Origin of the sequence: Calothrix anomala FACHB-343, from assembly GCF_014696435.1 — a bacterium.
Taxonomy (GTDB): Bacteria; Cyanobacteriota; Cyanobacteriia; order Cyanobacteriales; family Nostocaceae; genus Aulosira; species Aulosira anomala_A.
Genome location: NZ_JACJQG010000002.1, coordinates 1 through 57671, shown reverse-complemented (window position 1 = coordinate 57671; position 57671 = coordinate 1). Strand labels below are relative to the sequence as shown.

Sequence of the window (57671 nt, the reverse complement as noted above, 5' to 3'; positions counted from 1 at the left end):
ATCCGCGCTAGAGGCTCAGGACAGGCTTCTCCAGCAACGATGACTTGTTTGAGGGTGGGCATTTGCTCTGGGGGCAAAATGGCTAAAGCTGAAGGGGGTAGGGTAATATGAGTAATGTGGTGATGTGCGATCGCCTGTTGCAAATCTAAACCAGGCATTAGTTTTTGGGTAGGTGCTAACACCAGTCGCGCACCAGACACCAAAGCCATAAAGATTTCCGACACGGAAGCATCAAAGCCAAACGCCGCAAACTGAAGAACTCGACTATTATTTTCTACTTTAAATAATTTTTGCTGTGCTAAGGCTAGATTTCCTATACCCTGATGAGTCACTAACACACCCTTAGGTTGACCAGTAGACCCAGAGGTATAAATCACATAAGCTAAGTGATGAGGTTGAACCTCAGATACAGGATTTTCACAACTTTGGGTAGCTATTTCTTCCCAATCACTATCTAAATAAACTACTAAAGCATAGGAAGGGGGTAATTTCTCTTCTAGCGATTCTTGAATCAATAACACAGAAACCGCAGCATCTTCCATGATGTATGCTAAACGTTCTTCTGGATAATTGGGCTCTAGGGGAACATAAGCGCCACCTGCTTTGAGGATAGCTAACAAACCGACAATCATATCAAAAGAACGATTTACACATAATCCCACCAACACCTCTGGAGCTACACCCAGATTTTGTAAATGGTGTGCTAGTTGGTTAGCGCGGTCATTCAATTGCTGGTAAGTAAGTTGTTCTTCACCAAATACTAAAGCTACAGCATTCGGTGTCAACCTAACTTGTTCTTCAAATATTTGATGAATGCAAAGATGTTGGGGATAAGGTGTAGCTGTATCATTCCATTCATTTAAAATTTGTTGTTGTTCTGTTGCTGTTAAAAGAGGTAACAGGTTAATTTTTTCATGAGGATGGGATGCGATCGCCTTTAATAAAACTTGAAAATGTTCTACCATCCTGGCTATAGTAGCAGCATCAAATAAATCTGTACTATATTGCCACACTCCCCTTAACCCTGACTCTGTTTGTGACATTGATAAAGTCAAATCAAACTTAGCCACCTTAGTCTCAGGAAACAAGGGTGTTAAAGTAACATTTGGTAGTTGCAAAGTTGCAGTTGGTGTATTCTGTAGAACAAAACACACTTGAAAAATCGGAGAATGGCTTAATTTACGTTCTGGTTGTAATTCCTCAACAATTTTTTCAAAAGGTACATCTTGATGGGCATAATTCTCTAAAACCCCTTCTTTAATTTGTTCTAAAACTTCTGTAAAAGTTAATTCTTGATCAAATTTCGCACGGACAACTAAAGTATTAACAAAAAAACCAATTAATGATTCTAATTCCGGCTGACTACGATTAGCTACAGGTGTGCCAATCACAATATCTTCTTGACTACTATAACGATATAGCAACGTAGCAAAAGCAGCCAACAAAACCATAAATAAAGTGCAACCATTTTCCTGTGCCAATTTTTTCAGAGCTACACTTAAATCAGTCCCAATTTCAAACCTCTGGTTTTGTCCTTGGAATGTTTGCACAGGTGGACGTGGATAATCTGTAGGTAATTCTAAAACAGGTGGTACACCAGCTAAATAATTCTGCCAATAAATTAATTGTTGATTTAATCGCTCTCCTTGCAGCCATTCCCGTTGCCATTCGCCAAAATCTGCATATTGAATTTCTAACTCTGGTAATGTATGTTCTTGACCTTGAGTCAAAGCTTGATATATGACAGATATCTCTTTAATGACAACACCCACAGACCAAGCATCTGAGATAATATGGTGCATTGTCACCAACAGAAAATACTCTTGAATATCAGTTTGTAAAAGTGTAGCCCTCATTAAAGGAGCTTGGGAAAGATCAAAAGGTGTATTAGCTTCCTTTGCAATCCATTCTTGAACAGTTATTTCTCTTTCAGGCTCAGATAAATTTTGTAAATCAATACAACTTAAATGAAAATTAACCTCTGGATTAATTATCTGTACTCCTTGTCCATCAATGGTTTGAAAACTTGTTCGCAATACCTCATGACGTTGGACAATTTCATTTAAAGCTTGCTCTAAAATATGAATATTCAAATTGCCATTTAAACGAATGGCAGTAAACATATTATAAGTGGCTTTGTTTCCCTCCAGTTGGTTAAGAAACCATAGCCTTTCTTGAGCAAAAGACAAAGGGAAAACAAAAGTTTCTTGTGTATTTAAAAGCAAATTATGATCGGACATGTCTACAAATGCAATTTACTTATTTTTTTAACTTTTGAGTAATTAATCAGCCAGCAAAATAGTTATATTAAATTATGAATAAACTTTAGAAAAAATTATGTCATTATTACATAAAAATTTTTCTAATCTAGAGGCAACAATCATTAAAGGGTCTAAAAAAATATCATTGGTGATATCTTCTTGATTTTGATAGTTTTGATTATGAATATATCGGTTAAGTAAATGTATTTCCGTACAACCAGATATCACAGAACTAACATGATATTTATTAATTAAATATTTCAAGAAAATGATGGCAGAATCAAAACTCTGTTTATTAACCTTCATTTGATATATCATATTGTGGATAGCAATTTGATCTTTGTCGTCAGGAAAAATAATATAATCTTCTGCCATTGGCCATAACTCACTGGTTTGAAATACATTTAATTGACGAGTTCCATTAGTACACAGCAACAAATGAGAACTTTGAGAATGCCAAACTTCCAGCAAACAAACATCAACTAAGGAAATTATTTTATCTTTTAGTTTCTGAGGAAAGTAGGGCAATAAATAATGGGATGTGACACAACAAATAATGATTTTAGACACTTGTAAATCATCTAATTTTTGGGTAGATTCTATTAAATTCAATAACAATAAATCATAATCACCTTTCAACAAAAAACTGGTTCTGTCTGGAATGGTGGGATTAGAATTTAAGATTACTCTTGGTGCATCTTGTTCTTTGTTGCCAAAAACATTGTAATCATAAATTGTTTTGACAAATTCTGCTGATGCTAATGGTCCCATACCTCCCAAGATTCCTAACATATCTTCCCTCCAGTTTTACTAAATTGATTTAAAAGATTCTCAAGAAAATAAGAATCTCTGTTATTGTTTAGAATTGAATATTTACTGTTTTAATTCTTCGGAAACTTCTATTTTCCCAGTATCAAAAACTTTAGCCTGATAACGTTTTCGAGAAACTTTGGTGATTTTAGGAACTACAGATGCAGCATTAGTATCTGACTGGAGTTTTTCAATCAGGGTTGCTAGTTGAGCAGGAGTAGGCATTTCAAACAAAGATTTTAGGGTAATTTTTACTTGAAATTCTTGTTGTAGTCGTGAAATAACTTGAGCAGCTAATAAAGAATGTCCTCCTAATTCAAAGAAATTATCATCAATACCTATTTGATCTAATTTTAGAACTTGAGCTAGAATTTCTACAATTTTAACTTCTATGGGTGTGCGGGGTTTTCTGTGTTCATAAATTGGCTCGATGTTGTGATGGTGTTCGGGTAGTAATTGACGATTTACTTTACCTGTAGCAGTTAAAGGTAAATTATCCAACTGCACAAAAGAGAAAGGAACCATGTATTCTGGCAGTTGCTTTTTGAGGAATTGTCGTAACTCTTTATTTGTTACGGTTTGTCCTGTTTTCAAAACTATATAAGCAACAAGACCATACTCACCAGAATCTATTTGTTTAGCAATTACAACACCTTCGCCAACTGCTGGATGTTGGTTTAAAATGGCTTCAATTTCTCCAGGTTGAACCCGAACTCCCCGGATTTTAATTTGATTATCTAAACGTCCTAAAACTTCAATTGATCCATCAGGACGATAGCGACCATTATCGCCTGTGTAATATACCAAATCTTGGGGATCTTGGCGGAATGGATTGAGGACAAAGGGAGAGAGAGTTGGTTGAATATAACCCAAGGTGCGGAAGGGAGTACGCACGACTATTTCCCCAATTTCACCAATTCCACAAAGTTGGTTTTTAGCGTTTAAAATCAAAATTTGAGTGTCAGGTAAAGGCCAACCTCCAGGCATAACTCCCGCCGGAATTTCTGGGGGTACTGGATAGAAGCATTTCACCATTGTGGTTTCGGTAGCACCGTAAAGATTGACAATATTTCCTGCTTCTGGAAAGGTTTGTCGCCATTGTTGAACTAAAGATTGAGTTAACGGTTCTCCTGATAAGAATACCCAACGTAATGAACTCAATGTTACTTTTTCTGGGATGTTTTGCAACCAAGATTGAGCTATGGCTGGTACGGTGTGAAAAACAGAAATTTGCTCTAGATCTAACCAAGTTAAAATTTGCGGTGAACCGGGGATATAGTCTTGATCTGGTAAGCAAAGGGTTGCACCACTGGTTAAGGGGAGAAAAATATCTCTGAGGATGGCATCAAAGGAAAGTCCAATTAGTTGAGCAATGCGATCGCTCTCTTTAATCTCAAAAGTTTGACGTTGCCAATGAATAAAGTGTGCAATACCTTGATGATTCCCTAATACTCCTTTTGGTGTTCCCGTACTACCAGAGGTGAAAAAGATGTAGGCTGGATCTTTAGCTGCAAGAGTTGGTAAGGCTATATCACTACTAACGGTTTCTCCCACAGTTGCAGCAGTATGAGGGTTAATGGCAATAATCTTTAATTCTTTTTCCACAACTTGAGCAACCTGAGTTGCTTCACCAATGCTAATTAAATAACGCGCTTGGGTTTGCTCTAACATCAGGTTTTGGCGTTGTGGTGGCAGGTTAGAATCAATAATTAACAGCACTCCCCCAGCCAGGAAAATCCCCAATACACCTGCAATTAAACCAAAACTACGTTCTCCCCACAATGCCACTACATCTTTTTGTTTTAACCCCCGACTCATCAAAACTTGGGCTATGTTTTCAGCTGCTGTTGCTAATTCCCCATAAGTCCATTTTTTACCATTTTGACGGATGGCTATTTGTTCAGGACTTTTTTTAGCCCAGTTAATAAATGATGTTGTTACCAGTTCATAGTCTGGTTCTGGCAAAGGTAAAGAGGGATCAGGTATTAAAGCCGCAGTTTGAGGAGATAAGAGGGAATAAGATTGAATTGTCTCATCAGGACGTTCTACCACTTGTGTTAATAAAACCACAAATTGCTCTAATAAAGCTTGCATCCTTTCAGCAGTAAACAAACTTTGACGATAAACTAATTCAATATTTAACCCTTCATCAACTTGGCGAATATAAAACGTGAGCCAGAATTTAGAATAGGGTTCAGGTTGGGGTAAACGTTGAAAAGTTAAATCACCCATGTTTAGAACTGCTTCTGGTGTGTTGACAAAGTTGAACAACACATCAAATAGAGGATGACGATTTAATACCCGTTCTGTCCGTAATTCTTCTACTAACTTTTCAAAGGGAATATCTTGATAAGTATAAGCTCCCAATGTTACTTCCCGGACACGCTTTAATAATTGTCGGAAACTGGGATTTTCTGCCAGATTAGTACGTAGGGGTAAGGTATTAATAAAGAACCCGACTAAATCTTCACTACCTAAATGATTACGTCCGGCTATTGGTGAACCAATAATGATATCTTCCTGTCCTGTATGACGGGACAATAATACATTGAATGCCGCAAACAGGGTCATAAACAAAGTTACCCCTTCTTGGTCACTCAATGCTTTCAAAGCTTGAGTTAGTTTTGGTTCAATTGATATATTCTGTTGCGCGCCTCGAGCATCTTGCTTTGCAGATAAGGGATAATCTAAGGGTAAATTCAAAATTGGTAAATTAAGAGCTAACTGATTTTGCCAGTAATTTAATTGGGTTTGTAATACTTCTCCTGTCAACCATTGACGTTGCCAGATGGTAAAATCTGCATATTGAATACTCAAGTCTGGCAGTGGAGAAGGGCGATTTTGGGCAAAGGCTTGATATAAAGTTGACAACTCTCGCACTACAATACTTACTGACCAACCATCAGAAACAATATGGTGCATTGTGATGAATATCACGTAAGATTGAGGGTGAAGCTGTAACAGGGTAGCCCGCATTAAGGGAGGTTGGGACAAATCAAAGGGGGTTTTTGCTTCCTCAATAATGTGTTTTTGTACAATGATTTCTTGTTCTGAGCTAAGTAAATTCTGTAAGTCAATTGTTTGTAAGCTCAGTGTAGCGTCTGGGAAAATCACTTGTACTGCTTTACCATCTTCTGACTTAAAGCCAGTTCTTAGCACTTCATGGCGTTTGACAATTTCCCCTAGTGCTTGTTCTAAGGCTGAAATATTCAGATTACCTTGTAGACGAACTGCGGCAGGCATATTATAGGTAGCATTTGCCCCTTCTAATTGTTCAATAAACCACAGTCGCTCTTGTGACCAACTTAAAGGTAATTCTGTGTCTGAAGTACGGGGTACAGCTGCGATCGCAGGGGCAGTTTTGACTATACCCTGTTGCATTTGCTGATGAATAATTAAGTCAATTCCCGCAACGGTAGGCGATGTAAACAAACTAACTAAAGGCAGGTCAATTTGGAAGGTTTCCCGTAGTCGAGAGATGACCTGAGTAGCTAAGAGGGAATGACCGCCTAATTCAAAGAAGTTATTGTTAATACCTACTGATTCTAACCGCAAAACAGTGGCAAAGATATCTGCGATCGCCTGTTCTGTGGGTGTGCGAGGAGCAATAAAATCTGCCTCTTGACTGAAATCTTCTTCTGGCAGGGGCAACGCTCGACTATCTATTTTACCATTTGCTGTTAAGGGAATATTCTCTAACCCGATCAAACTACTCGGTATCATGTAATCAGGTAGTTTCGCTTGTAAAAACTGACGTAATTCTTGGGAGGAAACACTAACACCCTCTGTTTTTACCGCCACCCAATAAGCTACTAAACGTTTTTCTCCTGTTTGTTCTTGTTCCCATGCCAAAACTACAGCTTGTTGCACACCTGGATGCTGATTTAACACAGATTCTACTTCACCTAATTCCAGGCGATAACCCCGTATTTTTACTTGATTGTCAATTCTGCCCAGGAACTCAATATTACCATCTGGGAGATAGCGGGCTAAATCTCCAGTTTTATAGAGACGCGCACCTGGTTCATTGCTAAAAGGATTGGAAATAAATTTCTCGGTTGTTAATTCTGGTCGATTTAGGTATCCTTGCGCTACACTTGCACCCCCAATATAAAGTTCTCCGGGAACTCCAACGGGGGCGGGTTGCTGATACTGATCCAAAATGTAAACGCAGACATGAGGCAGGGGACGGCCTAAAGGAACAGTAGCAGATGATTTTGGCGAATGCCTATCGTCTACCAGGAAAGTTAAAACCCCTACTGTCGTTTCACTCGGCCCATAGTGATTAAAAATCCGACATTGCGGCGCTAAATTTTGAATTTTCCCCACCAACTCCCAAGTCAGGGTATCTCCTCCTAAAACTAGGGTGTGTCGGGGTAATACTTGTGATGATTTTTCACCTTCTAACAAAGCGTTGAGGTGAGCAGGTACAATCTTCAAACAATCAATTTGATGTTGGCTAAAGTATGTAGCTAAGGCTTGAGGGTCAGTCGCCGTTTCCTGAGTAATGATATGTAATGTTCCACCTGTACACAATGTGGGGAAAATGGCGGTATAACCCAAATCCGCAGCAAAAGTGGATACTGTCGCAAAACTCATACCAGACTGCAAACCTAGACGCTGAGTAATGCTGGTAGTATAAGCACTTAGATGACGATGTTTAATGGCTACTCCCTTGGGCTGACCTGTAGAACCAGAGGTAAAGATAATATAGGCTAGGTCATCGGGTGTTACCTGGGGAAAATTAGGGTCGAGAATTTCTGGTGATTGATTTTGTGGGTTATCATTCCCTTGTTTGTCCAAAAATACCACCGGACAACAAAGGGAAGTGGGTAAATTTGATTTGTAGGATGTTTGAGTTAACAGTGCAGTTGGTTGAATATCCTCTAGCAGTAGCGCTAAACGCTGGGGAGGTGTGTTAGCAGCATCCAGGGGAATATAAACTCCTCCTGCTTTCCAGATTCCCAATATAGCAATTAAACTTTCAAGCGATCGCTCAATGTAAAGAACTATGCGGCCACCTGATGGAATATTTAAGTTACGTAAATGGTTAGCAAGTTGATTTGCTCTTGTGTTTAACTCCTGGTATGTCAACTGCTGATTTGCAAATACCACTGCTAAAGCATCAGGATTTTGACTAACCTGCTTTGAAAAGCGTTGATAAACACATTCTGTTTCTAAAGGTGCTGAGGAATATTGTGTTAACTCAGCATTCCAGTCCATTAATAATTGCTGACGCTCTGACTGGGTTAATAATGGTAAAGTGGCAATCTCTTGATTTGGCTGGGTAATGATTTCCTCTAACAAAGTTTGGAAATGACCTAACCAACGCTCAATGGTAGCATCATTAAACAAATCTGTATTATATTTTGCCTCCAAAATTAGGCGATCGCCCATGTCAATCACTACAAAATGCAAGTCAAAGTGAGTAAAGCTAACAAGCCGTGACATCATTGCCGTGTCTAAATTATTCAACGATACTGTAGGTACAGGCGGTTCTAAGTTAAATGTCACAGATACCAAAGGAGTACGGCTACTATCACTTTTCAGATTGAGTTGCTTTAATAACTGGGCAAAAGGATAATCTTGATGTTCATAAGCTGCCAATAATCTGCTGCGAATTTCCGCCAAATAAGCTGAGAAAGACAGGTCTGCTGGAAAACAACTGCGGATAGGTAATAAATGCGTTGCATATCCCACCATTGTTTCGCTACCAGCAAGAAACCGTCCAGCCGTAGGAATACCTACAACGATTTCTGCTTGTCTACTAAGACGATGCAGCAACACAAAATGGGCAGCCAGCAAAGTCATAAATAATGTACATCCTTGACCCTGACTAAACTGCCGTAACTGCTCCCGCAGCTGGGGTGGAGTGATACGGGTTTGACGGCTGCCATGATAAGTTTTGCGGAGGGGACGAGGCCGATCTGTAGGCAGTTCTAGCACGGGAATAGAATCAGCAAACTGCTCTAACCAAAAGGACTCATGGCTTAACATTTCCGCACTTTGGCTGCGGTTAGTTTGCCAGTGGAGAAATTGCCGAAATTGCAGAGGAGTATTTAATTTAACATCCGCACCATCGCCAAGCGCAGAATAAATCAGAGCAATTTCTTTGAGGATATTTTCTATAGACCAACCATCGGAAATAATGTGGTGAACAGTGATTACTAGAACATGATGCTGTTGTCCTAGTTTCAACACTTCCACTTGAAATAAAGGATCTGTGGTTAGATTTAAGGGCTTTTGACTGCGTTGAATCAACCAATCTTGTAAACATTGCTCCTGTTCATCCTTGGTACTGGAAAGGTCAATCAAGGGAATATCTACTTTGAGAGTTGGTAAAATCTCTTGCCATTCTCCTTGAGGATCAATAACCGTGCGGAGGGCTTCATGTCGTTCCACAACAGTCTGTATACTTTGTTTTAAAATTTCTAAGTGTAAATCACCAAGTAATTCTAAGTTTACGTTGTCATTATAAACAATTGACCCTTCTTCCACAATTTGCGCTAATAGCCACAGTTGCTTTTGAGCTTCACTTAAGGGAATCCTAATAGGGGAAGTGGTTGTTGATGTTGTTTCCGGTTGGGTTAAATAGAGTAGTAAAGGTTTTTGTTCAACCCCCAGAGACTCACAGAACTTAGGCCAATCAATGGGAAATACCCCAACTTGTACAGGAGGTTGATTGAGTAGTTGTTCCAGAGCGTGTAAACCGGCTTTAGGGGCGATCGCTTCCATGCCATAACTACGCCACAGTTTATCAAAATATTCTTGCAAGCGTTGTTGTTGCGCTCCTTCTAATCGAGTAACTTTCCCGATTTCTGTCCAAGAACCCCAATTTATACTCACAGCAGGCAACCCATTAGCTCGACGATAATGAGCTAAGGCATCAATAAAAGCATTAGCCGCCGCATGGTTAGCTTGTCCGGGAGAACCCAATAAAGAAGCAATAGAAGAAAACAGAACAAAATGTTTCAGTGGCAGTTCTTGAGTTAAAACATGAAGATTCCAAGTACCTAAAATCTTAGGAGCAAATACAGCATCAAACCGTTTCCAAGTCTGCTGGAATAACGCCCCATCATCCAACAACCCAGCTAAGTGAAAAATCCCTTGCAGTGGCAACCAGTTGTCTTGATTTTTACCTTGAATTTGTTGTAACAACTCAGATAAATCATTAAATTTAGATATATCTACCTGAGCCACCATCACCTGTATACCCTGTTGCTGTAACTGGGTGATAGTTTTTTGTATTTTAGCAGCAGGAGCAGAGCGACCACACAAAACTAAATGACGCACTCCTCGATCAACCAACCACTGAGCTAACCGAATACCTAAAGCACCCAAACCACCTGTAATTAAATAAGTGCCGTCTAAGTCCAAATTAACAGGGGAATTATCAACACTAGAATTACTCACAGTTTGACGGACTAACCGGGCAACATAGCGTTTTTCTTGGTGTAATAAAACCTGGTCTTCAGCTTGTGATTTTTTCCCCAGTTGCGCTCTAATTTCTAACCATATTTGCTCTGCTTGTGATGTAGTATTAGACCTATCAATATCAATCAGACCACCCCACAATTCTGGATATTCTAGGGCTATAACTCTACCAAAACCCCATAGTGATGCTTGAGCAATGCCTGTTGGTGCGGTATTGTCTGATGCAACCGCTTGTTGTGTAATCAGCCACATTTGCGGACAAGCATTTTTTAACTCTGGTTGCTTGTCTAAAGCTTGGACTAAATGCAATACACCACCGCAAACCGTTTCTTGAGTTTGCTGGAGTAAATCAACTGTCAACTGCTCAGATAATGGACTATTGAGACTCCAAAGATAAATAACTCCACTGAGGGGAAGTTCACCATCTGTAAGTTGATTTTGTAAAATATTTTGTAAAAGTTGGTTAAAAGCTTTTGAGTCCGTAGGATCTATTTCCCAATCCCCATTAGATAAAGAAATACCACTTCCTTGGGGATAAATCAGCGTATAAGTTTGACCATTTAACTGTAATTGTTGTGCTAAAGCTGTTCCCACACCTTGAACATCAGCAAAAATTAACCAATGTCCAGATTTTAAAGATGAGTTTAAAGGAAGATCGCGGGGTTCTTGTTGCCAATCTAAACCATAAAACCAATCATCGGTTTTAACCTGATTCACCCGTTCCTTCAAAGTCTTAACATGGGGTAAGCTGGCTAATACAGCTTCTTCTTCCACCCCAAAATCAATTAAACAAGCAATTTCATCAACCCCAATAGCTAGGAGTTTTTCCACAATTTCCAAACAAGAATCTGCAGTACCAATTAAAGCACTGGTTTGTACATAACGGTCATAAGCTGCGGACAGAATATAATCCTTATCATCCTCACTCATCTTTTCAAAATCGGCCATCTGCAAACCTTGGCTTTTGACTAAAGCTTGAAATAGACCAATAGAAGAGGTGAGATACTGCTGGAATGGTTTACGGGCTGTTTCTCTTACTTGTTGTAAATCCGTACCCATAAAAGTATGTAGTAATACCGTCACCTGTCCAACACTAGGATCAAAACCATGACGTGCTAATGATTCTCGATATATGGCAATATTACGGGCTAAATCTTCTACAGTTTGCCCCATCAGGTTAGTCAAAACCCCGATTCCCAGCGCCCCGGCTCTCATATAGGTATCTGGGTTATTAACAATTGTCACCCAAACAGGTAACTCTTTTTGCTGAGGCATGGGGAAGGTACGGATTTCAGCCATGTTACCAGAACCACTGAGTAGCTGAATTGACTCTCCGCGCCAGAGTTTTTGTACTGTTTCGATGCCCTCAAACATAATTTCTCGACGGTCATCATAAGCTTCTGGGGCAAAGACAAAATCATGGGGATGCCAACCGGAAGCAAAGGAAATTCCTACTCGTCCTTGAGAAATATTATCAATGATTGCCCAATCTTCGGCTACTCGCACAGGATGATGTAGGGGTAAAACTACACTACCAGCCCGCAGTTGTATATTTTTGGTAACTTTAGCTAGAGAAGCACAGAGAATAGAAGGGTTAGGTGAAAAACCACCAAAAGCATGAAAGTGACGCTCAGGTAGCCATACAGAGGTAAAGCCATTTTGGTCTGCGTATTCTACTCCCCCAAACAGAAGACTGTATTTGTCTTTGCTAAAAGCTGCATCGTAACTGCCAAAATAATAAAGACTAAATTGCATTTCTTTATTAGCTGGCACAGTTACCGCAAAATTAGCAGCTTGGTCTTGTATATCGCTTAATGTGGGTTTATATTCACGTCTTTCCCAAAATTCCTGACGTTTGGTATTTTTAATCGTTGTCTGGGGAGAGTTAACAGGATTGTGGTTAGGAATAAACTGTGGTGGTGTGGTGGTAGTTTCTCCTCTTAAAACTGCTAACTGTTCGGACATGAGTTGAGACATAGCTTGTAATTGCTGACTCATGATCCGCTCTAGAGCAGTAGTACCAACTGGTTCTGCTGTGGGAGGAATTTGACTAACCTGTGCAGATTCTACTGCTTTGTTCTCAGTTTGGCGATCTGGTGATTCTGAAGTTACAAGTGGCGATACAGGTTGATTGTCAGTAAAATTATCAGTAAACTTAAATTCTGCTGGTAAATTTTCGGCAATGTAAGTACCTAAAGCATTTAATGTAGATAAGTCTTCAAATAATCTGCGGATAGGAATGCGTACCCCAAAGGTGGTTTCTAACTGCTGTCCTGTTTCCATAAACACGATAGAATCTGCACCCATTTCCACTAATGGGGTATGAATATCTACTGTGTCTGGAGATGTTTGCAGTGCTTCAGCAATCAAAGATTGTAAGAGTTTGATAATTTGTTCTTGTTTGGAAGATGCAGAGGTTTGGGGTTTTGGTTCTGGAGTTGGTTCTGCAATTGTTTCTCTAACTGGTTGTGTAACTGGTTCTGGAAGTTGTCCGTTCATGGGTGCAGATGCAATGGCTTTTTGGGGTGACATATCTGCATTTGGTATTTCTAACCAGTAACGCTGACGTTGAAAAGGATAATTAGGTAAAATCAATCTTTGGCGTGGGTAATCTCGATCAAATCCTGACCAATTCACTTCTGCACCACGCACATATAATTGAGCAAGACTATTTAATAATGTCGCCCAGTTTGATTGTCCTGCTACTAAGGAAGCAAGCCACAACAGGTTATCACCTAACTTACATCTGTGTCCCATTTTAGACAAGACGGGCTTTGCTCCAATTTCTAAAAAGGTTTCATAGCCTTTTTCTACTAATGTTGCTAATCCTGCGGTAAATTTTACGGCTTCTCGGCTATGCTTTCGCCAGTATTTTCCGTTTAAGGGTTGATTGATTGATAATGTTTCTCCTGTTAAGTTGGAAACAATGGGAATGCGGGGAGGATGGATTTCTATTTGATTGGCAATTTGTTCTAACTGCTCTAAAATCGGGTCTACTAGGGGTGAATGAAAGGCGTGAGAGGTGTTCAGGGGGCGGCTTTCAATTGCTTCTGCTTCTAGGGTGGTTTTAATGGCTGCGATCGCCTGATTTTCCCCAGATATGACAATATTTTGCGCTCCATTGTAGGCAGATATTGCTACTTTATTTTGATAAGGAGCAATAATTTCTGTTACCCGTGTTTCCTCTGCAAATACAGCCAACATCGCCCCATTTTGGGGTAATGATTGCATGAGACGACCACGCGCAGCTATTAATTTTAACCCATCTTCTAAACTAAAGACTCCGGCTATACAAGCGGCTACGTATTCTCCCAAACTATGCCCCATGACTGCCGCAGGTTTAATTCCCCAGGAAATCCAGAGTTGAGCTAAGGCATATTCTAAGGCAAATAAGGCAGGTTGAGTATAATTTGTTTGGTCAATGAGGGAAGTTTGAGATTGATTTGTATTTTGGGGGTAAAGAATTTCTAACAGGGGTGTTTCTAACTCTGAACGCAGAATTTGATCGCATTGCTCTAAAATCCGCCGGAACAGGGGTTGACTTTGATAAAGTTCCCGTCCCATATCAATATACTGAGAACCTTGACCGGTAAAGAGAAAAGCAATTTTAGGAACACCACTATTAATAGCAAGTTGTCCCTGAAATACTCCGGTAATGCTAGAGTTTTCTTGAGTATTCTGCTCTGGTGATAGACTAATGGTTAAATTTTGCAGTTTTGCGGCTAATTCTTGAGGTTCAGCCACAAGTAAAGCTAAACGATGCTTAAAGTGAGCGCGACCTGTGTTAGCACTATAGCAAATATCAGCTATTTTTAAATTTGTTATTTTTAAATCTGTATTTTGTTCAACCCAATTTTGATAAAGGTTGACTAAATCTTTTAATGCTGGTTCTGTCTTCGTAGAAAGAGTTAATAAATGGAGCGATCGCTCTAATGAACCAGAATTTTCCGGTTTTAATGGTGCTGGTGCTTCTGCTAAAACAATATGAGCGTTAGTTCCTGTAGCCCCAAATGAGTTTACCACACCGATGCGGCTACCAGACTGTACAAGCCAGGGTGTAACTTGGGTGGGAACAACTAAAGGAAAATCTTCCCAGTTAAAGTGATTTGTGGGATTTTTTAAATGTAAATGGGGGGCAATCTGTTGATGTTGTAATTGTAGAATAACTTTAATTACTCCTGCTACCCCGGCCGCCGTTTCTACGTGACTAATATTAGTTTTTGCCGAACCGACAAATAAGGGGTTATCCTGAGAGCGATGAGAACCATAGATTTTTGCTAATGAACGCAGTTCTATGGGATCTCCTAAAGGTGTTCCTGTACCATGAGCTTCTACATAAGTTACTTCCGCAGGTTCTATTTGCGCCATTTTCAAGGCTTGACGCATGACTTGTTGTTGAGAAGCACCATTAGGTACTGTCAACCCACTACTAGGGCCGTCCTGATTAACTGCTGAACCGCGAATTACAGCTAAAATATTGTCACCATCAGCTTGTGCATCTGACAGACGTTTAAGAACTAATATTCCGCAGCCTTCGCCGCGTCCAATACCATCAGCAGTAGCATCAAAGGTTTTACAACGACCATCAGGGGATAGCATACCAGCTTTGGCGGTGGCGATCATACTATCAGGAAGTAAGATTAAATTTACTCCTCCTGCGATCGCCATTTGACATTCTTGTTGTCTGAGACTTTGACAAGCTTGATGAATGGCTACTAAGGAAGATGAACAAGCGGTATCAATGGCCATACAAGGACCTGTAAAGCCAAAAGTATAGGAAATCCGTCCTGCTGCTGCATAGGAAGGTGAACCTGTGACTCCGTAAGCTTGTTGACTGACATCGGATCTGGCTTGTTTGGCGATCAAACCATAGTCATTTAGGGTAATACCGACAAAAACTCCTGTCGGACTGCCTTGGTTACGCTGGGGGATACATCCAGCATTTTCTAATGCTTCCCAAGTTACTTCTAATAGTAAGCGGTGTTGGGGGTCTATATTAACGGCTTCTCTGGCAGAAATCCCAAAAAAATGGGGGTCAAATTGATCTACGTCTGATAAAAATCCCCCGGATTTTGTATAAATTTTACCTGGAATCTGCGGATTTTCATCATAGTAATCTGCTATGTTCCAGCGATTTGCCGGAACTTCTGTTACCGCATCAATACCTGAGTATAAAATTTTCCAAAACTCTTGAGGATTCTCAGCACCTCCCGGAAAACGGCAGGACATACCAATAATGGCAATTGGTTCTGTTTTAGCAGACTCTAATCGCTTAATCTTCGCTTCCAATTTTTCAATCAGCAAAACTGAACGCTGTAAAGAGGACAGATTTTGCACGTTATTTGACCCCCCACTCATTAGTCGTCCTCCAAAGCTCTTGCTAATTTTTGATTAATTAAATCTTCTAATGTTTGTTCAGATAATTGTTCGATGGTTTGGGAAAGTTCGGCTTCTAAACTTAGTTCTTGTGATTTTGATTTGTTGTCATCATCCTCTGCTGAAAGTTGCCATTTGAAGACTTCGGTAATAATGTAATCTGCCAAACTAATAACATTCGGTCGCTCAAAAATCAATACTGTTGGTAAAGAAGAACCTAAACTGTTTTCCAGCTTATTCTTGAAAGAAACAGCTAGTAAAGAATCCATCCCTAAATCAAAGAAGCCGACCTCTGGATTAAACAATGGCTGATTAGGAGAATAACCCAAAATTTGTGCTATCTCTTGTTGTAAATAAGTTACTACTTGGTTATAGCGTTCACTTTCTGGTAAGGATTCTAATTGTTGCCAGAAAATATCACGTTGGCCAGATTTTGCAGTAGAGTGGGGAGGATGGGCTTCTATTTCTGCTAATAGCAGCTTGCCCGTGCTTCCTTCATAAAGGGGTTTGAATATTGACCAGTCCATATCGGCAATGACAATATTAGCCACACCCTCTGATGAGAAAAAGCCTCCAGCTACGTCCAAAAATTCAGTCGGATAGGTTAAATTTAAACCAATTTGGGTAGTGTATTTTTCGCCTTCTGGTGAAGCTAAAGCCATTCCTCCACCTGCTAAAGCACCAACATTGACGGTTAAGGCTGGTAAACCTATACTCTGACGATAGTGAGCAAAAATATCTAGGAAGTAGTTAGCGGCTGCATAATGTCCTAGTCCTTGAGATCCAAACACTGGGGACATGGAAGAGGTACTGAAGAAGAAGTCCAGGTTTAATTTTAGGGTGAGTTGGTGTAAGTTCCATGTGCCAAAAACTTTAGGACGCAACATGGCCTGTAAATCGTCGGTGGTGATATCTGATAATAGGCTTTGTTGGCTGAAACCTGCGATGTGGAAAATTCCTTTTAGGGGTGGACAGTGGGATTTAATGGTGGCGATCGCCTCTGTCATAGCCACTGGATCAGCTACATCCCCTTGCAGAACCAGAACTTGAACTCCTGTTTTTTCTAATGTGTTAATTATTTCCTGTGCTTGACTAGATGGGTTTTTGCGTCCGATTAAAACTAGGTGTTTTGCTCCTTTTTGGGCTAACCATTGGGCGCTTTGTAGTCCAAAATGTCCAAATCCCCCGGTAATCAAATATGTAGCATCGGGTTGGATGGTTGGGGATGAAGTTGGTGTTTTTTGACTGCGCACTAAGCGGAGAATATGGCGTTTTCCTTGACGTAAAACTATTTGATCTTCTTGAATATCTGCTTGTAATATTTGCAGTAATTGTTTAGCGGATGTTTCTGGTGTAGATTCTCCGTCTAAATCTACTAATCCTCCCCACAGTTTGGGATGTTCTGTGGCTATAACTCTTCCTAAACCCCAAATTGGAGCTTGAAAAGGAGAACGGGGGGTGGTTTCTGCTCCGACTTTTTGCACATCTTGAGTTACAACCCACAAGGGGGAATTGTTGTCAGCTTTGATAATTGCTTGAGTTAAGTGTAATAGACTTGTGACAGTGAGATTTTGATCCTGTTGTAGAGATGCTAAAGTTGTTTCTTGAGTAGGGGTAACATCCAAACTCCACAGATGCACAATCCCACGACAAGGGGGAACTCCTGGGGCTAGGATGTCACTAATTAGTTTTTGGATCTGGGTTTGATTTCCAGGTGTAATGACTATTTGATTTTGGGTGTGGTTTGGGGTTTGATTTTGGGAGTTTTCACTATGTTGGATTAGCCAACAAGTATCACCTTGGGCTTCTAATAACTCTACTAGATTTTGACTGACACCAGAGCGATCGCCAAAAATTAACCATAAACCCGGCTCTGTTGTCCTTGATACTGCTTCTTTTTCTGGTTGGGGTTGCCATTGTAATTCATACAACCAATTTGCCCCTTTTTGTTGCTGACTGGTAGACTTACTGGAACTGGTGCTTTGCATCTGCAACCCAGTGACTTTAACTACCAATTTACCGTTGTGATTGAAGATGTAAATATCTCCCTCAATTTCATTATGAGCAGCTATACCCTCACTAACTCGATGTTGTCGCAGTACCGCATGACTCCAAACTTCTGTGCCTAAAGATTCATAAATTTGAAAACTCTTGATCCCTGTAGGTAAATACAAGGACATTTCCGGGGTATTAGTCTGTGTATCGGTGGTTGTTCCCCCAGATAAAGTTTTACCTAATAATGTAGCTCCTAATACTTGGTGACAAGCATCTAATACTGCTGCTCGGACTTGAAAACTATTACCAAAGTTAACAGCATGAGATAACTTTACTTCGGCTAATGCTTCACTTTCACCTAACCATAAATTTTGGATACCTTGATAAGTTTCCTGTAGCTGTAAACCGTTTTCTTGTAATAATTGATAAAATTCGCGGGCGTTTCTTTGGTCTTGACAGCGTGACCGGATGGTTTCTAATGATTCTTGGGGGGTTGGTGTGGAAACTACAAGGGATTTTTGAGAACTATTTTTCAGGGTAGTGGGAAAAGCTGAACGTTGGGGAATACCCGTAGTTTGAGTATGATGATTGTAATTTTCTCGCAGTAGATTCAGGTCTGGTAAATGTTGGATAATTAATTCTTTACTTAAACCAAAATCTAATAAACAAGCTACTTCATCAACTCCAATGCCGTCTAGTTGTTTTAGTAAATTTTGGCAAGTTTCCGGAGTACCGATTAAGCCTCTAGAAGTAGCAAAGCGGTCATATAAAAAGTTAACAAATTCGTTTAAGTCTCGCTCAGGTAATTTAGTAATATCAACATTATGCCCCCGACTTTGAGCTAGTCCTTTGAGCAGTCCAATGTTAGCTTTGAGATAATTACAGTAAGGGATTCTGGCTTGTTCTCGTACTTGTTTAAAGTCTTGACCGACAAAGGTATGTAACATCAGTGAAACTATACCCGCTTCTGGATCATGACCATGCCTAGCTCTAGCTTGACGATAGAGAGATATTTTCTCTGCTAAAGTTTCTACTTCTTGATCCAGTAGGTGTGTTAATAAGTTTGCCCCGATTTCTCCGGCTTTGATGTATGTTTGAGGATTACCTGCTGCGGTGATCCAAATGGGAAGTTGAGGCTGTATGGGGGTAGGATAAATACGAATTTCTGCTGGTTGTCCCTTACCGTCGGTAATTTTCAGAGATTCCCCTTGCCAGAGTTTTTGTAGTATTTCTAAATTGGTAAAAACGGTTTGCTGGCGATCGCTATATTTTTGGGGACAAGTAGCAAAATCACTGGGATTCCAACCAGATGCGAAGGATATTCCCACCCTACCATTTGACAAATTATCTACTAAAGCCCATGCTTCGGCTATTTCTAGGGGATGATGCAAAGGCATCACCACACTACCTGCTTGCAAGCGAATTTGTTGAGTTTCCCTGGCTAGTGCCGCATTTAACACCGCCGGATTAGGGTAGAGGCTACCAAATTGAGTATAATGTCGTTCTGGTGTCCAAATACTAGAAAAGCCATGTTGATCGGCAAATCTAGCACTTTCAATTACCAGACTATATTTATCACCCACTAAAGCATCTTCGCTACTAGCAAAGAACATCAAACCAAATTTCATACTTCTGTTAACCTCCGTAAATCTTCTATTTGTTCTGGATGGGTTGCTGAAGATGAAACTTGTGCATCTGCGTATAAAGTCCACTCTGATGCAGAGGAAGACTTACTCAGCCGACAGCTATACACCTGAAGCAACATTTTACTATCTGATAATGGCGAGAGAATCACCTGTATTTTTTGTTCCTCTTGTGTGGACAAGAATAGAGGATAGTACAGTTTTAAATTACTAATGTTATTCCAGGGTTGATTAAAAGCTTCCTGAGTAGCTTCAAAAGCTATTTGCAAATATCCTGTATGGGGCATAATCACGGTATCCCAGACTTGATGGTCTTTTAACCAAGAAAGGTATAACTCATCTACTGGTGTTTCCCAAATGTAAGTATGGGGTAGGACGGCTAAATCAGTCAAACGATAACCTAAAATTGGATGCCGTTTTTTACCTTGATAGGATAAGTAATTGCTGGATTGATTTTTTACTTCTGAATTACTATTAATCCAGTAGCGTTCTCTTTGAAATGGATAGGTAGGTAAGAAAATTTTTCGACAGTTGGGGTTAACTTTGTGAAACTCCTGCCAATTAATTGGCACACCATTTGTATATAATGTGGCTAGGCTTGTTAGTAATTGTAGTGAGTCTGGCAGTTTGGGATATAAACTTGGTAGGGTTAAATGCTCTGTTTCGGGAATCTGTTGACGTGCCATTCCTAACAATACTGGCTGAGAGCCAATTTCTAACCAAATTTTATAACCCAGTTGATGTAATGTGTAGACAATATCAGCAAATTTCACTGGTTGGGTGACATGATTTACCCAGTATTGTCCAGTTGCTATTTCTGCTGTGGCTGGTTTTCCTGTGAGGTTGGAAATTAAGGGAATTTGCGGTTGATGGTATGTAATTTTTGCTGCTACTTGGGCGAACTCTGCCAACATTGGCTGCATCAAAGGGGAGTGAAAAGCGTGGGATACTTGTAAAGGTTTGGTTTTGATTCCCTGTTGTGTTAATTGTTGACAAACATCTTTGATGGCTGCGGTTGTACCGGAAATTACTAAGCTGTTAGGTGTGTTGTAGGCAGCAATAGCTATTTCATTTTTGTAGTTGTCAATAATTGCTTGTACTTGTGCGGCTGATGCCATAACTGCTACCATTTCCCCACCTGGTAACTGTTGCATTAACCGTCCCCGTTGTGTAATCAGTTTGAGTCCGTCTTCTAAGCTAAAAATGCCAGCTATACAAGCAGCAACGTATTCACCAACACTATGCCCTATGACTATATCTGGTTGCACTCCCCAAGATTGCCAAAGTTGAGCTAGGGCATATTCTAGGGCAAATAAGGCAGGTTGGGTATAGGCTGTTTGATGAATCAGGGGATTTTCAGTTGTGTCTGCATACAAGATTTCCAATAAGGGATAATCTAGCTGTGAACTGAGAATTTGAGCGCATTGGTCTAAGCACTGGCGGAAAACTGGTTGAGTTTGGTATAGTTCTTTGCCCATCCCCACATATTGCGAACCTTGTCCGGTGAAGAGAAAGGCAATTTTTGGGCGTTTTTTGCTCGTCAGTTGACCGCTAATTACTTCTTTTGCTGGTGTTTGTTGAATGAATGAGTTTAATTGTTGTTGTAAATGCTGATGTGATTGGGTGATAATTGCTAATCGGTGGTCAAAGTGCGATCGCCCTGTGTTGGCGGTAAAACATACATCGGCAATAGAGGCTGAGGGATGCTGAGTTAAAAAATTTTCATACTTTTGGGCTAAATCTCGCAAAGCTGCTTGAGTTTTAGCTGAGAGTGTCAACAGATGCCGTTGTGAATCTTGATGATTTTCAATTTTAATTTGATTTGCTGCTTCGACAATTAGATGTACATTTGTGCCACTCATGCCAAAACAGCTAACTCCCGCTAAATGTGGGCTATCTTGTGCTGATAAAGCAGTTAACTGAGTAGGAATAGCGATCGCTAATTTATCCCAAGGTATATAAGGATTAGGATTTTGAAAGTGTAAATGGGGTGGAATTTGTTTGTTTTGCAAACATAAAACCACTTTAATTAAACTGGCTATACCCGCAGCTGCTTCCAAGTGACCAAAGTTAGTTTTGAGTGAACCAATCATTAATGGTTCTTGTTTGGAGCGATTTTGACACAAAACTTGTCCTAATGCCAAAACTTCTATCGGATCTCCCAAAGGTGTACCCGTCCCATGTGCCTCTACATATTGAATTTGTTCTGGTTTCACCCTAGCATTAGCTAAAGCTTGCTTAATTACAGCCTCTTGAGCAGCACCATTAGGAGCAGTTAATCCATTACTTTTACCATCATGATTAGCCGCAGACCCGCGAATTAAAGCTAGAATGTTGTCGCCATCAGCTATAGCATCAGATAATCGTTTAAGTACGACTATGCCACCACCTTCTCCTCTAGCATAACCATCAGCCGCAGCATCAAAAGTTTTACAACGTCCATCAACTGATAAAGCCCGAAGTTTACAGCCTAAAATAGTATTAATGGGAGAAAGCATTAAATTTACACCACCTGCTAAAGCCAGATTACACTCGCCGGAACGCAAGCTTTGACAGGCTAAATGAATACCTAAGAGGGAAGATGAACAAGATGTATCTAATTGCAGCGTCAAGCCTTGTAAATCTAGGATATGTGCCAAACGACCCACAGCAATACTGCGAGCATTACCTAAACCTCTATAAGCATCTAAACTATTTAAATCATCAAAATTTAAACTCAGTTGAGAATAATCATCTGAACTCATGCCCACAAATAAACCTGTTTGAGTACCTTTGAGCCGTTCTGGTGCTATGGCAGCGTTTTCTAAAGCTTCCCAGGTAATTTCTAACAGTAGTCGGTGTTGTGGGTCCATATCCATTGCTTCACGGGGAGCAATGCCAAAAAATTGGGGATCAAACTGATCCACCTGCTCCAAAAATCCACCATAACGGGTGTATATTTTCCCAGAAGTATCAGGATTGGGATCATAGTAGTGGTGAACATCCCAGCGATTTTGGGGAATTTCTGTAATAGCATCTACACCATGATGTAATAATTGCCAAAATGTTTCTTGGTCTTTAACACCACCTGGAAAACGAAACCCCATACCAATAATAGCTATCGGTTCAGTCTTTTGACGTTCCGTATTTTCAATTTGAGTACGAGCTTGTTTGAGGGCATTAAGTAACCGTTGTAATGAATCTGATTGTTCTTGATTAGATGCGGAAATATTGTTCATTTATCTTTTTCCAATAATTTTTCTAAGGCTGATATTTCTTGATTAATTAATGCCTCAATTCCTATTTGAGAATTGTGATTTATTGCGGATAAATTTTCCTGTTGAGGCTGGGATTGTGTTTTGGCACAAGAGGGTTTTGTGAATTGTAATTCAGTAATTAAATATTTTCCTAAAGATTCGATAGTAGAGAACTTCCAAAGTATAGTTGCCTCTATAGGAATTTCTAACCAATCTCCTAATGCTTGAGAAAATTCTACAGCCATAACTGAATCTATGCCAAAATCCGCAAAAGATTGACTTGGATCTATTTGATGAGGGTCTATTTTTAATTTCTGAGCTAACCATGTTTCAATCCAACTCAAAATAGAATCCAGATTGTATTTAGAACTACTATGTATAGGCTGTAATGTCAAATCAGATTGAGAGTTTTCTAAAGTATGAACAGAGTTTGATTCAGATGTGGTTAATAATGCTGAGTTTTCTAATAACTCATCTTCTAATTTCCACAAACCTACAACAATCAAAGTATTATTTAAGAACGAATTTCGACAAGCTTGGCGCTGAATTTTACCACTAGATGTTTTGAGGATACTTCCTGTTTTCAATAAAACCACAGCGTATAATTGTAGATCGTGTTCCTGGGATACGGCTCTGCGAATGGCTGTTGCTACTTCATTAATATCGAGTTTTCGCAGATAATTTCGCTCTACTTCTTGAGCAATAACTAGCCTTTCTTCACCCTTAATTTCTACACTAAAAGCTGCACTGCTACCGAGCTTGAGTGCTGGATGACTTTTCTCTACCGTGAGTTCAATATCTTGAGGATAATGATTACGACCCCGGATGATAATTACATCTTTGATGCGTCCTGTAACAAACAATTCTCCATCATGCAAAAATCCCAAGTCACCAGTACGGAGAAATGGACCTTCTTGAGTATCTGCTATATAGGCGTTAAAAATTTTTTCTGTCTGTTCAGTCCGATGCCAATAACCTTGAGCAACATTGGGTCCTGCTACCCAAATTTCACCTACTTGGTTATCTAAACAAGTAACAAATGTTTCTGGGTTAACAATTCGTATAGTTTCCTCATCCCAAGAGTGACCGCACCCTACTACTAATTGTGTTGTTTGTTCTCCCTGATGATCTTGAGTAATTAGTGCTTCTCCTCGTCTCAAAGCATCTCGATCTAATGAATAAACAACTGGCACATCCTCCTTTTCTCCTCCTGATACTAACAGGGTAGTTTCTGCCATACCATAACAAGGATAGAAGGCCGTTCTCCGAAACCCACAGGGTGCAAACGCTTCTGTAAATGCCTTTAAAGTCTCTGCTCTAATGGGTTCTGCTCCATTAAAGGCTAATTCCCAACTACTCAGATCTAAGCTTAAACGCTGCTCTGGGGTAACTTTGCGTACACATAATTCATAAGCAAAATTAGGTCCACCACTAGTAGTAGCTTTATAATCAGAAATAGCTTTCAACCAACAATAAGGTTGTTGTAGAAAGTCTACTGGAGACATCAAAATTGAGGTAATACCTAAAAACAATGGTTGTAATACATTACCTACTAAACCCATATCATGGTAAAGGGGTAGCCAACCCACAAAAAGAGTTTCCTTACTATGTCCAAAAGCTTTCTGAATCATTTTTTCATTATGAATCAAGTTACTATGGCTGACCATAACAGCTTTTGGATCTCCAGTTGAACCAGAGGTATACTGCAAAAACGCTATAGATTCGGTTTTTACTAGGGGTATAGGTTCTTGTACATCATAGACATTATTTACCTCTAGGTTATCTACCACTAGCCATTGCAAAGCTTTTATATCTGATATATCTAGTGTATCTACACCCAAAACCTGTAAGTTATTTAACAAAAGCTCGCTAGTTAAACCAATACGCGCTCCTGAATCTGCTACTATAGATTTGATTCGTTTTAAACTCTGATTACGTCTGGGTGGATTAGCTGGTACTGCAATCATCCCTGCATACAGACATCCAAAGAAAGCTTTGATAAATGCTAATCCAGGTGGGAAAACCAATAGCACAGGTAAATTACTGTCCGTGTTGTGCCTCAGCAAAATATTAGCTATGTTTCGGGCTGCTTGATCTAATTCTTTGTAGGTTAATCTTGTTTCTTCAGGCAACCTATCATTAATAGAATGTTTAAGAAAAATAAATGCTTCCTTATCGGGTTGTTGTATAGCATATTGCCTTAAAACATCTACTATCGTGGTAGATTTTGTGAGAACTGGAAAGTATGGTGAAAACAGGTTTTGCATAAGTGTGGGAAAAATTGAATGATTTTTTGTTATCCTAAATACTTTTTTTCTGTGATAGGACTTACGCACAAACTACGGAAGAATCGAACCGCGAAGACACGAAGGACACCAAGAAATAGGAGTTTCAAAGGTATTTTGCGTAAGTCCTGTGTGAATTAAGAACTAATTCATCAGTCTGTAAAGATTCGCCGTCCAATTCATAAATTCGCGTCCGTAAACCTGGATGAGTGCGAATTACTTTGTTCATTGCATAATTGAAAATCTCAATATCAAAAGCACCCAGGACTGTCACAATCGCACCGATTTTCAGATGGGAATCTTCTAACCACATCATTTGGTCAATATAGATTTACCGTTGGTTGATAGATAGGGGTAAGATACTCTTTATTGGCGAAAAAATCCAGCAATAAACTAACATTAGGAATCAAAATTCAAAATCCCCTGCGGGAAGCAAGCTACACAAGTCAAAATTTAAGTACTTTCAAGTCACTTCACAAAAGCCTTCCTAAAACAAAAGCGAATGCTGGAAGTTTAATTCTTATACCACCTTCTACAAGATTGAATACGCCAGCCGCAGTATTAATCAGCATATCAACACCAGAAAAATCGCCATACCAATGAGGAATTTTAAAAGTTTCTTCAAAGGTGGGAGCAGCGCCTAAATTCATAGCCACAAACAGTGGCGGCTCATCACCTGTACCATGAATTAGTACACACCAGAGTCCGTTATTCCTAGAGCATAATAGGGTGCGGGTTCCACTGTGAATTAGTGGATTTTGTCGTCTAATTTCGGCTAGTTGTCGAATTAGTTTAAAAGTAGGGTGATTTTGATGATATGGTTCAAAAGTTTTGCGGTTAATGGGCCCAAACTCCCAGACACAAGCGGGGTTCTCAAACATATCTTCCCGCACGTAGCAATCATGGCCAATCCACTCTCCTGTATCCGGTTTTTGATGTAACCCTAAAGCCCCAGAAAATTCTTGCTCTGTTCCTTGATAGATAGAAGGTATTTGCGGCCCTAAAATTAAACAAGCTAATCCAAAATGCAATCGAACTCTGGAGTCATCTATGTTTTTTACACGACTCAAAAATTGATGTAAAATTCTGGTTGTGTCTTGATTATCCAGGAACATAATATTGTTCTGCCAACCAGCATGATATGCTTGTGATGGTGCGAGAAAGCCACAAAAATAATCTGCTAAACCACCTAACCAATTGCCATCATGGAGTGAATATTTTATGGCATAATAGGTTGGGTAATCAATTAAATTTGTGAATTTGGCGCTATTGTATTCTAGTACTTCTTCGTGGGTACTTCCTGCGTGTTCGGCTATTTGCAGAAAATTCTTTTTCCCTAAATAGCTAGCATATCTTGATATCTCTTCTACACAAGGCTCCCAAAAATCAAGACCAACGTGACGAGCTGAATCGTAACGAAAACCATCAATATCTGTTTCTGCAATCCAATATTTCAGGTGTTGAATTAGTAACTGGCGTACATAAGTTGTTTCGGTGCGCCAATCTTCTAGGAAACCAAAGAGTCTTTGATTTACCATATCGGTGTATTCTGGCCCGTGGAAGAGTGATGTGTTGCGTGCTTCTATGGGATAAGGCATTACCGCAGTATCATCACCTTGCACATACTTAAACTCCCCTCCAGGAGGTCCACCATACTCTTCCCAGTTAATGCTATCTGCAATGTGGTTGTTAACTACGTCTAAAATGACAGCAATGTCGGCTTCATGAGCAGTCTTCACCAGTTCACGTAAACATTGCAGTGTACCCAGACGTGGATCTACCATCAATAAATGGATGGGATGATAGCCGTGATAGCCATCAGGCGCATTCACATATACTGGGCTGAGGATAATAGCACGAATTCCTAATGATTTTAAATAATCTATTTGCTCAATTACGCCGCGAATTGTGCCACCATGACTGGCGTGGGGGGAGCTGGGATCATACTTGACTGCACTCATACCAGCACGGCTGTTATCTGCACTACGCGCAAATCGATCAATGATGATGGAGTAAAATAGGCGTGCTGACCAATTCTGGGGACTAGGTGTCATTCCTAGCTTTGGTTTTGGCCCATATAAAGGCTGATGATTCACATATCCCAGAAACTCAAAAGGAATTTCCGCTATTGAACGGGGTGCTTCATCACAGACAAAGATAAATTGCCCCCGCTCGCTTGTATGTTCAATACCATCAGTATCAACATAGCCTAATCTATATTGATATCCTCCGCCATTACCAATAGGTGGAAGGATGATTGAGAACATTTTGTAGCCATTTTCGTTGACGCTTTCCGTTTCTGTTGTGATCCGATCCACATCGCCATATCCTTGACCATCGTTTAACTCATAGATTATCTGACCATAATCGGGATTTCTAGATAAATGAACGCCAAATTTAATCGAGATTTTTTCGTTAGTTCTAAACACCCAATTATCAGGTGCAATAGTCGGGTCTAGATGTACTTCACAGTATTCATCAAAATAGCGCATATGGCATTCCTATGAGTTAAAGATGGTACGCTGGTAAACAATTTATTTTCAGTGAAGTTATTAATATTAAGGTTGCTGATTAAGAGTATGGATTTAGTTTAATATTTGGCCGAAAAATCGTTACTACTTTCTTTGCACACATAATTAAATACCAATATTTTTACTGAAATTCACTACAAAATTGTCTATTTTAGACTTATGCAAATGCCAAAAATCAGCAATAATTATCAGCAACTTTTGGGTTGTAAAGTATCATTATTCATTTTTATTGGCAACCACAACCATATCAATTAAATGCATTTTCTTTAAAGTTTCATTTTGATTCACGTGGTGTTCTAGATCTAATATCTCGGCGACACTTTCTATTGGTTTTATTGGTCTATAGAGACGAGCTTGAATTTGGGGATATTCAATATATGTACCGACATTCTGAGTTTTATGAGTATAAAACTCAGAATGGTAGGCTTCCCATTGCTTGATAGTGAATAGCGGTTGATTAGGGAGTTGATAATATGCTGATTCTGATTTGAATTCCTCGGGAAATGTCTCTTGCAAGCTGGGATTAAATGGATTAGCCAGGATGGTTTGTAACAGATCAAAAGGTAGATAACGAATGCCTAAACCTGCATTAGGGCCACCTTGACAAATTTCGGCAAATTCTGACCGTGTAATCAGAATGTTTTGATGATCGAACTCCTTTGTGAGACGAACGTGATAAAGAGTAGGAGATTTGCAAGCAAATATTACTAAAGAGCCATTGGGTTTGAGAAAGTCATAGAAAGCGGCAATACTTTCTTGAATAATGTCTAAAGAAATATGTTCAAAAATGTGTGAGCAAACGATGAGGTCAAATTTTCCATATTGCCCAATGGCGGGACTTTGCATAACATCATTCAAAAGATGGACTTTATCACTTTTGACTGGTGATGTATAGGCTGCTTGCAGTAAATTCTCATATTCTTGAGTTTGCCAAAAACCGTCATCTTTTAATTTTTCTAATAATTCTTCATCTGAGTTAAGTAGACAATTGGCTACTACAGAAGCGTGCAAAAATCTCTTCCGATCGGGTTCAACTAAAACAATCTTTTTAGCTTGCCAAAACCGAGGCAGTAATCTTCCTAATCCACATCCAGCATCAAGAATGACTGCATCAGGGGTAATCAAGTCTTGAATGTTGTTAGCCCAAACTTCCCGATCTCTAGTTTTCCAAGCTTGATGAGCTATATCTGTCACCCACTGGTAGGGATCAATTGTGTCATAGACTGTAGCAGTAACTTTTGCCATGATATATACCTCTATTAAACTCAAAGGAAACTAAAACAAAATAGCTGGCAATTCTACTAGGAAAAACGTAGTTGAAACAAATGCATCAGATACTCTAAATATTGTCGCCAAGTAACCTTACTTGCTCCTTCTTGACGTTCAACAAAAACATAGCCGACTTCAGCGATTTGATTGATTTCACCTCGCTTGAGGACTTCAATCAAAATTTTGTAGCCAAGGGGATTCATTAACTTTTGCGCGATCGCATCTCGACGCACTAAGAAATAACCACTCATGGGATCGCAAACACGGCTGAGAACACTGGGTAAAATCAGCAATCCCAAAAATTGCGCCCCCCGTGACAAAAACCGCCGATGTATTTGCCAATCACTGGTTCCACCGCCGGGAACATGACGACTAGCAACAGCTAAATCTGCATCTTGGGCGATCGCTTCTAATAGCTTGAGTAACACCACTGGCGGATGTTGTAAATCACCATCAATTACCCCTAATATTTGCCCTTGAGCTACCTGCCAACCTCGAATTACTGCCGTAGACAAGCCTCGTTCTTCCTGACGACGCATCACACGCAGGTAAGGATAATCTCTGGTTAGTTGTTGGGCAATTTCCCAAGTGCGATCGGGACTGTCATCATCAATCACAATCAATTCGTAATTATTTGGTAAGGCTTCATCAAGCAAATAGCTCAACACATGAACCACTGCCAAAATGTTCTTACTTTCGTTATAGGTAGGGATAATTAGCGAGAGATAAACTGGCTCATGGGGTTTTGGAAGTTCGGAAAATAAAGGAATTTTCATTGCGCCTGTAGGCGCTGGTATCAGAGCTTTCGATTTATTAGAAATCATGATTCAGTTGTATATTTAATTTGCCAGTTCCACCTCAAATTGATGCCAAAATTCCAGAAGGTCACACAAATAATTGCTATTAATTTTGCCATATATGCATTCATTGTAAATTTATTAACTAAAAAATTTACAATTGCAACATTTACCAGCATACCCACTAAACAAATCAGGTTAAATTTGCCAAATTTTTGGACTTGTTGAGTAACTAAATTTTTTGGCGTTGAGACATCGCCAAACGTCCACATATCATTCCAAATAAAATTATTGATGATTGCTAACTCTGTGGAAATAATTGCACTGGTAGTTAAAGATAAACCTAATAAACCATGCAGAAAATAAAACCCTCCTAAATCTACAAATACGCCACTAAACCCCACGATAGCAAAACGAATCAGGCGACTAATCAACACCCATAAACGATGTAAACTCAGTGGATTTATGAGTTGATAAATTTCCCAATTATTCATTCTGATTCTTCTTAATTAGCATTATTACTCCATTATCGAATATATTGATCATTTATGAGCAATTTTCACAAATTCCCACAAACCGCCAGGTGGTGGATTCAATACTCTGATTACTTTTAAATCATATTTCTCATCCTCAGCTATTTGATGAAATAAACTACTATTGTTGTACATAAAAACAATCTGATTGTAATCTTGCTTAATGGGTCGCATATCATCATCAGCCCTTGGCAACAAAGGAAGTTTTGGTAAATAATTACTTAAGGCTAAGATTGCTCCTAAATTAATAGGACTGTTATTAGTTACCAATAAAGGTTTATCTAATTTTTTAATGAATTCAGATGTTTCTTTAATCAACGTGCTGCTAGATTGTATCCACCAATTACTAGTCTTAAAAAAATTGACATCAGAAATCAAACCGCCTATTAATAATACCACGATCATTAATTGGCTAATTTTATGTATCCAAGTTTTTTCTTGAAAAATGTAGAAAGCTAAAACATAGGCTACAAGAATTTCTAGGCTGATACATAAAGGTAACTGGTAGCGAATTTGAATCGAGCGGATACCGCCAGTAAATAGGTCAGATGCAATCAATAACATACCAGGAATCAGACCTAATAAAAAAACCAGTATGACTGGTTTATTCAGAGAATTATTGAAAAATAAATATACTAGATAAATGATTAAGATTAAACTCAATATTAATTCAGAGATAGTATAAATTACAGGACCTTCCAGTTCCAAGCTACTCCACAATCCTAGAGATAAACTTAAATTAATATCGAAAAATGTCCTGGTCAATCGAATTAGAAAAATAGCGATTAGCTCAAAAGGATTATCTATCCATTTGATTGTATACCCTGAAGTTAACGATATTGCTGTGTGAAGATGTTTTATAATCACATTCAGCCAGGGCAAAAACATTAAAAAAGCAACAATCGTCGCTAGAAGATAATTGATTAGGGTTTTGTGGAAACGAAACTGTTGCTGAATAATTATATAAATACCATGAGGTATCATTATGAAAACTGTGAATAAATGAGTGTATAAACCCAAGGCTAATGTCAGGCTATAAATAGCCCAATTACTTTGATTTTCTTGTCTGATAGCTCGCAATAAAGCTGCACTAGATACTATAATTTCTAACATCCACAAACTGTATTGACGGGCTTCTTGAGAAAAGTACAGATGCAGGGGAGAAACAGCCATTAAAGCCATCGCCACCCATCCCACAATTGCCGAATCAAACAATTCTAAACACAGCCAATATATACTAGGAAATGTTAAGATACTGATAATTCCTGATAAACTTCTCACCCCAGTAGGCGAATCGCCAAATACTTGCGCCCATAATCTCACCAAGACGTAATACAGAGGAGGATGTTGGGGGTCTGAGGTAATTAAGTAATTGACTGTATCAGCCACACCCCGCTCTGGATTGATGTGTTGATATTTGCTAAATGTGGTAATAGAAATTGTGCCTTTACTATCAGCAGCTTCCTGTTGTAACTCGGCTACTGTGTGTCCAGAGATTGCTACAGATGTCCAATTTTCATCACCGCAATATATTTTTTGTCCTAAATTTGTAAAGCGAAAGAAAATACTTAATCCTATCAGGATTATTACTAAAATTTTTAACCAAGTTGGCGGATTTGTTTTTATTATTAATTGCGGTTGGTTCATTCTATGTTTATAGCCAGGAACAGCACTATATAGATTCAAATAACCAGGTGATGTTTGTCCGCACCACTTTAGCAGGAATTCCTATTGCAAGTGAGTTAGATGGGATTTGTTTGGTAATGATGGAACGAGGCCCAATCACTGAATCAGAACCAATGATTGCACCTTTTAATACCATGACTTCACGGGTAAGCCAAACTCGATCGCCAATCTCGATACTCTCATCAGGATTAATACGTTCACCCTCCGCATTCAAAATGGAATGACTATCTGTTGTACGGATATCAGCGCAATCAGCGATTTGACATCTCTCACCAATTCTGATGTGTTTTCCTCCATGTGCCACTAAACGCACATTTGTTGAAAACAATGTTTCACTACCAATGCTAATTTCATTATCATTACCAAACATTTCCATAAAGCCAGCAACAATGCAATTCTTGCCGATTACAAGTTTATTGTTGTTACCATGAATGACAATTTGTAAGTTGTACACATTTGTGCCACTACCAATCGTCACTTGGTTATTAGTTCCTTTAATTTCGATGCGTTGATTAACGCCCAATTGATGAGACCAGTGATGCTGTCTCTGTTTCCAAGGCAGAAGTTGACTCAAGCTATTATTCATGTTTTTCTTAATCTTCATCTTTCCACATTGTTAAAGATACATGATTACCATTTGCTCCAGAATCATTGTCAAACTTTAGACAATTATCACTGCCTTTGATCACAATATCATAATTAAGGATGTTTGTATTTTCGGAGATTTCTAGATGATTATTTATTCCTTTAATGAAGATTCTTGTTCCTAATATATTTCCCACACAGTGGAAAGTAGATTCTTTAGATACCTCAATTTTATGCAACCAGGCAAAATTTTTTTTCATGTTTTACTAATGGAAAATTCTAAATTAATAAAAGCGGACATTCTGGATTTGTCTGTAGAAACTAACGAGTTTTTTTGAAGCGATCGCTATGCAGTCTTTCTTCCACCAGTGTTACGCGCAAGGGAATTTTGTAAGACTCTAGTTTATCTAGACAAAATGCTCGTAGTCTGGTGCGAAAATCCCGCAAGGATTCATCTGTAGCCAGTCGAATCTTAGCAGTAACTATATTTCCAGTAATCGAATTTGCTTCACCCTTGACGGAGACTTCTAAAACACCTTCCATCGCTTGTACAACACTCTCCACCTCTGCTGGATAGACTTTCTGTCCACCAACGTTAATTAATTCGGATTTACGTCCGAGGATTCTCAGCCACTCACCGTCAACTTCCACCACATCTCCAGTCATGTACCAACCATCTAAAGTAAAAGGTGCTGAAGCGTTCAAGTAGCCTAGCATGGCACTTTTGGCCTTAATTTCCAGCATTCCGTTAACGATGCGGGTTTCATATCCTTCTCCGCCTAGCTTGAACCAGAGAGAATCAGACGATCGCGATTTTGAGCGCATGATACCGAGTTCGGTGAGTCCGTAGGTTTGATGAAAGCGGATGTGGGGAAAAAGCTGGTTTAAGCTGTTGAGGACGCTTTGTGGCATGACTTCTGTTCCATAGGTAACAATTTCTAAGGAAGACAGATCGTATTGCTGATGGACACCACTCAAAAGCAGGAGTGTGAGAAAGGTGGGTGAGGTAGGTAGTAGCTGTACTCGATGCTTGGCGATCGCAGCTGCTACTGTTTCTGGAGAGCGATCCAACGGGATAACAGCACATCCTCCATTGGCCAGAACATGCAACAGGGTATTGATCCCGCCAATATGGTCAAATAGTAAAAATAGCAGTGTCCTCTGTGCAGGTCGTAGAGTTTGGAACTTCTCTTGGATCAAGACAAAATCATGGATGGCTGCTTTGCTTTTGCCTGTAGAACCGGAGCTGAAAATGATCAATCCTGGATGTTGGCGATCGCGCAATTGACACAGTAGCTGATGTGTAGCTTGAGTTCCCGTTTGTTCAATCTTCACATCATCTTCCGCATCTATTTTGACGATCCATTCTACTTCCGCTATTTGGCGCAACTCAGCTCGACTTGTTTTCATCTCTGCTGTTAATAGTGCTACCACGCAATTACGCTGAAGTAACGATAATAACAAGGCAACAGCATTGGGTGAAAAATCTGCTTCCAAGGCGACAACTGCACCTTTGGGTATCATTTGTTGCTCTAAACTTTCCTGCCAAAATTTGACTAGTTCTCTCAGTTCACCATACAACAGTGAGCGATCGCGCCAGATCAGTGCCTCAGCATCTTTGCTTTGATCAAACCTCTCTAGCAGAAATTCGATAGCCATTAGACACCCCCGCAGACAGTAGCATTATTAATACAATTGACTATATAATTAGTTAATGTGCCTACAGTAGCCAATGGATTGGTGCTGCTTGGCGTAATTTCGGTAATTGTGTTAGTTAAATTAATTGTGATGCCTAACTCTACCTCAACATCTTGCTCAATCGTTACGAGCAATGAGGTAAGTCCCAATGAATCAATAAATCCACCCCCTGCTAGAATATTAGCAGCCTGACCTTTTTCAATTTGGATACGACCCCAACCTTGTGCAGTTACTTCTGCAATACAGGCTAGGACAATCTCCTGAACAGCTTCCTTGAGATCAGCGCGTTCTTGCATTTAAGATTTCCCTCACTTTGGATTTGCTTAACCAATCCTGGATTTGACAGTGGAACTCGTGTTCACGCTTAATCGTCCCAGCCAAAAAATTGATAAATTTCTGAATTTGCTCATCTTTGACGGCAGACTTTTTGCGGACAAGAGTGAGAAATATTCTATAAACCTCTTCCCATAAATCAATGATCGCTAGCATTTGATCAACAATTTCTGAGAGAGGAAAATTGAATTGTTGATTCATATCATCGAGCAAATCCCGAAGACAATAGCGACTCCAACGCATATCAAAGAGACATTTTCCCAAGGATTGGGGAATTTCTCCTGTAGTGGAGTAGTAGGAACTAAAAGCTTCATAGATATAATTGCTCAGAGCCACACCTGACAAATAAATCCTACCGGGTCTAGTTCTTGTCCGTCCTTCCAAAAAGGCATTATTGACCCGATTCAGGATATTAATTGCTATACGATCTAGCTTTTCGTTTTGATAATTGGCGGCAAATGTCACGTTGATTATACCGTAGCTAACAAGCATGGAAAAGCCTCTAGCTTTAGTAAATACCTCAAACTGGATATTACCGCGCCAAAATTCTGCTAATGATTCCAGGGAAATAGTACCAAAAAATTTGTTTGGTATGGGGTCATAAAGTAAAACTTCGTCACCTCCTATTCCAATCACAGATATATAGTGATCCGCAATCTGAAAATTACCACCTAAAGCAGAAGTATTGCGAGGTTGGAGATAATTGGGATTGTGGAAGTCTGGACTGTATGGCAGTTCGTAGGTAGTTCCGGAAATAATTACGGGTTCATTACGTTGGATACGGTTGCTGATTTGAGCCAGTCCTTCCTCAACAGAAGATACACTTGCGATCGTTAACTCAAATAAGTCCATTTCCTGTTTAAATAGCTTCTCCCTACTAATGATGACTGGATTCGGCACTAAATCAGCCGTTTCTACACTAAAGACAGGAACACTCCAAAACTCGGAATTAGCTACGATACTGAGCATACTTTTACCAGTCTTTTGACACAAATGCAAATCCACTAACGGGTAGTGACACTGGTAATAAGGAGGAACTTCCAGCCTCAGTTCTGATGTAAGGGTGATTTGCTCCATATCATTTTTTCTACTTTGATACAATCTTCAAGTTACCAACTAAAACTTAGACCAGCGTTCAATTTTATACTCTATTTCTGTATTATCCTGTGCTTGTAACAACCTCAGTGGTATCGGTGAACCGTCCTTTTGTCGCTCAAAGTTACGCATCCCACAGCTAAAAACATCTCTTAAGGCGAAACCTCGTGGTAAAGTATATTTGCCTTCATAAGTATTTACACTGCTTCGCTGTAAAGGCAATGTGCCAAAATATATCTGCTCAACCTCTGGGGTATGTTCTGGAACATGGGCGCGTAGGTGAACTTGCACTTGATCGGCAAGACTGGATACCACTGTGTAACTCCGTGATGTTTCTAAGCCTTGAGAAGAGAAAAATACCTTGGTCGTGCCTAGAGAAAGTCCAGTCATTCGGTTCCCCTGTTCTACAGTAATCATCTCTGGTGGCTCAACATAGTAATTACCAGTGAGAGCGGTGCATCGAAAGCCGGTGTCATACTCCACAATGGGATTAACTGTTAATGGTTTGCTTCCTAGCCCTAGAATGTTCTCACCTTGTAGTTCTAAGGAAACTGGCTGACCTTTTTTACCAAAAAAAAGTAGTAGTGGGTTCTTTAGACGGTTACACCAGTAGGTTTCATGATGAGCTGCATCGGGTTCCAGGTAGTAAAAAATATCACTATTAGGCTCACAATCTTGATTAATTAGTTGATCAACAAATTCTCTCACAGGAGAGGTATAAATCCCCTCAGTATCGCCAACATCAATCCAGAGCATAAACTCTGGTTTACGCATCGGCCAGGAGTACAACCAAGTATTAGTATCAATGCTACGAACAGCAGGTGATATCATCCCGACTTTGCCAAAAACATCGGGGTTGCGTTCTGCAATGTTATAGCTGACAGTTGCACCAGAACAAGAGCCGATCATTGCAGTGTGAGAGCGATCGCTGAAAGTTCTAAAATTTCTATCTATAAACGGCTTCACCTCTTGGACAATAAAGCTTTCGTAGGTATGACCTGTCAGTGGTTGATTTTTATATAAGCCTGCATAGTGCCAGTAATCAGATACTACAGTAGCAGGGTCAGCCCCAATCCCGACAACAATCATTTCATCAATTAAATCAGCATCCAGTAGCTGCTCAATTGTTTCATGCACCCGCCAAGATTCACTATCTAATTTTTGTGGTTCAAACAGGTGCTGTCCATAGTGCATATAAAGGACAGGATAACGCTGTGTAGAATTATCTGTATAACTGGGGGGTAGATAGAGATATAACTTGCGGTGACCAGCTAAAATCTTTGATTGTAATGCAATTTTTTCTATCTTTCCTCTAGTTGCTTTTTTAATGTTTTGCTGACAGTCTATGTTCATAAATCATTGATAATTTCTTGATTATTAATTATTACTTCTGTATTAGTCACTTCATTAATTTTATTCCAGGCAAAATAACTGTACAAACTGATAGATACTACTAACATCAGCAGACCTGCTATAATCATTAAAAAACCAATTCCTCTACCGGAACCTGTTTCAATTAATTTGCCAATACTGTTAGCAAGAATGCCATCAGGTTCTAGCATCGGTTCTAAAATTTTGTCTGTGAGTGGACTAGCACCGAGATTACCAAAAGCGGCTGCTAAACCTGTAACAGTATAGAATAGTCCTAACACTCTTCCTTGAACGCTAGGGTTCAGGCTATTTTGCCAAATTGTATTATTAATACTGAGAATAATCGGCAGGGTAAAAAACGATATAGTTATCCCCAAGGTGATGATTGGAATAGAGGGTTTTATCCCAGCAATTATTAAACCTAAGCCATTTAAAGCCGCAAATATAAATAGAGAAGAAAGATATTTTTTTCCTCCTCCCCAAATACTCATAAACATACTACCAGCCGCCATGCCACAACCAGCAATTGACATGACGCTGCCAAATGTTGTGGCGGTAGAAAAGGATAATATCAAGGGATTAATCAAAACTGTAATCATGCCATTAACAAAAGAATTAATGCTCATGAATGCCATGATAATCATTAAAAATAGCCGGGAAGAAATGTTTTCCCAGCCGTAAATAATGTCATTAATAATAGCAATAAATCCTCTAGTTGAGAGTACGCTAGGTTCTGGTTGAGGAATATCAATGATTAATAATGTCACCAGTCCCATAAAATAGCTACAAAAATCAATCAGTAACAAGCCTTGGAGTTGGAAATTAACAATGATCAAACCTGCTAAAACTGGTGCAGCTAATTGTCCTACTGCGGAACTAAAAAGTATCAAACCATTGGCTCTTCCCATTTGCTTACTAGGAACCATCATCGGTAAAGCGGCGGCTTTGGCTGTCATTTGAAAAGAACCGCAGACTGAGGTGAAAAATGCAGCTACATAGGTATGCCAGAGTTGTAAATTATCAGTTAGTAGCAGTAAGGCAAGTGATAATGTAACCACAGATGCACCGATTTCACTAAAAATAATTGTCCATTTGCGATTCCATTTATCTACTAATGCACCCACAAAGGGAGTAATTAATACACCAGGTAATGTTGTAAAAAATAAAACTAAGCTTAATTGGGCTACAGCGTGAGTGTTTTGATAAACCCAGATACTCAAGCCAAATCCTGTTAAGCGCGTACCAATTTCCGATAGGGACTGTCCGAGCCAAAAAAGAGTAAAGGTGCGGAGTTCACGAATTAATTCAACTAGTTGATTTACATATTTCATGATGCTGATTTAGTGTTAATTTATCAGACCAAGCGGCAACAATTTCGGAAAATATAAATTCTAAGTCCTTAGTTATAGACCAATTGGGATAATGGGTTTTGATTTTGTCTAAGTTACTATAATAACACTTGTGATCCCCTTGCCTGTGTTCATCTCTATACACAAAAATCATTTTTTTATTCGTCAGAGAAGATACAATATCAAATGCTTCTAAAATTGAACAGGTATTATCTTTACCGCCTCCTAAGTTATAAACTTCACCACAGCGAGGTGACTTGATAAACTCATCTATCAAACGGGCTACATCAAAAGAATGAATGTTATCTCTTACTTGCTTACCTTGATAGCCAAATATTTGATAAGTGCGACCTTCTAAGTTACATTTGACTAAATAGCTGAGGAAACCGTGTAATTCTACGCCAGAATGATTAGGCCCGGTTAAACAGCCACCGCGCAAGCAGCAAGTTTGTAGTCCAAAATAACGCCCATATTCTTGCACCATAATATCCGCAGCAACTTTAGAAGCACCAAAAATAGAATGTTTTGATTGGTCAATGGAAAAGGATTCTGGTATACCATACTGATAGTTAAGTTCGGCATAATCCCACCGGGTTGCTAACTCGATCATGGGGATTTGATTGGGCGCATCTCCATATACTTTATTGGTAGACATATGGATAAAAGGCGCTTCTGGAGCAAATTGACGAGTCGCTTCTAAAAGATTAAGCGTTCCTACAGCATTGGTTTCAAAATCATCAAAGGGAATTGAAGCGGCTAAATCGTGGCTGGGTTGGGCTGCTGTATGTACGATCGCATCTGGTTTGAGGCTATAAATTATGTCTAAAATTGCGGCGCGATCGCGTATATCTATTTCGTGATGTACAAAGCCTTTAATTTGCGATTCTAAGCGTTTTTGATTCCAGCGTGTATCGCCTTGGGGGCCAAAAAAAACTGCTCTTTGGTTATTATCAATACCATGAATAAACCAACCTTGATTAGCAAAATATTGGCAAACTTCCGAACCGATTAATCCTGATGAGCCAGTAACAAGTAATTTTTTCATTTTTGTCATTTGTCATTTGTCATTTGTCATTTGTCGTTATTTTCCCAAATAATTAGGTGGATGTTTATATTAAATGGGGATTTATTAGTTAGCTATTCATCTGAACAGTCAACCGTCAACCGTCAACCGTCAACCGTCAACCGTCAACCCTATTTTCTAGCTAAACTATTAATTAAGCTTTCGCTTGGCTGCTAGAAGTTTGGCTTTTTCTTCTGGTGTCATTTGTTTTAGGCGTAAGAAGGCTTTGGCGATTTTTTCAGTACGTCCTGACTCTGGTTCTTTTACTAATAGAAGTTGTGCCATTTTTTCAATTGTTACCGTGTCAAAAAGTTCGCGTAATTCTAAATCAATTAAGAAGACTTTTCTGATGCGTGCATGAACTTGAGCCGCTAACAGAGAATGTCCGCCGAGTTGGAAAAAGTTGTCTGTGACTCCGACTTTCTCAACTGGTAAAATTTCTTGCCAAATATAGGTTAATGTTTCTTCAATGGGATTTCTTGGTGCTAGATATTCTTGGCGATAGTCTGATTGATTTGGTAATGGTAATGCACGCCGATCGATTTTATTATTCGGTGTTAATGGCATGGCATCAAGAAATACCCAAGCGGCAGGTAACATATAATCGGGTAGTTTTGCTAAGATATGCGATCGCAGATTTTCTTCAGTAGGTGCTGCGATTCCTGATTTCATAACTAAATAGGCAACCAGTGTTTTACCAACAGTATCATCAATGGCTTGGACAATAGCTTGCGCGATCGCTGGATGAGTTTCTAAAATGGTTTCAATTTCGCCTAATTCGATGCGATAACCACGAATTTTCACTTGGTAATCGCTGCGTCCCAAAAATTCAATTTCACCATTTGCTAACCAGCGCGCTAAATCGCCGGTACGATACAATCTCTCGCCTGGGTTTGTAGCAAAAGGATTGGGGACAAATCTATCTGCGGTTAAATCTGCTCTTTGGCGATAACCCCTTGCTAATCCGATTCCGCCAATGAACAATTCACCAACAATCCCTTGGGGAACGGGATTACCAGCCTTATCTAAAATATAAATTGAGGTGTTATCAATTGCTCGACCAATGGAAAGCGCATCTTCTGGTTGCTGAATTTGCTTAACGGTAGACCAAATTGTGGTTTCTGTCGGCCCGTAAACATTCCACAGTTCCACCTGGGAGTTGAGAAGAGTAGCTGCTAACTCTACGGGTATGGCTTCCCCACCGCAGAGAATGCAGAAATTATCCTGTGGTTCCCAACCTGCGGTTAACAGTAATCGCCAAGTGCTAGGGGTGGCTTGCATGATGGTGGCTTGGGATGTTTGCAATAGTTGAGCTAGCTTAAAGCCATCTTTGGTAGTTTCTTTGTCAGCGATGACTAATTTAGCACCAGTAATTAAAGGTAAGAATAACTCTAAGCCGGCAATGTCAAAGGAGATTGTAGTTACTGCTACTAGGGTATCCGCAGATTTCAGGTTGAGTTTGCCTTGGAAACTGAGGAGGAAGTTGACTACAGATTCATGGTGAATTTGTACTCCCTTGGGTTTGCCAGTGGAGCCGGAAGTATAGATAACATAGGCTAAATGATTGTTACCCACAACCGCAGGTGGCGCTGTATCTGGTTGGGAAGATAGATCATCTAACAACAGAACTTTTGCTGATGAATCTGGTATTTGAGTAGCAATTTTAGCCTCGGTAATAATTGCTGTTACCCCACTGTCTGCCAGCATCCAAGAAAGGCGATCGCGGGGGAAGGTAGGATCTAGTGGTAGGTATGCTGCACCTGCTTTCATAATACCTAACAGGGCGACGGGCAAACCTGCATGACGTTCTAAACATACCGCTACCAAAGTTTCTCCCGTGACGCCTAGTTGCAATAGTGCATGGGCGACTTGGTTAGATTGGCGTTCTATATCTGCGTAGGTGAGGTCAGGAAAAATTGCGATCGCATCGGGAGTTTGAGCGGCTTGTTGGCTGAATAATTGATGTATGGGGGTAATTGGTAGTTGGGAATGGGTGATTGGCTGGGGTAAATTGGTAATTTCCTGTGGAGACAACAAGCCAATGTCACCGATAAATTGGGGATTTGCTGTGGCAATACTGGTTAATATCTGCGTCAAATGCTGTATTATTTGTTGCCTTTCTTCCTTGCTGCCGATGTCCTGCCCAAAAGCAATTTTTAGCGTTAAGTCATCTCCTGGTAAGGCGTAAAGGCTGATGGGGTAATGGTTTTTCTCTAGAGATTCTACCGAATGAATTGCCAATTCCCCTGGATGATTACGGAGAATTTCGGAGACTGGGTAATTTTCATATACCACAATTGATGCAAATAACGGTTCTCCCCTGGGAATGTCACTCCAGGCTTGAATATCGACTAAGCGAGTGAAAGAATATTGATTGATTGCTGATAAGCGATCGCGTAGTGAGTTTAACCATTGTCCAAAAGGTGTGGCTGCATCTAATTTCAGGCGCAAGGGTAGGGTATTAATAAATAAACCCACCATTTCTGCAAAGCCTGATAATTCAGTGGCGCGTCCTGACACGGTGACACCAAAAATTACTTCCTCGCTACTGCTATATCGACTCAACAGAATACCCCAAGCCGCTTGAATTAAAGTGCTTAATGTTACTTGCTGTTTTTGGGCAAAGGTTTTGAGTTGGCTGTAAATTTCTTTGGGGATGGCGGTTTGTAAGGTTTGGTAATCTTCGCTTGAGTTATTTTTTATACCTAAATTTGTGGCTTCCCGAACACCGCTTAATTCTTGTCGCCAGAAAGATATAGCGGAACTAGAATCTTGTTTTTGTAACCAAGCGATAAAATCGCGGTAAATCGGTGGTTGGGGTAAAGTTGGACGTTGGGTATTAGCTTGGTAAAATGCGATCGCATCTTGAAAAACTAGCGGTAATGACCAGCCATCTAACAATAAATGATGGTGAGTCCACAAGAAACGCCATTTTTCTGTTTCGGTTCTCACTAAAGTCATCCGCATCAGTGGCGCTGTTTCTGGCGATATCTTTTGCTGGCGGTCTGTTGTGACTAATAATGACCATTTCTTGGCTATTTCTTCAGCATTGAATTCGCGCCAATCTGCATAGACAAAAGGTAAATTTACATGGCGGTGAATGCGCTGTAATGGTCGGGGTAAATCTTGCCAAACAAAGGAAGCGCGTAAACTTTGATGGCGGTTAATACAAGCTTCCCAAGCATTTTTAAAAATTTCAACATCGAGAATTCCGGCTATTTCTCCACTCACCTGTTGCAGGTAAACATCTTTATCTGATTCATAATTGCTATGGAAAAGTATTCCCTCTTGTACAGAGGACAGAGGATAAATATCTTCGACATCGATATTTCCGGCTAAAGCTATAGTTAATTGTTCTGCATTGATAGCAGCTAGGGGAAAATCTGCGGGGGTAAAACTATATGCTTGCTGGCGGCTAGTTGCTAACAGTAGCTGCAAATGCTTGGCGAAACTATCTGCTAAATGATGTATCGTTGCTTCTCGATGCAAAGCTTTGCTAAAACCAAACCGCATTTGTAATTTTCCGTTAGCAATTAAACTAGTAATTTCTAGTTGAAAAGCACGCCGATTTTCTGGGTGTCGCGATAGTCCTACATCTTCAGTCGCCGGGGTAAAGGGTGCAGTTGGGGAAATATTTTCATCAAACTGTCCCAAATAATTAAACAGGATACCTTCAGGAATTGGCGGTAAGGTAAAGGCGAATTCTGGGTTTTGTGCCAGGATACCGTATGCAAAGCCATTATTGGGTAAGTTCCGTAACTGTTCTTTAACGCTGGCTAAGTTCGCGAAAATCTCGCCTTTATTTTCTAATTTTATGGGGAAGAGAGATGTAAACCAGCCGACAGCATCAGAAATATCAATTGCGGTAAAATCGCTTTCTCTACCGTGACTTTCTAAGGCAATTAAGATGTTAGCTTCCCCTGTCCATTCTGTGACTGCTGATAGTAAAGCAGTCAAAAGAACTTCTTGAATTCTGACTTTGTGGGTGCGGGGTAATTCATACAACAGGCTTGCAGTTTCTTCTTGACTGAAATTGCACTCTATTTGACTAGCAGAAATTTCTGTGTTGTTGGCGATGTTATCGGGAAAGTCTAGAGGAAGTTGCGTATTATCAATATATTGCTGTTTCCAGAAATTAACTTCTTCTTCCCAGGTAGAATTTTCTGTTAGATGATGTAGGTGTTGAGTCCACTGTGGGAAGCCGATGCTATGAGTAGCTAAGGAAATTTCTTGTTGTTGTTGTAAAGCATTACAAGCTGTAGCTAAATCTTGTAATATGACGCGCCAGGAAATACCGTCAACAATGAGGTGATGAATAATTAGTAATAGCTTATCGGCGGTATTGGCATCAGTTTGGAAGTAGACAGCAGAAAATAGAGTCCCGGTTGCTAAATTTAGTTGGGCTTGAAATTGGCTGGCTGTGGTTTGCAGTTGGGCTGATAATTCTGTTGCAGTAACAGCAGTAAAGTCAACAATATCAAAATTTAAAACTCGGCTATCATCGTCTAACTTTTGTATCCAGCCAGTTGCAGTTTGCTGGAAGCGCAGGCGGAAAGCTGGGTGAATTTTGGCAAGATAATTTAAAGCAGTTTCACATTGGCTGGCATTAATTTCTGATTTGATATCTAAAAGTATTGCCTGATTCCAATGTTCGGGATGGGGTAAGTTTTGGTTGAAGAACCATTTTTGAATAGGAGTAAGGGGGATTTCGCTACCTACAGGCAAAGTTAAAGCATTGGGAATTTTATTTGAGGTTTTTACCTGTGCTGCTAACGCCTCAATTTGGGGATTTTTAAACAAATCTTGAGGCGTGAAATAAAAACCAGCATCCCGCGCTTTAGCAATAATTTGTAAAGCGAGAATTGAGTCTCCACCTAATTCAAAAAAGTTATCAGCAATCCCTACTTGAGATACTTGTAATACTTGCTGCCAAAGTTGAGTTAGTATCTCTTCAATTTCCGTGCGTGGGGCGATATATTGCTGATGGGTAACAATATTTTCCTCATCAGGAATTGGTAAAGCATTGAGGTTAATTTTGCCATTGGGTAGCAAAGGCCAAACATCAAGACTAACAAACAGCGAAGGCATCATATAATCGGGGAGTAACTCCGATAAATGCGATCGCAATAATGTTTGCCAATTTGCAGGAGGTGTTTGCAGTTGTAAATATGCAACTAATCTTTGGGGTTTATCGGTAATTGCAATAGCTTTCGTGACAGCGCGAACTACCCAAGCAGGTTGTTCCAAAGCGGCGACAACTTCCCCTGTTTCGATGCGGAAACCCCGGATTTTCACCTGTTGATCGACACGTCCTAGAAACTCGATTCTACCATCAGGTAAATAACGCGCGCGATCGCCTGTGCGATACATCCGACTACCAGGATTTTCTGCAAAGGGGTCTGGTATAAAGCGTTCGGCGGTTAACCCCGGTGCATAGGCGTATCCCCTAGCTAATTGACAACCAGCAATATATAATTCTCCTGGCGTACCAATGGGTACAGGCTGCATCAGGGAATTTAAGATATATAAATTTGCATGATTAACTGGTTGACCGATGGGAATCGTATCAGTAATTTCATTTACTTGACATTGATAAAATGCTACATCAATTGTTGTTTCCGCCGGGCCGTAAAGATTCACCAAAGGAATCGCTAAAAGTTGTGCAAACTCATCCCAAACCCGTTTTTTCAGTGCTTCACCACCACTAAAAACTAATCGCAGAGATGAACATTCAGCAAATCCCGGTTCGCCTAACAGCATTTCTAAGAGACTCGGCACCAATTGTAGCAGAGTCACTTTTTCTTGTTGAATAGTATTGACCAAATACGCCGGGTCTTGATGACCTCCCGGTTGCGCCATTACCAACTTAGCACCCACCATCAAAGGAGTCCAAAATTCCCACACAGAAGCATCAAAGCTGAATGGTGTTTTTTGCAAAACGACATCCTGAGAATTTACGCCAAAGGTTGCTAAAAACCAAGCTTGATGATGTGCTAAAGCCTGATGGGAAATGGTAATTCCTTTGGGTCTTCCTGTGGAACCAGAAGTGAAGATAATATATGCCAGATTCTCATTTAAAACAGCAATTTCTACATCTGCAACAGATTGAACTGCAATTTTTTCTTGATAAATATCAACACAGATAATTTGACAATTATCACCGACGAAATCAGAGAAAATTTCTAAATCAGAACGAGATAACAGCAGTTTAATTTGCGCGTCTGCTAACATCGACTGAATCCGCGCTACTGGGTAATGGGGGTCAATGGGGACATAACAACCACCTGCTTTGAGAACCGCCAACATAGCACAAACCATGTCAAAGGAACGTTCTAAACAAATACCTACAGGTTGTTCTGCACTAATACCCAATTCAAGTAAGAATCTTGCTAGTTGATTCGCCTTGTGATTGAGTTGGCTATATGTCCAACTTTCTCCATCACAAATAATTGCGATCGCCTCCGGATTTGCTGCTGCTTGTTGAGCTACAATTTCATGTACTGGGGTAACTGCTAATGGGTAATTTTCTCTTTGTTTCCCTGGAATTGAGAAAAGTGAAAGCCCCATTTCTCCGTGAGGATTAGCAATTAAAGCATTGATACTATTTTGATAGTAATTACCAATATTGAAGATTTGCGCCTCTGCAAATTCTTGTCGGTCGTATGTAATATTAAAACAAATATGTTCCCCACCGACTTCTTCATTCCAACTAACCGCAAAAGGAATACTCGATTCATCCAAAGAAGCCGCTTGAATTAACTCCACATCTCGCCAATTTAGCAAGCCTTGATAAACGTGGAAATGGACAAAGTTAAAGGAAGTTTCATAGATACTTTGCGAACGATGTAAGCGCTGAATTTCTGCCGAAGGAAAGCGACGATAAGGCATTAATTCTTGTTCAGCTTGCCAAGTTTGTTTAATTAAGTCAACCCAAGAACCTCGCGGTAATGATAAGCGTAACGGTATTGTATTTAAGAATAGACCTAAAACGCGATCGCTATCAGTTTCTGTAGGTCTACCATTACTTACCAAACCGGTGACAATTTCAGTTTCTCCAGAGTAAACGCTGAGAACTTGCAGATGAACCGCTAGCAATAATGTTTTTAAAGGTACGCCTAACTGCTTGGCTAAGGCTTTTACAGCTTGAGAAATATTGGCGGGTAAAGTAATATCAAATTTACCCATTCTTGACCCTGTAAAAACCACACCCGGCCAGCGCGGAAGTTGAGTCAAGGGAATTTCTGCTAGTTGATTTTGCCAAAATTCGCGCTGTTTAGCATCAGCTAAAGCCTGCTGTTCTAAGGCGATAAAGCGAGAATATTCTAAAGCTGGTGCTGGGGGAAGTGCAGGTACACCCCTATTCATTAGATGGAGATATAAGCCTGTGAATTCTGATAAGAAATTGGCTAAACTCCAGCCATCCATAATGGCATGATGAAAATTAAAAGTAGCTTGCATCACGTTTTCATCCAGCAGATGAATATGAAAACGTATCAATGGTGCTTGTTTATAATCAAAGCGATTTGCCCGCTCTTTGATAATAAATTCTTGGATATAATCATCCTGAACTGCTGGTGTTAAAGCGGTTAAATCGGTAAAAATAATTGGCGTAGGGACTTCTTTAAAAACTACCTGGATTGGCTGAGAGAATTCTGCTAAATAAAATGCTGTTCTTAAAACTCGATGTCTGGCGAACATTTGGTTATAAGCAGCTTCCCAAATTCCTAAATCAAAAGGTATACGAATCCGAAAACTAAAAACATCATGGTAAGTTGTGGAAATTTCCGAATATTCGCCATGAAATAACATCCCAGCTTGGAGTTGTCCCACAGGATAAGCATCCTCAACCCCAACTGGTAATTTTTCTCTATCTTGGGGTGCAATTAAAGCAAAAGCTTGGGTATCAAGATGCTGATTATCTGTGGCTGTGGCTGTTGTTAAAAACTCTGCTAAATCTGATAGTGTAGGATGGGCAAAAATTTGCTCTAATTTTAAGTTTAATCCCTGGGATTGGGCGAGAGAAACAACGCGAATACTGCGGATAGAATCGCCACCTAAGACAAAATAATTATCAAATCTGCCTACCTGATTTACACCTAAAACTTGTTGCCAAATCTTAGCTAAAATTTCCTCGTTTTCTGTAGCAGTAGGCACAAAAGCTACTTCAAGATTTTCTCTTTGTATTTCTGGTTTTGGTAAAGCTTTTCTATCGACTTTACCATTAGGTGTGAGGGGAAATTTATCTAAATAAACAATCTGCGCAGGTACCATGTAATCAGGTAATTGTTGTTGCAAATAATTGCGCAGAGTTTCAATTGTCGGTTGCTGTCCAGGGATACAAACTATATAAGCAATCAACCGCTTTTGATTGGTTTCTGTATCAACATCTACTACAACTATGGCTTCTTGAACTTGGGGAAACTGAGAAATCGCAGTTTCAATTTCGCCAATTTCAATGCGGAAACCACGAATTTTTACTTGGTCATCTATACGTCCAAGATATTCTAAATCGCCGTTAGGAAGAAAGCGACCTAAATCGCCGGTACGATATAAACGCGATGGATATTTTCCGGAAATATCTGCAAAATAATCCTGTACAAATCTTTGTGCAGTTAATTCTGGTCGATTCAGATAACCACGCGCTACCCCTGCGCCACCAACATACATTTCCCCAATTACTCCTTTGGGTAGAGGATTTCCATCAGGGTCAAGGATATATAGTTGTAAATCGGGGATGGGTTGACCAATTAAACTACCAGATGCATTGTCTATATCTTCTTGATGAATTGGTCTATAGGTGACATGGACGGTAGTTTCTGTAATTCCGTACATATTCACTAAGCGGGTTTGCTGTTCCCCATAACGTTCAAACCAAGGACGCAAATTGGGGAGGTTTAAAGCTTCGCCGCCAAAGATAATGTAACGTAAACGAGAGAGGTTACAGTTAATGTCTCTACAGGCTAGTAATTGTGCAAAAGCTGAAGGAGTTTGATTGAGGACGGTGACTTTTTCAGCTTGCAGCAATTGTAGAAAATTTTGCGGGTCACGGCTAACACAATAAGGAACGATAACTAATCTTCCGCCATAAAGTAACGCACCCCAAATTTCCCAAACAGAAAAATCAAAGGCGAAGGAATGAAAAAATGTCCAAACATCCTGTTGATTAAATGCAAACCAATGTTGGGTACTGTGAAATAGACGAGTAACGTTATAGTGGGTAACTAATACACCTTTGGGTTTACCTGTGGAACCAGATGTATAAATAATATAAGCGCCTGATTCTGGGTCAAGATTTTCTCTTGTTAAAGCTTCAGTACTTTCAGTTAAATATGGTGCATCTACTGCATCTAAACATATTTTTTGGCTCGATTCTGGAAGCTGAGAACTAATAGCAGTTGTGGTGAGAATTAATTCGGCTTCACAGTCAGATATAGTAAATTCTATTCTTTCACGAGGATAAGCTGGGTCGATGGGAACATACACGCCTCCCGCTTTCACTACACCCAGCATAGCAATAATTAATTCTGGAGAACGTTCCAGACAAATTACTACTCGTTTATCTGTAGTAATACCTTGTTTTTGTAAATATCGAGCGATGCGATTAGATTTTTCATCTAATTCTTGATATGTAAAATTTTCTTGTTCAAAAGTCAGCGCAATTTGTTGTGGATATTTGCTGACAATTTCTGCAAAGATTTCTTGTAGAGTTTCTTGAGATTCTAATTGCTGCGGGTTTACTTTTGGTAAGCGATAACCGGGGGGAAGTAAGGATAAAGACTGTAAAGGCGCTTGAGGGTTATTTGCCATATTAATCAGCAAATTACCAAATTGCTCAAGCAGTAATTCCATAGTTACTGCATCAAATCGAGATGCATTGTAACTTAATTTCAGAGATAGCCCATCCCCAGGAACTACCACCAAAGTTAAAGGATAATGGGTGGTTTCAAAAAAGAAAGATTCGGAAACATTCAACCCGAAATCAGCAGCTTTTAAAGATTTATCAACAGGAAAGTTTTCAAAAGCTAGCAAACTTTCAAACATTGGTTGTCCGCGCGGAACATCACTCCAGCCTTGAATGTCTGACAGGCTAGAATGTTCAAATTGACGAATGAAAGCGGCGCGAGATTGCAGGTTTTGTAACCAATTATCAAGGGTTTCTGTACCAGAAATAATCACACGAAATGGCAAGGTATTGATAAAGGGGCCAATCATCCCTTCTACCCCTGGTAATTCTGGGGGTCTTCCGGCTACTGTGATACCATAAACTATGTCTTGATTGCGGCTATAACGGTTAAGTAAGATTGCCCAAGCACCTTGAATAACTGTGTTCAGGGTAACGCTACAATTTTGAGCTAATTTTTGTAATAATTCTGTAACTTCTGGCGATAGTAACTGTTGAATTTCTCCACTAATAAAAGCATTACTATGCTTGGTTTTAGACATCATTAATAGGGGCGTTGCACTAGCAAATCCCGCCATATATTCTCGCCAAAATGTTTCACCATCTTGGGGATTTTTCTGTTTTAACCAAGCTATAAAATCACCATAAGGACGGATATTTGGTAGGGATATCTCGATATTTTCTTTAGCTGCTTTGTGCAACATTAAGAATTCACGTAGAAGGATTGGCCATGACCAACCATCTAAAATTATATGATGGTGACTCCAAACTAAATGCCAGGATTCTTCCCCTAAACGAATTAAGGTTACCCGCATCAATGGCGGACGATTTAAAATAAAGCCTTGTTTTTTATCGGCTTCGAGAAATTCACTGAGGCGGGTTTTTTGGGCTGAGTTACTCAGTCCGCGCCAATCTTGTTCGGCGATATTAAATACTAAATTCCGAAAGACAATTTGTACTGGTTCGGTTTGTCCTTTGGTAACAATAGCAGTTCTTAAAATTGGATGTCTGTCTACTAGAGTTTGCCATGCTTGACGCACTGCAATTACAGAAACTTTACCTTCTAAGCGACAATGAAATTGCTCGAAATAAACCCCTGATTCTGGTTCGTAGAGGGAATGAAATAATAGTCCTTTTTGTAGAGGCGTGAGGGGAAAAATATTCTCAATTTTATCTTTAAGTTGCATATCATTATCCTTTTTATGAAGGAAATAAAAGTTACTCTAAGTCGTCTAAAATAGCATCTAATTCGGTTTCAGATAATTCCACTAAATTAAAGTCGCTAGCACTATAAAATGCCGCGTTGGTAGATGTATAATCTGTGAGATAGGCACGCAGATTTTTTTGATAAATTTCGGCGATCGCCTGGATAGTTTGTTGATAATGTATATTGCGGCTATAAGACCAATCTATTTGCAATTGTTCGGCTTGAATTCGCGCATTAATTTCTAAAATATGGGGACGTTGTTGTTTAGCAAATAATCCTGTTCCTAATGGTACATTACTAATATGGAATAAACCATTGCTTTTACCTATGCTATCTGTCTGTCCCAGATAATTGAAACTGATATCTGGTTTTTGGGCGTTAATTAAGGTTGGTTCTTGACGTAGATAACGCAATATACCAAAGCTAATACCATGATGGGGAATAGTTCTGATTTGGGTTTTTATTTCTTTGAGTAATAAATCTGCTGCTGCATTAACAGTAGGTTGTTTGAGCAAAATGGGATATAAAGATGTAAACCAGCCAACTGTCCGAGAAAGGTCTAATTTTTCCCTAATTTCTTCTCTCCCATGTCCTTCTAAATCGAGTAGCCAAGCATCAGATTGATAAGCCTCGGTGAGGGTTTTCAGTAATGCAGCTAGCATGATTTCTGGGACGCTAGCATGATAGTTTGTCGTTGCTTGTTTGAGTAAGAAATTTGTTTCGGCTGGGGTAAATTGGCAAGATATCACAACTGTACTATCTACTGTATTGCTATCCGGGTTGACTGGATAATCAACTGGTAATTTCCCTACAGAAGTTGACAGAATATTTTGCCAAAAGGGAATATCTTGGATAATTTCGGTTGAGTTAGCCAAGTTTTGCAACGATGTAGTCCATTGTCGATAGGAGGATGTTTTGGGAGGTAGGGAAATAGGCTGTTTTGCGATCGCTTGTTGATAAGCTTGATTTAAATCTGCAAGCAAAATCCGCCAGGATACTCCGTCTACCACCAAATGATGTGCGAAAAGTATCAGGACGTTGCCATATTCAGCAAGGTTTGTGGCATATAGCACCCGTAATAGAGGCGATCGCTCTAATTGAAAACTTCCGTGTTGAGCTTCGACAATTGCTGCAAACGCTTCTGACTGTGTATCTGGTAGATGGTTACTAAAGTCTGCAATTTGCAAGTCCAGATTAATGGACTCTGTATAAGATTGTTCCCATTCTCCCAGATTTTCCGTAAATGTCAACCGGAAAACATCATGATGCTGCACTAGAGATTGTAAAGCTAGATTTAACGCCTCTATATTTAAGGTTTCATCGAAAGTCGGCGGTAAACTCCCATCCGTGGGTGGAGAGGAACAGCCGCCCGCCGACTTGGGGCATAGGGCATTGGGCATTGGTGAATCAAAGCTATGCCCCATGCCCGATTCCCCATGCCCTAAAACTCCACCCACAAGGGGATGGAGTTTTTTTTCAATACTCAAAGCTACAGATTGGTTCCAGTGGTGGGGATGGGGGAATTTTTGCGCAAAAAACCAATGTTGAATCGGGGATAGGGGAACTACTCCCGTTAATGGTTCGATAACTGCTACTTGCTGTTGTAATGGTTTCGCCCTAGCTGCGATTCGAGAGAGAGTTTGGGCTTCAAAAATGTCTTTGGGGCTAATCTCCCAACCCACGGCGCGGGCGCGAGATACTATTTGCAAGCTAATTATCGAGTCTCCCCCTAACTCAAAGAAATTATCTTGGGGATTTACCGTTTCTAATCCCAAAACTTCGAGCCAAATTTGGGCAAATATCTCTTCTGTTTCCGTTTTGGGTATAGCTGGAGTGGTGATTAATTCCGGTGCGGGTAGGGCTTGGCGATCAATTTTACCATTGGGGGTGAGAGGCCAAGCTGTGACTAACACCATCCCACTAGGAACCATATAAGCTGGTAAGACTGTGGTTAAATAATCCCGTAATTCGTTGGTAGTGGGTGGGTTTTCTGCGGGGATGAGGGCGTAAGCTATCAGGCGTTTGCGCCCTGGTAAGTCTTGACGCACTATAACTACTGCACTATCTACCTTGGGGTGTTTGGTTAAAGCGGCTTCGATTTCGCCTAATTCAATCCGATAACCGTTGAGTTTGACTTGGGAATCTTGGCGTCCTAAAAAGCGGATGTTTCCTTGTAAATCATATACGCCGCGATCGCCTGTTTTGTAAAGTCGCGCCCCTGGTTGGCTAGCAAAGGGATGGGGAATAAAGGCGGCGGCGGTTAAATCGGCGCGATGTAAGTAACCCCGTGCCAAACTGATACCGCCAATATAAATTTCTCCGGTGACACCAGGGGCGACTGGTTGCAAAAATGAGTCTAGCAGGTAAATTTCCACATTGGCGATCGCTTTACCTATACTTGGTTCGCCGAGTAACTGGGTACAATTCATTAAGCTGGCGCAGACTGTCGCTTCTGTGGGGCCATAAGCGTTAAAGCAGCTACGGTTTTCTGTTCCCCAACGCCGGAATAAATCCCCAGAAGCTGCTTCCCCAGCCATAATTAAGGTTTGCAATTGGGGTAAGTCTGTTGGTGCAATAGCGGCTACCAGGGAGGGGGGAAGGGTAATATGGGTGATGTTTGCAGCAGTTAATTTTGCCCACAATGCAGGCGATGGGGTGCGATTGGCGGCGTCTTGCAGATATAAGCTAGCACCGCTACCCAAAGCCATAAATATTTCGGAAATCGCCGCATCAAAATTCAAAGAAGCAAATTGATAAACGCGACTCGCAGCTGTGACTCCAAAACTCTCAGTTTGCGCTTGTACGAGATTTTGTATCCCTGTGTGAGTGACGAGAACGCCTTTAGGTTTACCTGTGGAACCAGATGTATATATAATGTAGGCGAGATTTTCTGGTCTAATTTTTAAGTTAGGACGAGTAACAACCTCTGGGATAGTGAGCGAAGTCGAACTATCATTTAACAAAATAACTCGCACATCTTCAGCAAACAATCCCGATGGCGGCGTTTCATTGCTGAGAATTACAGCAGTTTGGCTATTTTCTACCATAAATTGCGATCGCGCTTTTGGATAGGAGCGATCAAGGGGGAGAAACGCCGCACCTGCTTTCAACACGGCTAAGAGGGCAATAATATAGTCAATTGAAGGGTCAAAATATAACCCGACAATCGACTCATAGCCAATACCTGCATTAATTAGAGTAGCTGCTAATTGATTGGCTCGTTGTTCTAACTCACCATAGGTAATTGTTTTATCGTCCGCAACTAACGCCACCGATTGAGGATGTAAATCCGCTTGAACTTCAAATAACTGGTGTGCTGTGCGGAAATCTCCCCAATGAATAAGATTACCTTTAGCTGTGTGAATAATGCGATCGCGTTCTAGTTCTGATATACCTGCAATTTCTCCTAACACCTGATTTGGGTGTTGTGCCAGGTTTAGCATCAGATTGCGCAGGCGTTCTAACAAAATATTTGCGGCTGTCGCTGACAAAAATTCTGTTTGGTAGTTGAGTTTTAATAACAGTCCGTTATCAGGTATTATGCCTACTGTTAACGGGTAATTAGTTCTTTCATAAAACTCGATATCATCAACTTGAAAATCTTGACGCTGCTCTTTTAAACTTTGGTCAACGGGGTAATTTTCAAAGACTAAAATACTCTCAAATAATGATTCTCCCGCCGCTAAAGGAATCTGCTTTTGAATATCTGTAAGTTTACTATATTCATATTCCCGCATCTGTACGTGATGCTGTTGAATATTTTCTAGCCAATTCGCCACAGTTACAGATGCATTCAACTGGACTCGCATCGGTAAGGTATTAATAAATAACCCTACCATATTTTCAACTTCTGCCAGTTCCGGTGGTCTTCCAGACACTGTTACCCCAAATACTACATCTTCGCCTGCACCATGTTTTTGTAAACATAATGCCCAAGCGCCTTGAGCAATAGTATTAATTGTTAATCTTTGGCTTTGCGCCATCTTTTGCAATTGAGCAAATTCAGCTGCATTTAGGCGTAATTCGACTTCCGCATAAGCAGGTAAATTTGTGCTTAATTCTGTTGCTTCTAATTGCCAAGATAAACGAGTTGGTGTAGAAATCCCCGCCAATGTTGAGCGCCAAAATTCCTGAGCTTCATGGAGATTGCGCTGTTGTAACCACTGAATATAATAGCGATAAGGGGGAATTGGTGGTAAGGAATGGGGAACTTGTTGACAAGTTGATTGATAAATATCCAGTACTTCCTTAAATATGACCGGTAGCGACCAACCATCAAGAATAATGTGATGATGACTCCATACCCATTGCCAGGTATAATTATCTAAGCGCATCATCATAAACCGCATTAAAGTCGGCTGAATCAAATCAAATCCAATTTGGCGATCGCTAATTAAATATGCCTGTAATTTATCTTTTTGTTGTAGCGTTGATAAATTGCGCCAATCTTGTTCTATAATCGAAAATTCTCCAGCTTTACTGACAATTTGTAAAGGCTCGTCTTGGTTATCCCAAATAAACGCACTGCGCAGCGTCGGATGTCGTTCTACAACTGTTTGCCAAGCAAAATTAAAATTATCGATATCAAATTTACCGCTTATTTTACCTGTAACCTGTTCAAAATAAATCCCATCTTCGAGGTTATAAATACTGTGGAATAACATTCCCTCCTGCAAAGGCGACAGGGGATAGATATCTTCTAAATTGGGATATTTCGTTTGGAGAATATCTAATTTAGCTTGCTCAATGCGCACCAAGGGAAAATCTGATGGTGTATATCCACCCACACCAATTGCTTGACAATGGCTGAGGATTTCTCGTAGATTTTCATAAAAACATTCCGCCCATGCAGCAATTGTTGTTTCTTGGTGTAAGTTGGCACTATATAACCAATCAACGCGCAATTCTCCGGCAACCACAATACTATTAATATCAATAATATGTGGGCGTAAGCCTTGAGCATCCCTTGTCGGTTCTATATCTTCATTTAATAAGCGAAATAACTGATTTTTCCCGCTTTCATTGCGTACTTGACCCAAATAATTAAAACTGATTTGTCCTGTAGTTGGCAATGTTTCCTGGTTAATATATCTTAATAAACCATAGCCAAAACCCCGTCGAGGAATAGCACGGAATTGTTCTTTAACAGTTTTAATTAAGTTCTCAATCTCTAAATTACTGCTAGCTAATTCCAACCGCAGAGGATACAGGGTAGTAAACCAACCCAAAGTCCGCGTAATATCTAAATCCGCCGATAATTCTTCCCTACCATGCCCTTCCATCATAATTTGCAGGGTGGAATTTTGGATAATTTGGCTCAAGGTTTGCGCCAAAGCTGCGAGTAATAATTCTTGGGGTTGGGTGCGATAAGCTTTATTTGCTTGGGTAAGAAATTGCTGGGTTTGTTCTTTGGTTAATTGCAAAGAAACTTTTTTAACTGATGCTTCGACATTTTCGCTTACAGATGAAGGAAAATCCACAGGTAATTTCGCCGTTTCTCCTGTGACAGTTTCCAGCCAAAATTGTCTTTCTGCTTCTATTGTGGTGGATTGCGCAAAATTGTAGAGAAATTGACTCCACTGTTGAAAAGATGTGGTAACTGGTGATAGTTCATTCCCACTAATAACTTCAACTAAATCTTGTAATAAAATCCGCCAAGAAACGCCATCAACAATTAAGTGATGGATAACTATTAATAACCGGGGTTGGCGATTTTCTCCCAAATTAAACCACATCGCACCAGCTAAAGGCCCGTCATGCAAATTTAAGGATTTTTGCAGGCGTTCCCCAGCTAATTGCATCGCCGCATTTTGTTCTATTTCCGCTAACGATTCTAAATCAACTACTTCCCAAGAAAAAGCGGCATTTTTCTCTGTGTAAAATTGCCGCCAATTGGTATTTTCTTGGGTAAATCGTAATCTGAAACTATCGTGATGAGAGGAAATAATTTGAATAGCTGCGGCGACTGTTTCCGGCTGTAAAGATTTGTGAACTTCTAAAAGAATGGCTTGATTCCAATGGTGCGGGTTAGGAAGATGCAGTTCAAAAAACCATTGTTGAATCGGAGTTAGCAGCACCTCACCTACAGCTTTACTAGCAGCTAAAGCTGGGGCGTACATCATTTGTGCTACCCTAGCTAGGCGTTGTACTGTTTGTTCTTGAAAGATTTCTTTAGGGGTTAATATCCATCCTTGACGGCGAATTTCTGTGACGACTTTCAAAGCTAAGATAGAATCACCACCTAAATCAAAGAAATTATCTTCAATTCCAATCCCATCTAAGCCTAAAACTTTTTCCCAAACGTGACAAATTACCTTTTCTGCATCAGTTTGTGGCGGTGTAAATTTACGTTTAGTCGCGGCTTGATTCCAATCGGGAATCGGTAAAGCTTGACGATTAATTTTACCTTGAGCCGTTAAGGGCATAGCATCAATAAAGATGAATGCCGCCGGAATCATATAATCAGGCAATTGCTGTTTTAATGCTGTTCTTAACTCATTTTGATCGGTTTGTTCCTTGGCTACTACATAAGCGACTAAACGCTTATCTTCTGAAGTTAGAGAATAAACAATAACCGTAGCTTCTGCGATTTGGGGAAGTGCGGCTAAAGCTGCGGCAATTTCTCCTAATTCAATGCGAAAACCGCGTACTTTTACTTGTAAATCCCGTCTGCCTAAATATTCAATATCGCCATTAGATAACCATCTAGCTAAATCTCCAGTACGATAGAGTCTAGCACCTGGTTGTTGGCTGTAGGGGTTGGGAATAAACCTTTGTGCGGTGAGTGTCGGACGGTTAAGATATCCTCTAGAGACACCCATCCCACCTACATAAATTTCACCAGCAACGCCCACCGGTGCAGGTTCTAGGGCATCATCTAATATATATATAGATAAATCGGGGATTTGCACGCCAATAACGCTACCGCGATTTTGCTCAATATCCTCTTTAAATATCGGACGATAGGTAACATGTACGGTAGTTTCTGTAATTCCGTACATATTAATTAAACGTGGTGAGTTGTCCCCATATTTCGCTACCCAAGGTTTGAGACTTTGTAATTCTAATGCTTCCCCACCAAAAATGATTGCCCTTAAGCTTAATTTATTGAAAGCGGCGGGAAACTCCATCCCCTTGTGGGTGGAGAGGGACAGCCGCCCCGCCGCTTGGGGCATTGGGCATTGGGCATTGGTAATTTCTTCCCCATGCCCGA

The 57671-nt window shown here is 40.0% G+C and carries 21 protein-coding genes and 1 pseudogene (1 of these 22 running past the window's edge); all 22 read right to left on the bottom strand.

Features of this window, described 5'->3' with window-relative positions; all coding sequences use genetic code 11:
* Positions 1-2240, bottom strand: the beginning of a protein-coding gene (locus tag H6G08_RS01150) for a non-ribosomal peptide synthetase (protein ID WP_190538473.1). Its footprint begins 6082 nt before the window's first position; only the first 2240 of its 8322 coding nucleotides appear in the window; it begins with the start codon at positions 2238-2240; its stop codon lies off the left edge, out of view.
* Positions 2241-2312: 72 nt separating this feature from the next.
* Positions 2313-3053, bottom strand: coding sequence for an aspartate/glutamate racemase family protein (locus H6G08_RS01145; protein ID WP_190538472.1), 741 nt, complete (start codon positions 3051-3053; stop codon positions 2313-2315).
* Positions 3054-3134: 81 nt separating this feature from the next.
* A complete protein-coding gene (locus tag H6G08_RS01140; protein WP_190538471.1) occupies positions 3135-15863 on the bottom strand; it encodes a non-ribosomal peptide synthetase/type I polyketide synthase in 12729 nt (4242 codons plus the stop codon).
* Positions 15863-19504, bottom strand: coding sequence for a type I polyketide synthase (locus tag H6G08_RS01135; protein WP_190538470.1), 3642 nt, complete (start codon positions 19502-19504; stop codon positions 15863-15865). The genes H6G08_RS01140 and H6G08_RS01135 overlap by 1 nt, the downstream gene beginning before the upstream one ends.
* On the bottom strand, positions 19501-22737 hold the full coding sequence (locus H6G08_RS01130) for a type I polyketide synthase (protein WP_190538469.1): 3237 nt from the start codon (positions 22735-22737) through the stop codon (positions 19501-19503). The genes H6G08_RS01135 and H6G08_RS01130 overlap by 4 nt, the downstream gene beginning before the upstream one ends.
* Positions 22734-25022 carry an AMP-binding protein gene (locus tag H6G08_RS01125; protein ID WP_190538468.1) on the bottom strand — a complete coding sequence of 763 codons (2289 nt, stop codon included), beginning with the start codon at positions 25020-25022 and terminating at the stop codon, positions 22734-22736. Before H6G08_RS01125 ends, H6G08_RS01130 begins: the two co-directional genes overlap by 4 nt.
* 124 nt (positions 25023-25146) lie before the next feature.
* On the bottom strand, positions 25147-25356 hold the full coding sequence (locus tag H6G08_RS01120) for a condensation domain-containing protein (RefSeq protein ID WP_190538467.1): 210 nt from the start codon (positions 25354-25356) through the stop codon (positions 25147-25149).
* Between the two features lie 157 nt (positions 25357-25513).
* Positions 25514-27532 (bottom strand): alpha-amylase family glycosyl hydrolase, encoded by a 2019-nt coding sequence (locus H6G08_RS01115; RefSeq protein WP_190538466.1) that lies wholly within the window; start codon positions 27530-27532, stop codon positions 25514-25516.
* A 255-nt stretch (positions 27533-27787) separates the two neighbouring features.
* On the bottom strand, positions 27788-28816 hold the full coding sequence (locus tag H6G08_RS01110; protein ID WP_190538465.1) for a class I SAM-dependent methyltransferase: 1029 nt from the start codon (positions 28814-28816) through the stop codon (positions 27788-27790).
* A gap of 59 nt (positions 28817-28875) precedes the next feature.
* Positions 28876-29664: pseudogene (locus H6G08_RS01105) on the bottom strand (polyprenol monophosphomannose synthase); the annotation flags it as partial.
* The gene (locus H6G08_RS01100) at positions 29661-30131 is read right to left on the bottom strand and encodes a GtrA family protein (protein WP_190538463.1); all 471 of its coding nucleotides are present in this window, start codon (positions 30129-30131) and stop codon (positions 29661-29663) included. The gene H6G08_RS01100 and the pseudogene H6G08_RS01105, both read right to left, overlap by 4 nt.
* Before the next feature lie 48 nt (positions 30132-30179).
* Positions 30180-31817: a glycosyltransferase family 39 protein gene (locus H6G08_RS01095; protein WP_190538462.1), complete on the bottom strand. Its 1638-nt coding sequence runs from the start codon at positions 31815-31817 to the stop codon at positions 30180-30182.
* Between the two features lie 25 nt (positions 31818-31842).
* On the bottom strand, positions 31843-32460 hold the full coding sequence (locus tag H6G08_RS01090; RefSeq protein ID WP_190538461.1) for an acyltransferase: 618 nt from the start codon (positions 32458-32460) through the stop codon (positions 31843-31845).
* Positions 32450-32701: a hypothetical protein gene (locus tag H6G08_RS01085; RefSeq protein WP_190538460.1), complete on the bottom strand. Its 252-nt coding sequence runs from the start codon at positions 32699-32701 to the stop codon at positions 32450-32452. The genes H6G08_RS01090 and H6G08_RS01085 overlap by 11 nt, the downstream gene beginning before the upstream one ends.
* Before the next feature lie 61 nt (positions 32702-32762).
* Positions 32763-34100 (bottom strand): ANL family adenylate-forming protein, encoded by a 1338-nt coding sequence (locus H6G08_RS01080; protein WP_190538459.1) that lies wholly within the window; start codon positions 34098-34100, stop codon positions 32763-32765.
* The gene (locus H6G08_RS01075; protein WP_190538458.1) at positions 34100-34435 is read right to left on the bottom strand and encodes an acyl carrier protein; all 336 of its coding nucleotides are present in this window, start codon (positions 34433-34435) and stop codon (positions 34100-34102) included. The genes H6G08_RS01080 and H6G08_RS01075 overlap by 1 nt, the downstream gene beginning before the upstream one ends.
* Positions 34419-35549 (bottom strand): cysteine peptidase family C39 domain-containing protein, encoded by a 1131-nt coding sequence (locus tag H6G08_RS01070; protein WP_190538457.1) that lies wholly within the window; start codon positions 35547-35549, stop codon positions 34419-34421. The genes H6G08_RS01075 and H6G08_RS01070 overlap by 17 nt, the downstream gene beginning before the upstream one ends.
* A 39-nt stretch (positions 35550-35588) precedes the next feature.
* The gene (locus tag H6G08_RS01065; RefSeq protein ID WP_190538456.1) at positions 35589-36920 is read right to left on the bottom strand and encodes an alpha/beta hydrolase; all 1332 of its coding nucleotides are present in this window, start codon (positions 36918-36920) and stop codon (positions 35589-35591) included.
* Positions 36917-38269, bottom strand: coding sequence for an MFS transporter (locus tag H6G08_RS01060; RefSeq protein WP_190538455.1), 1353 nt, complete (start codon positions 38267-38269; stop codon positions 36917-36919). Before H6G08_RS01060 ends, H6G08_RS01065 begins: the two co-directional genes overlap by 4 nt.
* Positions 38244-39332 (bottom strand): NAD-dependent epimerase/dehydratase family protein, encoded by a 1089-nt coding sequence (locus tag H6G08_RS01055; RefSeq protein ID WP_190538586.1) that lies wholly within the window; start codon positions 39330-39332, stop codon positions 38244-38246. Before H6G08_RS01055 ends, H6G08_RS01060 begins: the two co-directional genes overlap by 26 nt.
* Positions 39333-39500: 168 nt before the next feature.
* Complete coding sequence (locus H6G08_RS01050) at positions 39501-50438, bottom strand: non-ribosomal peptide synthetase (protein WP_190538454.1); 10938 nt, start codon at positions 50436-50438, stop codon at positions 39501-39503.
* Between the two features lie 31 nt (positions 50439-50469).
* On the bottom strand, positions 50470-57633 hold the full coding sequence (locus H6G08_RS01040) for a non-ribosomal peptide synthetase (RefSeq protein WP_242046034.1): 7164 nt from the start codon (positions 57631-57633) through the stop codon (positions 50470-50472).
* Between the last annotated feature and the right edge of the window lie 38 nt (positions 57634-57671).

Coding starts and splice junctions, on each gene's coding strand:
- H6G08_RS01145 (WP_190538472.1), bottom strand. CDS start 3,053: ATGTTAGGAATCTTGGGAGGTATGGGACCATTAGCATCAGCAGAATTT.
- H6G08_RS01140 (WP_190538471.1), bottom strand. CDS start 15,863: ATGAGTGGGGGGTCAAATAACGTGCAAAATCTGTCCTCTTTACAGCGT.
- H6G08_RS01135 (WP_190538470.1), bottom strand. CDS start 19,504: ATGAAATTTGGTTTGATGTTCTTTGCTAGTAGCGAAGATGCTTTAGTG.
- H6G08_RS01130 (WP_190538469.1), bottom strand. CDS start 22,737: ATGAACAATATTTCCGCATCTAATCAAGAACAATCAGATTCATTACAA.
- H6G08_RS01125 (WP_190538468.1), bottom strand. CDS start 25,022: ATGCAAAACCTGTTTTCACCATACTTTCCAGTTCTCACAAAATCTACC.
- H6G08_RS01120 (WP_190538467.1), bottom strand. CDS start 25,356: ATGATGTGGTTAGAAGATTCCCATCTGAAAATCGGTGCGATTGTGACA.
- H6G08_RS01115 (WP_190538466.1), bottom strand. CDS start 27,532: ATGCGCTATTTTGATGAATACTGTGAAGTACATCTAGACCCGACTATT.
- H6G08_RS01110 (WP_190538465.1), bottom strand. CDS start 28,816: ATGGCAAAAGTTACTGCTACAGTCTATGACACAATTGATCCCTACCAG.
- H6G08_RS01100 (WP_190538463.1), bottom strand. CDS start 30,131: ATGAATAATTGGGAAATTTATCAACTCATAAATCCACTGAGTTTACAT.
- H6G08_RS01095 (WP_190538462.1), bottom strand. CDS start 31,817: ATGAACCAACCGCAATTAATAATAAAAACAAATCCGCCAACTTGGTTA.
- H6G08_RS01090 (WP_190538461.1), bottom strand. CDS start 32,460: ATGAAGATTAAGAAAAACATGAATAATAGCTTGAGTCAACTTCTGCCT.
- H6G08_RS01085 (WP_190538460.1), bottom strand. CDS start 32,701: ATGAAAAAAAATTTTGCCTGGTTGCATAAAATTGAGGTATCTAAAGAA.
- H6G08_RS01080 (WP_190538459.1), bottom strand. CDS start 34,100: ATGGCTATCGAATTTCTGCTAGAGAGGTTTGATCAAAGCAAAGATGCT.
- H6G08_RS01075 (WP_190538458.1), bottom strand. CDS start 34,435: ATGCAAGAACGCGCTGATCTCAAGGAAGCTGTTCAGGAGATTGTCCTA.
- H6G08_RS01070 (WP_190538457.1), bottom strand. CDS start 35,549: ATGGAGCAAATCACCCTTACATCAGAACTGAGGCTGGAAGTTCCTCCT.
- H6G08_RS01065 (WP_190538456.1), bottom strand. CDS start 36,920: ATGAACATAGACTGTCAGCAAAACATTAAAAAAGCAACTAGAGGAAAG.
- H6G08_RS01060 (WP_190538455.1), bottom strand. CDS start 38,269: ATGAAATATGTAAATCAACTAGTTGAATTAATTCGTGAACTCCGCACC.
- H6G08_RS01055 (WP_190538586.1), bottom strand. CDS start 39,332: ATGAAAAAATTACTTGTTACTGGCTCATCAGGATTAATCGGTTCGGAA.
- H6G08_RS01050 (WP_190538454.1), bottom strand. CDS start 50,438: ATGCAACTTAAAGATAAAATTGAGAATATTTTTCCCCTCACGCCTCTA.
- H6G08_RS01040 (WP_242046034.1), bottom strand. CDS start 57,633: ATGCCCCAAGCGGCGGGGCGGCTGTCCCTCTCCACCCACAAGGGGATG.